Consider the following 52,148-nt stretch of genomic DNA (forward strand, 5'->3'; position numbering starts at 1 on the left):
CGTGATGCTGTCCAACGGCCCCGGCGACCCCGAGCCCTGCGACTACGCCATCGCCGCCTCGCGCGAGTTCATTGCCAGGAAGCTGCCGCTGTTCGGTATCTGCCTGGGCCACCAGATCCTGGGCCTGGCCGCCGGCGCCAAGACGCTGAAGATGAAGTTCGGCCATCACGGCGCCAACCACCCGGTGCAGGACCTGGAGGACGGCACGGTGATGATCACTAGCCAGAACCACGGCTTCGCGGTGGACGAGGCCACGCTGCCGGCCAACGTCGTCGCCACGCACCGCTCGCTGTTCGACGGCTCGCTGCAGGGCATCCGCCTGACCGACGCCCCGGCCTTCAGCTTCCAGGGCCACCCCGAAGCCAGCCCCGGCCCGCATGACGTCAGCGTCCTGTTCGACCGCTTCATCAAGATGATGGCCGCCTGAGCCTGCCCGAAGAAAGCCATGCCAAAACGCACAGACATCAAGAGCATCCTGATCATCGGCGCCGGTCCCATCGTGATCGGCCAGGCCTGCGAGTTCGACTACTCCGGTGCCCAGGCCTGCAAGGCGCTGCGCCAGGAGGGCTACAAGGTCATCCTGGTCAACTCCAATCCGGCCACGATCATGACTGACCCGGAGATGGCCGATGCCACCTATATCGAGCCGATCCGCTGGGAGACCGTCGCACGCATCATCGAGAAGGAGCGCCCGGACGCGGTGCTCCCGACCATGGGCGGCCAGACCGCGCTGAACTGCGCCTTGGACCTGGCCAAGCACGGCGTGCTGGAGAAGTTCGGCGTGCAGATGATCGGCGCCTCGCCGACCGCCATCGACCTCGCCGAGGACCGCCAGAAGTTCCGCGATGCCATGACCGAGATCGGCCTGGGATCGGCGCGCTCCGGCGTGGCCCACACCTGGGACGAGGCCAAGAAAATCCAGGCGGATATCGGCTTCCCGGTGATCATCCGCCCGAGCTTCACGCTGGGCGGCACCGGCGGCGGCATTGCCTACAACCACGAAGAGTTCGAGGAGATCGTCACCCGCGGCCTCGACCTCTCGCCGACCACCGAGGTCCTCATCGAGGAATCGCTGCTCGGCTGGAAAGAGTACGAGATGGAGGTGGTCCGCGACCGCAAGGACAACTGCATCATCGTCTGCTCGATCGAGAACTTCGATCCGATGGGCGTGCACACCGGCGACTCGATCACCGTCGCGCCGGCGCAGACGCTCACCGACAAGGAATACCAGATCATGCGCAACGCCTCGCTGGCGGTGCTGCGCAAGATCGGCGTGGAAACCGGTGGCTCCAACGTGCAGTTCTCGATCAACCCGAAAGACGGGCGCATGATCGTGATCGAGATGAATCCGCGCGTGTCGCGCTCCTCGGCGCTGGCCTCCAAGGCCACGGGTTTCCCCATCGCCAAGATCGCCGCCAAGCTGGCCGTCGGCTACACGCTGGACGAGCTGCGCAACGAGATCACCGGTGGGGTCACTCCGGCCTCGTTCGAGCCGAGCATCGACTACGTCGTCACCAAAATACCGCGCTTCACCTTCGAGAAGTTCCCCCAGGCCGACTCGCGTCTCACCACGCAGATGAAGTCGGTGGGCGAGGTCATGGCCATCGGTCGCAACTTCCAGGAGTCGCTGCTGAAGGCGATGCGCGGCCTGGAAGTGGGCAGCGATGGCTTCGAGCCGCAGGTGCCGGACTACGAGGCCGTGAGCCTCAGCCGCATCCGCGACGAGCTGGCCACCCCGCGCGCCAAGCGCCTTTGGTTCGTCGGTGATGCTTTCCGCTCCGGCATGAGCGTGGAGGACGTGTTCAAGCTGTCCAAGATCGACCCCTGGTTCCTGGAACAGATCGAAGAGATCATCCAGACCGAGGCCGAGATCGCCGAGCAGAAGATCAGCACCGTCGAGGAAGCCGACCTGCGCCGCTACAAGCGCCTGGGCTTCTCTGATCGCCGCATCGCCAAGCTGATCGGTGTCAAGGAAGAATCCGTGCGCAAGCGCCGCCACAAGCTCGGCGTGCGCCCGGTTTACAAGCGCGTGGACACCTGCGCTGCCGAGTTCCCGTCGTCCACCGCCTACCTGTACTCCAGCTACGACGAGGAGTGCGAGGCGCAGACCTCCAGCCGCGACAAGATCGTGGTGCTCGGGGGCGGCCCCAACCGTATCGGCCAGGGTATCGAGTTCGACTACTGCTGCGTGCATGCGTCCCTGGCCCTCCGCGAGGATGGCTACGAGACGATCATGATCAACTGCAATCCGGAGACCGTGTCGACCGACTACGACACCTCCGACCGCCTCTACTTCGAACCGTTGACCTTCGAAGACGTGATGGAGATCATCGACCTCGAGAAGCCCAAGGGCGTGATCGTGCAGTTCGGCGGACAGACCCCGCTGAAGCTGGCCCGCCAGCTCGAGGCCGCCGGCGCGCCGATCATCGGCACCACGCCGGACGCCATCGACCTCGCCGAGGACCGCGAGCGTTTCCAGAAGCTGGTCGAGAAGCTCAAGCTGCTGCAGCCGCCCAACGGCACCGCCACCTCCGAGAAGCAGGCCCTGGCCGTGGCCAACAAGGTCGGCTACCCGCTGGTGGTGCGTCCGTCCTACGTGCTGGGTGGCCGCGCCATGGAAATCGTCCATGACGACGCCGACCTCAAGCGCTACATGACCGAGGCCGTGCAGGTCTCCAACGATTCCCCGGTGCTGCTCGACCGCTTCCTCAATGACGCCATCGAGGTGGACGTCGACGCGCTGTCCGACGGCAAGGACGTGGTGATCGGCGGCGTCATGGAGCACGTGGAAGAGGCCGGGGTGCATTCCGGCGACTCCGCCTGCTCGCTGCCGCCGTACTCGCTGCCGAAGAAGATCGTCGACGAGATCCGCAACCAGATCTTCAAGCTGGCCAAGGCGCTCAACGTGGTCGGCCTGATGAACGCGCAGTTCGCCGTGCAGGACGGCAAGGTCTACCTGCTGGAAGTGAACCCGCGCGCCTCGCGCACCAGTCCCTTTGTGTCCAAGGCCACCGGCCGCCCGCTGGCCAAGATCGCCGCGCGCTGCATGGCCGGCCAGAGCCTGAAGAGCCAGGGCATCACCGAGGAGCTGATTCCGAAGTACTACTCCGTCAAGGAGTCGGTCTTCCCGTTCAACAAGTTCCCCTCGGTGGATCCGCTGCTGGGCCCCGAGATGCGCTCCACCGGCGAAGTCATGGGCGTGGGTGCCTCCTTCGGCGAGGCCTTCAACAAGTCGCTGCTGGCGGCGGGGCAGGTGGTGCCTTCCAAGGGCGCCGCATTCATCTCCGTGCGCGACCGCGACAAGAAGAAGGCCGTCGAACTGGCACGCATCCTCAGCGGCCACGGCTTCAAGGTCTTTGCCACCCATGGCACCGCGGCGCTGATCCAGAAGGCCGGCATCGCCTGTGCGGGCGTCAACAAGGTCAAGGAAGGCCGCCCGCACTGCGTGGACATGATCAAGAACGGCGAGATCCAGTTCATCGCCAACACCACCGAAGGCAAGATCTCGATCGAGGAGTCGCGGTCCATCCGTGGTGCCGCGATCCAGCACAAGGTCTGCTACTTCACGACCATTGCCGGTGCCCTGGCGGCGGCGGTGGCGATGGAACATCTCAACGAACTGGAGGTCAACAGGCTGCAGGCGTTGCACGCGACCCTGTAGGTCTGAGGACTGTATTCAGGTACCCGGAATTTTGGGGTATCTTTGATTGAATCCGGACAGAGCCTGCCGCCCCGAGGAGGGGCGGTGGGTCTGCTTTTGCTTTTGGTAACGTCTTAGAGAAGAGATTCGGAAAATGAGCATGACCCCGATGACGGCGCGCGGCGCCGAAAAGCTGCAGGAAGAACTCCGCTACCGCAAGAGCGAACTGCGCCCCAAGATCATCGAATCCATCGACGAGGCCCGCAAGCAGGGTGACCTGCGCGAGAACGCCGAATTCCACGCCGCCCGCGAGCAGCACGGCTTCAACGAGGGTCGCATCCAAGAGATAGAGGGCAAGCTGTCGATGGCCCAGGTCATCGACGTCACCAAGCTGCCGGCCTCCGGCAAGGTCATCTTCGGCACCACCGTCGACCTGTCCGACGTCGACAGCGGCGACGAGTTGAAGTACCAGATCGTTGGCGAGGACGAGGCCGACGCCAAGGTGGGCCTGATTTCGCTGAACTCTCCCATCGCCAAGGCCCTGATCGGCAAGAAGGAAGGCGACATGGTGGCGGTCGCCACCCCGGCCGGCACCCGCGAGTTCGAAATCATCGCGGTGCACTACATCTGAAGACGGGAATCGGGAATGGGGAGTTGGGAATCGTAGAAGCCAGCTTGCTGTTACGATCCCCGATTCTCGATTCTCGATTCCCGGGCGCAGCCCCATGAGCCAGAAACGCCGTCCCAGTTCCGCCCGCTGGCTTGCCGAGCACAAGGCCGACCATTACGTCCAGGAGGCCCGCCGGCTGGGCTACCGCTCCCGGGCAGTGTTCAAGCTCCAGGAAATCCAGGAAAAGGACCGCATCCTCAAGCAGGGGCAGGTGGTCGTGGACCTGGGCGCCGCCCCCGGCGGCTGGAGCCAGCTGGCCCGTCCCTTGCTGGGCCCCTCGGGCCGCCTGCTGGCCCTGGACATCCTCGACATGGAGCCGATCGCGGATGTGGAGTTCATCCTGGGCGACTTCCGCGAGGAATCCGTGCTGCACCGGCTGGAGGCCGCGATTGGAAGCCGGGCGGTAGACCTTGTTTTGTCGGATATGGCCCCCAACCTGAGTGGAATAGACGCTGCGGACCAGGCCGGGAGCATCCATCTCTGCGAGCTGGCGCTGGACTTTGCCAAGGCCCACCTGAAACCAAAAGGCGTCCTGCTGGTCAAGATTTTCCAGGGGGAAGGCTTCGATGCCTACCTCGGGGCGATGCGCAAAGCCTTTGAATCGGTGACGATTCGCAAGCCCAAGGCCTCGCGGCCGCGCAGTAGTGAGGTTTATCTGCTGGCGCGGGGGTACAGGGCGTAGTAACGTGCGGTTGAGGCAACCGTTGCGGTAACGGGAATCAAGGATAAAGCTTTGAACGATCTGGCCAAAAATCTGTTGCTCTGGGTGGTGATCCTCATCGTGCTGATGACGGTCTTCCAGAGCTTCTCGTCCCGCAGCCGGGCCCAGCCCGAGTTGCAGTATTCGGAGTTCATTAACCAGGTCAAGGAAGGCAACGTCGCCGACGTGGTTATCGAAGGCCAGATCATCCGCGGCGAACTCAAAGGCGGCTCACGCTTCACCACGGTCAGCCCGGAGACCGACAACAAGGCCATGGTCGGCCAGCTGCTGGACAGCAACGTCAAGTTCACCGGCAGCCTGCCCAAGGAAACCCCGCTGTTGCTGCAGCTGCTGATGAACGCCTTCCCGATCCTGCTGCTGATCGCGGTCTGGGTGTACTTCATGCGCCAGATGCAGGGCGGTGGCGGCGGCCGCGGTGCCATGTCCTTCGGCAAGTCGCGCGCCCGCATGCTCAATGCCGACCAGGTGAAGATCACCTTCGCCGACGTCGCCGGCGTCGAGGAAGCCAAGCAGGAAGTGGCCGAGCTGGTCGACTTCCTCCGTGATCCGGCCAAGTTCCAGAAGCTGGGCGGCAAGATTCCGCGTGGCGTGCTGATGGTGGGCTCGCCGGGTACCGGCAAGACCCTGCTGGCCAAGGCTATCGCTGGCGAGGCCGGCGTGCCGTTCTTCACGATCTCGGGTTCGGACTTCGTCGAGATGTTCGTCGGCGTCGGCGCCAGCCGCGTGCGCGACATGTTCGAGCAGGCCAAGAAGCACGCGCCCTGCATCATCTTCATCGACGAAATCGACGCAGTGGGCCGTCACCGCGGCGCCGGCCTGGGCGGCGGTCATGACGAGCGCGAGCAGACCCTCAACCAGCTGCTGGTCGAGATGGACGGCTTCGAGGGCAGCGAGGGCGTCATCGTCATCGCTGCCACCAACCGTCCGGACGTGCTGGACCCGGCGCTGCTGCGTCCGGGCCGCTTCGACCGCCAGGTGGTCGTGCCGCTGCCGGACGTGCGCGGCCGCGAGCAGATCCTCAAGGTCCACATGCGCGCCGTGCCGCTGGCCGACAACGTCAAGCCGGAGATCATCGCGCGCGCCACGCCGGGCTTCTCCGGTGCCGACCTCGCCAACCTGGTCAACGAGGCCGCGCTGTTCGCCGCCCGCGCCAACAAGCGCCTGGTCGACCACATCGACTTCGAGAAGGCCAAGGACAAGATCATGATGGGCGCCGAGCGCCGCAGCATGGTGATGTCCGAAGAAGAGAAGAAGCTCACCGCCTACCACGAGGCCGGCCACGCCATCGTCGGCCTGTCGGTGCCGGACCATGACCCGGTCTACAAGGTCACGATCATCCCGCGCGGCCGCGCCCTGGGCGTGACCATGTTCCTGCCGGAAGAGGACCGCTATAGCTACAGCAAGCAGCGCCTCAATTCCTCGATCTGCTCGCTGTTTGGTGGCCGTATCGCCGAGGAAGTGATCTTTGGTGCCGATAAGGTCACCACGGGCGCGTCCAACGACATCGAGCGTGCCACCGACATCGCCCGCAACATGGTCACCAAGTGGGGCCTGTCCGAGCGCCTCGGCCCGCTGTCCTACAGCGAGGACAACGGCGAGGTGTTCCTGGGCAAGAGCGTGACGCAGACCAAGCACGTCTCCGACAACACGGCCTCCGTGATCGACCAGGAAATCCGCCAGGTCATCGACCGCAACTACAAGCTGGCCAAGGACATCATCGAGGGCAACCTCGACAAGCTGCACGCGATGGCCGACGCCCTGATCAAGTACGAGACCATCGATGCGGCCCAGCTGGCCCGCATCATGGCCGGGCAGGAAGCCGGAGAGCCGGAGAGCTGGACCGACGGCAGCGGCCGTCCGCCCGATGCGCCGCGCTCCCCTCCGGAGCGTCCGGCCCCTGGCCCGGCAGGCAAGCCGGCCAGCATCGGCTGATTTGACGACGGGGCGCGGCGACGCGCCCCGTCTTTTTGCTTCCCATGTTCCTCCAGTTACCCCGGCGGCGACTGGCGCTTGATGCGCCGGTGGTCATGGGCATCCTCAACGTCACCCCTGATTCCTTCTCCGACGGCGGGCTGCATGCCACGCGGGAGCGGGCCCTGGTGCGCGCCCGGCAGATGGCGGGCGAGGGCGCCGCCATCATCGACATCGGTGGCGAGTCCACCCGCCCTGGAGCGGCCCCGGTCGGCGAAGCCGAAGAACTGGATCGGGTGGTGCCGGTCATCGAGCGCCTGTCCCGCGAGTTCGACGTGGTGCTGTCGGTGGATACCGCCAAGCCCGCCGTGATGCGTGAAGCCTGCCGTGCCGGTGCTGAAATAATCAATGACATCAATGCGCTGAGAGCGGAATCTGCAGTGGAAACGGCTACCGCGGCCGGCGCCGCGGTGTGCCTGATGCATATGCAGGGCGAGCCGCGCACCATGCAACAGGATCCGCGCTACGCCGATGTCGTGGCCGAGGTTCACGGCTTTCTCCAGGAGCGCATCCAGGCCTGCCAGGCGGCCGGCATCCCGCGCGAGCGGCTGGTGCTGGACCCCGGCTTCGGCTTCGGCAAGAAGCTGGAGCACAACCTGGCGCTGCTGGGGCGCCTGGACGCCTTCGCGGACCTGCATTGCCCCCTGTTGGTGGGCTTGTCGCGCAAATCCATGTTCGGACAATTGCTGGGGCAACCGGTGGAGGGCCGGCTGGCAGGCAGCCTGGCGGGCGCGGTGCTGGCCGCCTGGCAAGGCGCCCGCATCCTGCGTGTCCATGACGTAGGTCCTACCGTAGAGGCCTTGAAGGTCGCACAATCCGTGAAACAGGCTGGGGCGAGCAGCCATGACTCCCCGAACAGCCAACTGGGCTAGAGAGATAACGATATGAGCCGCAAGTACTTTGGAACGGACGGTGTCCGTGGGCGGGTCGGTGAGAAGCCGCTGACCCCCGAATTCGCACTGAAGCTGGGCTGGGCCGCCGGCAAGGTGCTGGGCGGCCAGCCGGGCCGCCAGGTGCTGATCGGCAAGGACACGCGCCGTTCGGGCTACTTGTTCGAGTCGGCCCTGGAGGCGGGGTTTTCCGCCGCCGGCATGGACGTGGGCCTGCTGGGGCCGCTGCCGACCCCGGGCGTATCGGTGCTGACCCGCAATCTCGGCGCCTGTGCCGGCGTGGTGATCTCCGCCTCGCACAACCCCCACTACGACAACGGCGTGAAGTTCTTCGGTCCTGATGGCGGCAAGCTCAGCGACGAGGTCGAACTACGCATCGAAGCCCTGCTGGAGGAGGAAATGCGCTGCGTGGCTCCGGAGCAGGTAGGCGCCGCGCGGCGCATCGCCCGATCGGTGGAGCAGTACGTCAGCCACTGCCTGATCGCCTACCGCGGCCCGCGGCTGGACGGCATGAAGATCGTGCTGGACTGCGCCAATGGCGCCGGCTACCAGACCGCGCCGGAGACCCTGCAGCGTCTCGGCGTGCAGGTCATCGCCATCCATGCCAAGCCGGACGGCTTCAACATCAATGAAGGCTGTGGCTCCACCCACCTCGAATCCTTGCAGAAGGCGGTGCTCGAGCACGGCGCCGATCTCGGCATCGCGCTCGACGGCGATGCCGACCGCTGCCTGATGGTCGATCACGAGGGCAGGGCGGTCGATGGAGACGAGATCCTCTACATCCTCGCCAATGATCGCCTGCGCCAGCACCTGCTGCAGGGGCCGGTGGTTGGCACGCTGATGAGCAACCTGGGCCTGGAAAACGCCCTGCGAGCCCAGGGCGTGGCTTTCCGCCGCGCCAAGGTGGGCGACCGCTACGTACTGGAAATGCTGCGCGCCGAAGGCGGCCTGCTGGGCGGCGAGACCTCCGGCCATACGCTGTGCCTGGACCGTAGCGCCACCGGCGACGGCACCGTGACCGCTTTGCAGGTGCTGGAGGTGTTGGCTACCACCGGGCGCACGCTACGCGAGTTGGCCGCCGGCATGCAGAAGTACCCGCAGGTGTTGATCAACGTGCCGGTCACCGGCAAGGCCGCGCCGGTGCTGGAAGCCGCCGGGGTCAAGGCTTCGGTGAGGGAAGCCGAGGCGGGTCTGGGCCAGCGCGGCCGCGTGCTGCTGCGCGCCTCGGGCACCGAGCCGCTGGTGCGCGTCATGGTCGAGGCCGACGCCCAGGACCTGGCCGACAGCAGCGCCCGCCTGATCGCCGATCGCGTGCGCGAAGCAGCGAATTCCATCGCCTCCGCAGCCTGAGGGTACGAAACGGCTTTTTCGCATCCTCAAGGGACGATCCTTTAAAATCCACGATTCACGAATAAAGAACTGATACAGGGGAACACGATGAGCCGCCGTTACATGGTTGCCGGCAACTGGAAGATGAATGGCAACCGCGCCGAGAACGCCGCGCTGCTGGACGGCCTGCTGGCTGGTGCCGGCGCCAACGCCAAGGTGGAGATCCTGGTGTGCCCGCCGTTCCCGTACCTGGATTCGGTCGGTGGCCGCCTGCAGGGTTCTGCCGTGCTGCTGGGCGCCCAGAACCTGAGCGAGCAGGAGAAGGCTGGCGCCTTTACCGGCGAGGTGCAGGGCGCCATGCTGCGCGACACCGGCTGCGGCCATGTCCTGGTCGGGCACTCCGAGCGCCGCGCGCTCTACGGCGAAACCGATGCCCTGGTGGCGCAGAAGTACCAGGCCGCCCAGAAGGCCGGCCTTACGCCCGTGCTCTGCGTCGGCGAGACGCTGGCCGAGCGTGAAGGTGGCCAGACCGAGGCCGTGCTGGCGCGCCAGCTGGACGCGGTGCTGGATCTCTGCGGTGCCGAGAGCTTTGCCAATGCCGTCATTGCCTACGAGCCGGTCTGGGCGATCGGTACCGGCAAGACCGCCTCGCCGCAGCAGGCCCAGGACGCGCACGCCTTCATCCGTGGTCAATTGCGCGGCCGTAGTGCTAATATTGCTGATTCCACGCGGATTCTTTACGGCGGCAGCGTCAAGGCGGACAACGCCCAGGCGCTCTTCGCCAATCCGGATGTCGATGGCGGCCTGATCGGTGGCGCCTCGCTGAAGGCCGCGGATTTCCTGGCGATCTGCGCCGCGGCGCAGTCCCTGAGCTAGCAAAGGGTTCTCGAGTACATGCATACGTTCCTGGTCATCCTGCAGGTGCTGGTCGGCATCGGCCTGGTCGGTCTGATCCTGCTGCAGCACGGCAAGGGCGCCGACGCCGGCGCCGCCTTCGGCAGCGGCGCTTCGGGCACGGTCTTCGGCTCGCGCGGCTCGGCCAACTTCCTGTCGCGCGCCACGGCCTACCTGGCGACGGTGTTCTTCATTGCCAGCCTGGCCCTGGCCTACCTGGTCCACGGCACCAAGGAAGCCGCCTCGGTGGTCGACTCGGTCAAGACCGAGGCCCCGGCCGCAGCTCCCGCGCCGGCCGTTCCGGCTCTGGATACCCCTGCGACGGCCCCGGCCGCCGAGCCTGCCGCTCCGGCAGCTCCGGTCGTCCCCGAATAAGCAGGAATCTGGCGACAAATTCGAGACAAACTCGAAAAGGGGCGCTACAATCCGCGCCCCTCGACGGCCACGGCAACATCGTGATCCGTCGGCGGTTTTGGTAAGCAGTGCCCACGTGGTGGAATTGGTAGACACACTACCTTGAGGTGGTAACGGCGAGAGCCATGGGAGTTCGAGTCTCTCCGTGGGCACCACCCCAAAAGCAGGACTCCGGAAGCAATCGTCCGGAGGTTGTCCAGGCCTTCAGAATGCAGGCTCGAGGCAGCGCAAAGTGGTTGATTGATCAGCGGTAACAGACTATAATGATCGTCTGTCTGGTGCGGGGTGGAGCAGTCTGGCAGCTCGTCGGCTCATAAAGCTAACTGGGTAGTCGGGCTGGGGCGGTCAGGATAGGCGCCAATCGGTCCAAAACGTGCCACATCGAGATATTTCAGGGGGTTAGCCGCAGGGCTAACCCCCTTTGCTTTTCCGGTTCCCGCCGATTAAGCTCGATTGAACCCCAATTCGGTGAATCGAGTGAGGGAAGCCAAGTCCAGAATTTTTGACCGTCGGGCCACCCCGGGCGCACTGCGCCGGCGGGGAAATCCCCAGCCCGCGTCGCCGGTATGGGTCGACTGATGCTCGACGAACTGGCACCCCAGGTCGTCATTGCTGGACACAGGCTGCCCTGCGCTGCGTTGCGCGCACTGGCGCTTCGACCGCCGGGACCTAGGGCATGGCAATCCACCTTGGCGAAGAACGCCCTTCTGCTGGCGGCCAGCCAAGTTCGCTTCGCGCAATTGCTCGCCGCCCACCTTCCGAGCCCTGATTCACTTCCGGCCGGTGTCCACGTGGACGTCCGTCCGCAGGGCGTCGTGATCCCCTTGGGCGACATCGGCTGGGAGGAATTGCCGGCCGGATATGCCCCGGAGGCCGGCCTGATCGTCGCGGGGCCCGATCTGGCGGCCTACCTGCAGGTGCTGCCCGAGTCCTTCATCCGGCAATGCCTGGGGTGGGCGCCGCCCATTGTGATGGACCCCGCGCGGGACGAGCGCCGGCGGATCGTGGCAAACGTGCTCCCGGCTCTCATGGCCTGGCACCACTCCCCCGACATGGAGGTCGTTGCCATGCGGTCGGTGGGTGAGGTACCCCCGGTCCGCTCCCTGGTCGAGATCGTCCGGGCGGTATTGCACCATTTCGAGCCACTGGTAACCGAGCATGCCGAAGAAATCGCCAGGTTTGCTCCTAGCCTTGATCTCGCCAGCCAGTTGAGCGGCCTCTCCCGAGCGGGTTGTGCCGAGCGGCGGAAACCAGCGCCATGGCGGGGCCGCAACCGGCGTGCCCGGGCGCCTGGTGCAGGAGAGGCGGCCCCGGCAGAGGGGAATGGAAATGGCCCGGCCGATTGACCGGCCGATTGATGAGCTGACGGAGCTCATGGCGGCCCAGGGGGTTATCCGGGAGCAACTGGTTGCTGCCCTGTATGTCCTGCGCGCGCATAGATCCTTGCGGGGCATCGGACTGGCGATCGACCACTTCTTCCGGCTTGCCGATGGGCGATTCAGGGCTTTGCTGTCCTGTGCCGAGATCAAGGACTACGACGCCCGCCTGAGCGTGCTCCGGCGGGTTGCCGAGGTGACCCAGACCGTCTTGGAGTTCAACGCCGGGTCCCTGGCAGGCAGGGACATCAATCAGCAGCTGCGCCCCCACTGCGGAGACAGCGGGATCACCGACATGCTTCTGGTCTGGCATGGCGCCGGAGGAGCCCGCGACAATGACGACTTCGACCAGATCGTCGCCTGGTTCGTCTGGCAAGGCATCCGCTTCAATCGTAAGAAGCTGACAGAGCTGGAATACAGCAACTACCTGCACGGCGATGATTCCTCGCGATTGCTGGAGGACAGCAAGGACGGCAGGCAGATCTACAACGCCGGTCTGAAGCTCCGCAAGCTGGGCGACTCGACCTACCGCGATGCTCTGTCAAAGGCCGTGAAACTGGGCCTGGACCTCGACGAGCCCAAAGCCAAGTCGCTCGCCCGGGTCCTCCGCGTCGGCGCCAGGATCCGGGAGGAAGAGCGCAGTCGGTGGCGTGAAAGCCTGCGCAAGGAGCCGGGTTTCGACCAGGGCCGGTTTCTCGCCGAGATCAAGGACGCGAAGGGAATCTTCGACATCGAAGTGACGCAGTTCCTGGCGTCGCTGTGGTGGGGGCACCTGCTTTCGACCCGCAAGGGCACCACTCGGGTCATGACCGATGGCGTGGTTCGCGAACGCTTCAAGCCGGTTTTGAAGCGTGCCCCCAGCCTCACCGAAGTCATCACCCCGATCGACACCGGCGTCCTGGGCGGGATTGCCGTCGATTTCATCTCCATGCCGCAGCGCATCATCGGCGACAAGGAGGCCAACGACGACCCCGACATCGCCGAAGGGGCCGAGCCGGCCGCCACGGTCTTCCTGGGCGATGGTGACGACCTGCTCAAGGCCTACTACGCCTCCAAGGGTGCCCAATGTGCCATTGAGTACAACAATGCCCTGTTGCCTTGGTCCCACTGGCGCATTTCCAGGGACGCGGTGGACGCGGTGCTGGCGCTCGTCCGGGTCATCGAGGGTGAATCCGATATCGAGTTGATGGCTCGCTTGGCTGTCGGCCTGAGCCTGCTGAGCGGTCGCCCCTTCGAAGCGGTCGCATTGCCGGTCTTCGGGTCCTCGAAAGTGACGCGGGAGGACCCCGTGGCAGTGGACGTCGCGAAAGGGGTCCTGACCGTCTTCGCCGGCACGCCCAAGCTGAAGAAAAAGGTCGAAATGCTCGAGCTTTGCGATCCCCATGGGGACGCTGTCCGGCTGGCGCTGCTGCCGGCCTGGCAACCACTGATAGAGCGCTGCAGCCAGATGAAGCTGAAGAAGCACTCCGCGGTGGTGTCCGCCGCACGGCGACTCCTGCGTCAGCTGCCCCCGGCGCTGGCCGTGACCGAGAAGGGTGTTCGCATTCGCTTGGCGACCGAACTGCTGAGGCTGTCCCGTGGCGACCTGGGGCTGGTCAAGCTGATCACCGACAGCACCGATGCGAACCTTCAGAACCTGATCCACTACGCCTCCTACCGGACCGCCATGGCGGAATCTCAGTGGCGCCAGGCCGCGTCAGCGCTTGCCGGCCCTCTGCCGGAGGATCTGCCCGCTCCGCCGCCGGGCGAGCGGGTGGGGGCTCCTCATGGATTCAACGTTGATCTGCTGCGCGAGTACTTCACCAGTACCCGCCAGCGCTTCGAAGCACATGTGGGCGCCAAGCGATGGCGTGAGGCCTTCAATTACCTGACGATGCAAACCGCCCAGTGGATCGCGCTCGCCACGGCCGGCCGAAAGACTGCGAGCCCGATTCCCCGGATTCTGCTGAGCGGCCGTTGGGCTTTTACCGACGATAAGCATGTCAGCGACGGCTCGACCGATCGAATCGTCCCCTTCGGGGTGAGGCTGGAAGCGCAACTGGCCGCCTACGCTGCCTTTGCTTCGCACTTGTCGCTTACGTACCCGGCACTTCAGCCGTTCGTGCAAACGGCCGGTGGATGGGAGCTCCGGCTTTGGTACATCTCCAAGTCTGGGGAGGTGCGTCCCTACCGGCCTCACTACCAAGAGGGCAGCCGTGTTCCGAAGAGGCTTCCCGGCAACTGGGCTCGCAAGCTGGTCCGGTCGGAAGCCACGGAACTGTACGGGCGGATGACCGATGCAGGCAGTGGCCATATGGTCCGAGGCCGCAATCCCTGGCGGTTCACCTCGACGCTTTCGACGCCGGTGTTCGTCAAAGCCTGGCTGGATCTGCAGGCCTCCTTGGAGACACGACTCGGCTTAGAGCCTCTGGTCGTTCCGGGCTTCTCCGACACACCGCGCCGATTCCTGCCGCGCTTGCCGCCCGCCGCCTCGAGGCTGGCAGCCCCCAAAGAGCGCGACCCTGAGTCGAAGAATCTGCTGCCCGACAACGTGGTACAGGATCGTTTCAAAGTCGTCGACGCTCAGCGTTACGCCGAGGTGTTCGATGCCAAGCCGCCGGATCGCGTGGCCGCCCTGGAACTGATCAGGGCCCTGGTCAGGCAGTTGTACGAGTCCGATGTGCCCGACCTGGGGCTCTGGGTTGAATCGGCCTGCACGCTGATTCGGTCCAAGACGGGCTTGCCCATCTTTGGAAGTCGCCCCCGCGCGTTGTTCGCGAAGGACTGGCTGCTCGATGGCGAGGCGCTGCAGATACTGGCGTGGTTCGAAGCCCACGTCCTGCCGAAATTTGAGGCGGAGCTTCGGCAGCTTCCGGCGCCGCGAGAGCCGTCTTCTGAGGAAGAACGTCCCAAGCCGCGTGCCGAATGGGCGCCGCGCACCAAACGGGCCGCGGCCGAGCAAGCCCGGGCCGCCTTGGCCGCGTCAGCCTCGACAGATGCCGCGAAACCGGAGCCAGCATCCGGCGACGAACCGGCCGGGGCGTCGAGTCCCTCGCCGGACGATACAGGCGATCCCGCAGACGAAGTCGTGGACCTAGCGACGATGGAGGGGAGGGGCGAGGACGGTCGCCTCCTGCCGATTGATCGGTTTGATCACCCGGACCTACTAGAACTGGGCCGCCTGATCATGATTGGAGTGTGGCGTCTTGGACTGAACCGGCAGCCGATCCTGGAAGTCTTCCTCCGCTGGGTCGCCGGCACGGAGCCCATCTTGGTCAGCGGGAGCCTGCGCTACGTACAACTGACGGCTCCCTGCCGCAGGACCAGCCAGGTGATGAACCGGACGCTGTATTTCGACAACTTCACCGCCGCCTATCTCCAGATCGAGCGCGACAGGCTGCGCCCCGTGATCCAACAAGTGTTTGGGTTGCGACGTGGGCGCCGCCATCGGCGGTGGTATACCGCCGTAAAGCCTTACCTCGCGTCGATCGGTGCCCCGACCCCTGCGCTGACCTTGCCCAAGATGATGCTGGCGGCGGTCCAGCGCGTGATGCTTCGCAGTTCGCCCATCCTGGCTGCCTACAGTTGCGGCGAATTTGCGACGGAGGACCTTGGCGACAAGGAAATTCGCCGGCTTGCCGGGTTGCCGCCGAGGCCTGCGCCGACCGGGAAGGGGGCCGGTGGGCAGAAGCCCGCGGCCAGCCTGGATGAACACGACTCGGAGGAGTCCGAGTTGATTCCTGTGGACGAAGCCGTTCCCGAGGATCTGCGTAAAGCCAAACACAACTTTGGATATGCGCTAACGGGGGCTCGCTCCTCGCTCCATGGCGAGCTCAAGCGGCGTCTCGTTGTTATGTCGCTGAAGCTGAATACCGAGCGGCTGCTTCGATCTTTTGCCCTGTATCTGCTGGAGCTGGAAAAGGGGGCCCTCGATAAGGGGAAGTTGCCAGAGGCCCGGCGCGAGGAATGGGCGCGCCTGGTGCACGTCGTCAGCGATGGGTTGATGGGGATGGCAGACACCGTTGGTGACTTGTCCCGAATCGACATGGGAGACCTCCAGCGGCTTTCCGAGGCGACCTCCGAGCATTTTTCGGACCAGGACGTGAGCCAGGCCTGGTCGGCCTTCAAGGCGTTCCTGCGCAGGAAGCAAGCGAATCTGAGCAAGAGGAATGCACGAAGAAGACGCGAGGGAAAGCCCGAGGAGAAAGTGGACCAGGATGGGGTCGTGATCGGCGACATAGGCCGCGATTCCGACTACAACGTCAGCGCCAAAATCCTCACGGTAGACATGATTCTACAGATAGAGGAGCGATTCGGGTCGGTACGCTCGGGTATTTCCAATCCGCGCCACCGGGAGTCCGCACGAAAGCTCTTCTGTAAGATCGCCGACACCGGCCTGCGTCGAGCTGAGGGGCAGTACACGCCCACCTTGGATGCACAAGGGGATCTCGTCCGTATCCAGGCCAACGACGACCGCAGCTTGAAGACGACGTGGTCCGAGCGTGTCTATCCCGTCGGATTCCTGCAGGAAACGACGAGAGCCGATGTGTCAGCGGCTCGGGAGCAGGGGCTCAGGATGCTCGTGGATGCCGTCCCGACAGAAACCACGGAGGGTTATCACGTCTTCGACGCCATCAACCGAGTGATCCAGGAAGTCGGAGGCGACGAAGAACTCGGCCTGCACCACTTGAGGCACACGATGGCCAGTCGACTGCTCCTCAGTGTCCTGGCAGATGCGGTCGATTTCGATGGAATTGCCGAAGACCTGCCATGGGTGAAACCCTTGCTGATCCGAGGAGAACGGCTCGAGCTGCTGTTGGGCTACGAGGGACCCTCTGGGCACGGAATGCAGGTTACTAGCGCTGTCCTCGGGCATAGCCATACCACCACGTCGCTCAAGCACTACGTCCACACCCTTGGGATCACGTTCTATGCTTTCATGATGCAGCTGGAAGCGCAGGAGGATATCTCGCGCAGTTTTGCGTTGCGTATGCGCTCGGAAAAGACCTTCGAGCGTTGGGGCGCCGAGGCACGCAAAGCCGCTGAGGCGATCGCGGATCTGGTTCAGTGCCAGGCTGCGATCAATCGCTGGATGCGCAATCGCATCGAGCGCGCGCTACTACAGGATCAAACCGCTGCTGCCGGAGCGAAGCCGAAGGGGAAGACCAAGGAAGTGGCCGCGCCGGTCGAGCCGGCTCCTGATGTGAACGCGCTGACCTTCGACCGCTTGGAAAAGCTCGAGCAGGCGCTACGCGGAAAGCGCCCCGTTCCTGGTGACCCGTGGTTCGAGCGCTTGCGCGACGGATTGGAATGGCTATCGAGCATTCCCTCGGGGAAAGCTGGCGCGAAGTCGCCGAGGCATCCCATGGAGCGCGCCGGATGCTTGGCGCCTCTCCCAAAGGAGTTGAAGGCGCATAGCGGGGCTGACTCTGCGCAGGCCGTTGTCTCATTCCTTGAGGCGCTGCGCACGTGCGCGCCGGATGACTTCACATGGCTACTGAGAAAGTGGGCCTATGCCAGCGAGGTTGAGCGCGGCCGTATGCGACTTGATAGCGAGGAGGAAATTCGACGTGTACGAAAACTCGTCGGAAACCACGGTCTTTCGATCGAAGTGAAGGAGGCTGCGGTGCAACCTTCGCGGGAGGGGGCGAGACCCACGCCGAGGATGCGTTTGCGGTTTATTGACGACAAGAAATTCAGTCGCGACACCCACGCCATCAGGTGGGGATTGACGCTGGTAACGGCTCTGTACGGAAAAGCATGATGGGGAAACGCGCTGTTCGGAAGTCGCTACGGATCAGAGCAGCACGCAGGCAGGTCATGGCCCGTGAAAGCCAGCGTCCTGGTGTACATCAAATCAGCTAGGTTCCAATGGAATCCATACCGGGGAAGCGCATCATTCCGAAGCTGCGCTTCTAGGGGCGCCATGTTCCGATGCCATCCCAGCAAAAGCTGACGAAACCACAAGAAGCCCAATCGCCGTCGTCGTATCTGCCGATCTCCGCTTCCAGCAACTGCAGCATTCGGGCCATGGCTTTCTGGCCTCCGACTGCGTGCAGCTGCTCGCCGATCGACCTAATGGCTTGATGGCGGGGATAGTGGCGAGCGGCGGGATATCCAATGCTCTTCCCAGTCTCCCTGCATTCGTGTACGAGGTCCACGAGAATCTGCAAGTTTTGGCGCGGCCAGTCGTTTGCCGGGTCGCGTTGCCAGGTGGCGACATCAAATTCGCAGACAGTACAGATTCCGTTCACCACGGACTCTGAGCAGGGCATGCTGCACTCCGGACACGCTACGGGAACTACATGTGTCATGGGTCTCTCCACCGGAAATAGGTTTGAGCAATAAAAAAGGAGACCCCCTTGCGAGGGCCTCCTTTATTATTGCTGACACTTCGATTCTAATGAGACGGCGGTGATTGTCAAGACGTCGATAAGGCGCAGTTATCGAGGGTAGGGGGAGATACCTGCTTCCAGCCCCTAGCCGTCTTTCGATTGGAAAATTAGTTCTCCCCAAAGAGGTCATTCGTTACCGGCAGCAATGGAACCAAGTGACCTATCGCAATATTCGTCAAGAGCCCGAAGCAGACGGTCGCGGAATCAGTTCGAATCGGCCCAAAGCGGACCTCCAAGCGGTCAGCACAAGCGGGCCACAACTCATTGAGCACTGTCGCTAGTCTTCTGAATAGATAAAGCCGGCTTACAGCTCTCAGTGAGTCCTGCTGCGCCGGCCGCCGCTTGCTACCAGCGACACGCGCCAAGATGGTCAACCGTCATCGTCGGAAGCTAAAGTCGGAAAGCTGTGTTCCGCCAGCAGGACTGCGCCCCATCCGGCGAAGATTCACGCCGCAGCCGCGAGGGCCGTGAGCAAACCGGCATGGTGCGGGAAATCGCCCAACGCTGCCTGGATCAGCGTGGTGCGGTTGATCGCGCTGCCACCTCCGCCTTGACGCAGGGTGCGCAAGGCGGCAACCCAACTGGCGCGCCCGGTACTCTGCAATCGGAGGCGGGAGAGATCGCCACCGGCGCGCACCCAAATCTCCTGGTCGGTCGGTCCGATGGGGTAGAGCTCGGCCAGGATGCCTTCGAGCGGCTTTCCGTCATCGCCGTCCTGGGACGGCACAAGCGGCACAGCATGCTTCGCTACACCACCTCGATCCAGTGCGATCGGGAAATTGTCCTCAAGATCGCTGGCCTTGAAGATCGGGTGCTGGTCCGGTGTCGCCGCCCTGACCTTCTCGGCAACGTGATTGAAGACCTCGAAAACCCGAATCAACCCGTCGCCCCGGGTCGTGGCACCACCACGGAGCGCGGTCAGCAGGTGGTCCGTGAACAGGCTGTTGCGCGCCCCATGAAGGATCAGGGAGGTCTCGCTGTCCCTCGACGACGCGATCATGACGCGGCCGCGGCCCTGAGCCAAGCGCCCCAGGGATTTTTCGCCGTAACTGAGCAAGGGATTGTCCTCCGGACCCTCGCCCTTGAAGCTGCCGGCACCGCCAGCGTGACAGGCATCGAGCAGCACTATCAGGCGCTCGGCCCGGATCGCCTGTAGGGCAGCGCTGAACTCTCCTTCGATCAGGCAGGTGGATCGCAGATCGCTTTTCGACGCATCGACCGGCACCAGCGCACTCTGAGGGTCGCTGCCGCCGCCGAGACGTGCGCCATGTCCGGAGAAATAGATCAGCACAGTATCTCGCGGACCGCAGCGGGTGGCCAGCGCGCCGAGCGCGTCGCGCAGGTTCTGCAGCGTGGCATCGTCATCCAGAAGGACCGTGACCTTCTCCGGCTCGAAACCGCAATACTGCGGCGAGGTCAGGACCGACACGATGTCCCGTGCATCGTTGATCACCGCGTGTGGAAGCGGCTTCACGCTGGTGTAATTCGAGATCGCGACTACGAGGGCGTGCCCGCTGTCAAAGCAGGTCTTCATGGCGGATTCCCCATCTGATCTGGTGGTGGCATTTCGACCTCGGCCCACAAGCCAACCGCGCAGTCCCCATCACCACCGCAAAAACTCGCGCTCTGCGGCGAGCGTTCGCAGCTTCTCGTTGGCGGGATAGTCCTTGCGCATCTCGGCGAGCAGTTTACCGACCTGAAAGCCGCTGCCGCGCCGCATCTGCTCGATGACCTGTCGCCACCGTGACCGGCCGCTTCCGCCGTAGTGAAGGTCCTGCGCCTTACCCCGCGCGCGCTCCCATAACTCGTCGTGATCCGGGCCGCTGGGATACAGCTCCGCAGCGACCTCCTCCAACAGTTGCCACTTCTCCTCCGGAGATGGCCGTGACAGGTTGAGGGAGTATCGCTCCCATAGCGACAGCATCGAATGACAGTGCCGGACGCTGGGCTTGAGATCGGTACGGCCGCAGCGCAGGCGCAACACCAGCAAGTCCAGCGCCTTGCTCCAGCGTCTCGCCAGAATTAGCTGCCCGAGGAGTTCCGCATCGGGAGGCGGCAGTGATCGTGCGCCTTTGAGCAGCACCGTGAGCCAGCCCAGGAAGCGCAACTCGCCGAAGCCGTCGAGTGTCGCGATGATCTGCAGGCCAATGCCTGGCTGTGTTGGGATTAGCGCCGCCAAAGATGGATCGAGCTGGGCGCTATTCGAGATTGCGGTCTTGAACTCGGCCTCGGGCACGAAGGGAAGGTGGCCGAGCGCTGCCCGCTTCAGCCATCCAGTCGCAGTGGTGGCGAGTGCCTCGGCTCGGGCGCTCGCCTCGATCAATCGCCAGACCTCGGACCTGCGGGGGAAATCGCAGAGGTCTGCGACCGGTGATTTCGCCAATTCCGATATCAGCGCGGAATCGACGGTGCCGCCTCCAAGCAGCGAATCGAGCAGCGAAGCCCAAGCGGCGGCGGGGTGACTTGGACCTTGCCAGGCGTTGGGGTTCCTCTTCATCGCCTGGGCCCAGACATCCTGGATTACCGGATTGAGGAGATCCGCCTGCCGCAGCAGTGGTGGGTCGTCAGCCACTCGCACTGCCGCGAGTTGCCGTAGCCGAGCATCGCCGAACGCCATCGCGCAGCTCACGACCTCTAGGGGTGCAGCCTGCCCCAACGCCGCTTTCAGCCCGTCAAGGTCCGAAGCGACGGTATCCACCGCAAGCTGCATTCTCACCGCATCCTTCGGCGGGAAAGCCGCAGCCGCGACCGTCCCGTGGAGCCGGAGCCACTTCCGCTCGCCCGCCAGCCGCAGGATGACATCGGCGCGGCCGGCGTCGAGTCGTTTTGGACAGGCGCCGGAGAGCGTCTCCTCGACCCCTCGCGTCCTTGGGAAAAAACCCAGCACTATCTCGGCCACGGGCGGCGCACGATCCGACCATCGCCAGAACGCTGTGGCCAGCGCACTGCTTTGCGCCGACATCCCAGCCTTGAATCCCTGCGCCACTGTCTCGCGCCAGACCGGGACCGCCTTCTCTGTCGAGGAACTGCTCTCGATGATCTCGCACATGCCGGAGTCCGCGTGCTCCGCGAAGCGGTTCTGCGAAAGCCAGAGTGACAGCGCTGACCAGGCTGCTTCGATCGAGACAATGCCGGGGAGGTTGAAGTTGCGCAGAAGCAGCACGTCCTGGGGAGAGGCCTGCGGCAAGAGCCGCAGCAGTTCGGCCATCAGATCCGCCTTCGCGCCAGTGCCCGCGGCGGGGTTCGGCGAGAGCAGGCTTATCAGGCGCAACGCCGTGACGACCTGGGAGCATTCGCGTCGATCGCTGCTGGCGATCTTGTGCGCCTGGGCCAGCAAGGGCAGGTCGCTGAGCCGGTCGATCTCCGCGCCGATCTCCTGCGCAAAGGCGATTACGGCTGCGGCCTCCGCGGTATCGCCCGTTAGGATGCGTGAAGCCAGCGAGGCGGGCCAGGACGCTGCAGCCGCGGTCACGACCCTGAATCCCGACCACCGCGACGCCAGCGTCGCAGGCACGCAGACTAGGTTCGGCTTCGAGTGCTCCACCAGGTCGTTCGGGCTGAAACTCAGGCGACACGAGAACCGCCGGCGGAATGGCGGCCAGAGCCGCGCCCAGAGCGCGACGACGAGGGCGTCGAAGTTCTCGTTGCCGAGCCGCACTACCGGAAGCGGTCCCTTGCTCGTGAGGGCATCGGTGATGGCGACCAGATCGGCGGCGGCCGGAGGCATGGCGTCGGAGTGATCCAGCTCCAGCGTCTCGAGTACGGCCACGTGCTGCAGCGACTCGATCAGCAGACCCAGCAAGGGCCGAAGGTCCACGGTCTGAGCCAATTCCTCCAGCGGGGCGATCAGCGCGTGCGTTCTCACCATGCCGGCCCGCGATGCCTCGGGGTCCGCGAAAGTACGTGCGACGACGAAGTATTCACGGTGCGGGAAGGCACTCAGGAACGGGGACCACTCGACGCCCGCTGGCGCAGTATCCGGAAGATCCAGTCGCTCAGTCAGTTCGGCGGCGACCCCACTGGCACCACTGGTGAGTCTCAGTCCATGCCCGCGGCGGACTTCGCCATAAATCGCTTGCTCGATCTTCATCGTGGCGCCGTGTCCTCGCAGCCGGTCAGGCGAGATCGATCAGCAGGCGCTGGATCGGCAGGGTCAGGTCGGTCGAACGCTGTCCGTCCGGAAGCACCACGTATCCGAACTGCTCCGGGCCGCGCGCGGCGTACTCGGGATCCTGATCGCGCGGATGCAGCGGCCGCTCAAGGGCCGACAGTCCCAGCACCTCCGGGCTCGCCCAGGTGCTCTTGATGAAGTCCGTCAGCATCGGCAGCTGTTGCTGCAGTATTGACCCCGGCAGCTCCTCGGTTTTCAGCTCGTCCCAGCAGGTGAGCAGCACCGTCAGCCGCGGCCGTATCATTTGCTCGCTGACGGCCGGCGCTCCGATGTAGATCATCATCTGCAGCAGTTCGATCAGACGGGACTGGTCCGACAACGCAGCCGCGCGCTGCGCAGTGCCGCCGCCCCCCAGCTGTTGCAAAGGACGCGAAAAAATATCGTCACTAACGCGGGTATGCTGAAGGCGAATCAGCAGCAGCCAGGACTGTGCCGGCAATACCCGCTCCCTCCAGGCCACGGGAACGCGGCGGGAGGTGGAAATCGTCTTGATCTGCTCGCCGCCGTAGTCGGGCCAGATCAGCTGGGCCCTGCGCCCCTGGGCGTCGGTGATCGGCCAGACGCTATCGACATAGGTCGCTGTCGCCGTGTGATCCGCGGCCATGCCCTCGTCGAGGCGCTGCATGGCCGCCTGGAACGGCTCCAGATTGGTCGCCGCACCGTCCATCCGGAGTGCGCCTTCTGCCTGCAGCAGTCGCTTGAGTAGCTGGGCGCCGAAGTGCGTCTTGCCTGCGCCGGACTCCCCGATGAGCAGGATGGAGTTGTCGGAGTCGCTCACGCCGTTCTCGCTCCAAACAGGAAGAGTGGATCGGTACCAGCGGCCTTATGGTCGGGCATTAACGGCCGTAGCCGCTGGGCATCCAGCGTCCAGTCGAGTAGTTCCAGTAGGCCCTGGCCGGTGTCGGAGCCGCTCGACGCCTCCGCGACGATGCTGACGCGGAACTCCACGGCGTCGGGCATCAGGGAGAAAACGGCGGCGCGGATCGATTTCTCCATCTCCGGGCTCACCGGCTTGTCGGCCTTGGTCCAGACTAGGCCGACCGGCCTACCGCGACGCTCTGCCGAGACACGGCGCGCAAGCACCTGGAAAGCACCACGGGCTGTTCCCAAGGTCGGACCCGACAAGGCTTCACAGTCAGCTACCAGAAGAAGGACGTCGGCATATTCGGATACCCATCGGGCACCGCCACCCTCGGGGCCATCCCGATTGACTCCCCAGCTCTGGAACCACTCGCCGGGGGCGTCGGCGAAGAGATAGCTGCGCAACCGCGCTTCGGAATTGCGGAAGGCTAGGTGCAGCAGTCCTGGTATGCGGCCCGCCCGGCTGGTTGTGTGAGGCGGAAAGCCGGGCGGCTGCCCCGGGCTCCAGCGTAGGGAATTGGCCACCGCTTCCCACCCCGACAATGTGTACGAGCCCGCGAAGCGGCGCTTGTCACCAGGCACGAGGCCGCGCCCCAGCAGCAAGTACCAGGCCGCGAGTAGCGTGGTCTTTCCGGCGTTCTGCGGACCCGCGATGCCGACCACCACGGGCTTCGATCGGCCGGCCACGAAGCCGATGTCCACCAGACCCAAGGCGCTGCCTGACCAAGGCATGACCAGGTGGTCGCCGCCCGGTTCCGGATTGACGTTGGGAGCGGTCTCTCCCTTCCAGGCCGAACACTTCTGTGGATCGGGGTTGCCGAGTGCGCAGGTGCTGTCGGGGGCGAAACAGTCTTCGCGAGAGCAGGGGCTCATCAGGACTTCTTCGCACGCGACTTGGAAGCCGGAACCAGTGTCGTCGCCCTGGCGGCCTGCAGCTCCCGGAACAGCCAGGTTGCCCAGTTCGCGAGAGTCAGCGGCGTGTCTGCCCGCACCCCAACCCAGTCCCGGAACAGGTCCGAGTCGTCGATCGCGGCGACGGCGCCGCCATGGCCGATCAGACCCAGAATGGGCCCCCGGCCGGTGGGCGCTGCGATCAACGCTGCTGCAGCCTCTCTCAACGGTCCCAGCGCGTCCGTCATGCGAGCATCCCTTACGAGCTCGACCAGCGTCAGCTCATCGTCCCGATGGAATTCGGGCAGGCTTAGGACCGTTTCATGCAGGAAGGAGGCCACGCTGGCGGGCGAGAACACCGGAACCTGGCGATGGAGATCCAGCGCCATCAAGGCCACTGCATTCGCAGGCGTGAGGTCGCGATAGCTGGTGCGTGCACTGGGCGAGTACAGCGCTTCCTTCCACCACAGCAGGTTGGTCCGGCGCTGCAGGCCGGCGGTGGCGCCGCTGAAGGCGCTGAGCGTGGCATCGACATGAGTGGAAACTGCCTGTGCCAGCCCCAGCAGAGGCTGTGAAAAATCGATCGATTCGACAGCCGTCTTCTTCGAGGCGGTCTCGATGGCCTCGGCGACAGCGGCGGCCATTCGAGTACCAAACTCATACACCCAATGTTGCGGGTTGCTATGTGCCCACTGCGGATTGCCGTTGGTGGCCACGTTGCCTTGGGGACCTTGTGATTGCGGACCTGCCGCCGCTTCGAACTTTTTCGTCAATGCGGCCTTGTCCACGGTCGCTGCTGCGCCACCGACCTTGATGGCGGCCGGCTTCTCGTATTCCATCGCAGCAACGGTGATCGAGTCCGGCGTGGCCCACTCCGCTTCCGCCCTGGCATCAACCGCTCGCTCGATCTCGCCCACCGTGTCGATCCAGATGCCCCGTTCGTTCCCCGATTCGGTGTAAGGCAGCACGTTCCTCGCGGAGGCGACGAAGGCCACGCCGATGTGTTCGTTCTTGGCGGCCGCTTGGTAAAGGGCATCGAGCAGCATGGCGCGCACAACCGTGACCGGCGGGCCGGAAAAGGTGTTTGCGTAGGTGGTCCAGCGATGTTGCAGTGCCGCCAGGCCTTCCTGGACCGTGGGGTCCTTGGCGGGGGCCTCCGGATCGAAAGCAACCAGTGCGAATGCAGAAGCCTTGGAAGGAGCTTTCAACAAAGCGACCGACAAGTCCGACGCGGCCTCCTGGAGCTTGAGCAGCTTGGCATCGTCGCCCCCGACCGGAATCAGGCCCGCTTTCAAGAACTTGATCAAAACCTCTTCGCTCATATCCGATCCCTTTGTCCCCTAGTTTTGTGGGCCCCGAAATCTTGGGACTGTCACCCCAGCAGTTGGGCACCTCCTACTCTGCGAGTGTATATCTTCGGTGACAAGAGCGGCGCGCCAGAGAGGCCGCGCATGCTGCCGTCCACGCTTTTCGCCTTGCGATAGCGGACCTTGGGGCGACGATCATGGGTATCCCATTACCCGGTTCCCAACGACGAGCGTTTCGTTTTGAAAACCGATGTTCCAACATGCTGCCGGTCTGTTCAGCAATGGCGTTGCCGAAAATGCCTCAATCGTCCCGAACAGGTTGCTGTTGCTTTCTGTTCTCCACTCTCGGGATGTCCATGGTTGGTCTGAAGGAAAATCAACTCGAACTGCTATCAGCCATTTCCAGAGAGCGGGCGGCACCGGACGATATCCAGTGGCCCTACTTATGCCTTCTAGGGACGTAGAAAAAAATGGGGTCCAGCAGCTGGGAACTCGATTCGAAAACGTCGGTGGAAAGGCGAGCGCAGGGCCGTAAGGTTGCTTCTCTCCAGATGAGAAATGCAGCAAATAAATCCCCTCAGTTCCCGAAGGTATGAGTGACAGATCCAGCGATTCTTTGACCATGGCCAGCAGTTTTCCTCCCCCTGGCTCTTGGACCACATTCCCGCCATGCTTTTTTAGGCCTTTCATGAGCGCTAACTCTTCGTTCAATTTCTGTGGATTAGGATTATCGGATTCTCTTCAAAGAGGCCCCTCGTCCGTCTGCTGATCGCATGTCAACGGCGGTCTGCCGGAGGAAACTGAAACATCCGATATCCGCTTCGAGCCCTCGCATTCTGACCTGAACATCCGCTTTCTGCAGGCGGTCTTAAGCCGTTTAAGCCGTGTGCCCTGCCACGATGTTGTGCTCATTCCATATGTCAGGGTCTTGGTGGCCACAGCTCTAAGCCCGGCAACTAGCTTAGGAACTTTCAATGATCGGACCTGACGGGTGGATCATGTTTTTAGATAGCGGTTATTTAGATAAAATTTAATATTAATCAACGCATTGAATAGAAATTCTCATTCCCCGCTTAACGATTTTCCAATTCTACGGATTAGTACAAAACAGGCCAAAAAAGCCTGAATAAAAACGGGGATTGGGGAAACACATGGTTGCAATCGTGGGCGGCGAAGGTCTGGGTCTGTTCAACACCTCGCTGAACCAGCTGAACGGTTTTGGCGCCAACGGATCGGGTCGCCTGGGCAATGGGAATGACCGTGCCTACCTGAACGCCGCGACGGGTAACCTGATCCTGCAATCGCAGGACGATTATCTTGCGGCGCTGGGTTTGGACGCCGCGGCGATCCGGACCTACAACAGCCGGGGGCTGATGTCGGACGATAACGCCGACAACTGGCAGCTGTCCTTCTACCGCCGCCTGATCGACCTGCCCGCGGGTTCGGCGCAGACCCCGATCACCCGCGAAGGCGCGGATGGCCACCGTGCGAGCTTCACCTACAACAGCGGCAACTGGGTGGGCTTCGATGGCGTCACACGCGCCGGCTACTGGTCCAGCACCGACGGCAGCGGCAGCCACGACATCCTGTACAAGAAGAGCGCCACCGAGTGGGTGTATGAAGACACCACCAACGGCCTCATCGAAACCTACGACGCCAGCGGCCGGATTGTTTCCCAGAAGAACCGCGACGGGCAGGGCCTGACCTACGCCTATTCCGGCAGCAGCAACCTGATCACCCAGATCACCGATGCGGACGGCAAGATCACCTACCTGGAGTACACCGGCACCCAGCTCAAGCAGGTGAGCATGGCTGCCGCCGGCGGCAGCGTCTCTACCGCCGCGGTGCGGGTCCGCTACTTCTACGACACCGCCGGACGCCTGTCCCAGGTCAAGGTCGACCTGACCAACGTCAACAACCGTACCGAAGACGCCAGCACCTACATCACCAACTACGAGTACTTCGAGAACACCAAGCTGGTCAGCCGGGTTTCGCAGAGCGACGGCAGCGAACTGAAGATCGGCTACATCCTGGTCGGCAACGAATACCGGGTCGGCAGCCTGCAGCAGCTCTACGACAACAGCGGCACCCCGGCCTACCGGAGCACCTACGTCGACTACGACGTCGTCAACCGTCGCACCACGGTCACCGACCCGATGGGGCGGGTGACCAGCTATGTCTTCGACACCAAGAATCGCCTCGTCGAGATTGCGACGCCGCAGACCAGCAGCGGCGTGCGAGCCGCCACCAGCTACACCTACGATGCCCAGGACAACATCACCGAGGTGGTGACCACCACCGCGGCGGGCCAGTTCCTGCGCGTGCGCCACACCTATGACGCGCGCGGCAATCTCACCGAAACCCGCGACCAGGACGGCAACACCGCTCGCCGCAGCTACAACACCGCGGACCAGCTGCTGACTGAAACCGTCTACCTGACCCAGGCCGCGGACAACTTCGCCACGGGCGAACCGGCGGCGCCGCAGGTGACGCGATATGTCTACGACGCCGAACAGCACCTGCGCTTCGTCATCAGCGCCGAGGGCCGCGTCACCGAGAACCAGTACTTCGACAACGCCCACGCCCGCAACGGGCTGCTGAAGAGCACCCTCCGCTATGCCGGAAACGGCCCCGAGTGGCTGTACACGGCCGGCTCCTTCGACGAAAGCCTGCTGGCGACCTGGGTCACCAACCTGGGCATCCGCCGAAAGCAGGCCGAGCGCATCGACTATACCTACGATGCCGTCGGCCAGCTGAGCACCACCACGCGCTACCTGAGCCTGGATGACGCCGGCGTCGGTGTCGCCGCTGGCCAGCAGGTCACCACCTTCACCTACGACCGCGCCGGCCGGTTGCTGAGCACGATCCAGCAGAGCCCGCAGGGCACCGACCCCCTGGTCTCCAGCGGCACCGTCACCACCGTCTACACTTACGATGGCCTCGGCCGCGTCCTGACCACCACCGGATCGAGCACCCAGGACGCCACCGTCCGGCAGACCGTCAACGTCTATGACGATGCCCTGAACCGCATCGTCACCACCGTGGACAAGATCAGCTCCACGCATCTGCTGCAGACGACCAGCCTCTTCAACAAGGCCGGCGACCTGATCAGCGTGGCGCAGGTCAGCGGCAGCACGACCGGCATCCTCAACCCCAACACCGCGCTGGGGACGACGACGTACAGCTACGACGCTAACGGTCGGCAGATCATGTCGACCGATCCGCTGCTCGGGCGCACGCACTACGTCTACGACGAGCGCGGCCGCATGGTCGGCGTCGTCAACCCCGAAGGCGAACTGACCGAGACCGTCTACAACGAAGCCAACCAGGTCGTCCGCACGATCCGCTACAGCAGCCGCATCACCGCCAGCTCGCTGGTGGATGCCAACGGCAATCCCTATCGTCTCACCATGGCGCAGCTGCGCGGCACCCCTGCCGGCCAGCCGACGCTCAACGAGCGCCCGCGCATCGACCTCAACGGCGCCGGGTCCGGTGTCGACTACGCGCTAAACAGCGACGGCGCGAGCCCGGTCTCCATCGTCGACGCCACCGCGACCGCGACCGACAGTGCGAGCGCCACCTGGACGTCATTGACGATCAAGATCCTCAACCCGCGCCAGGGCACCGCCGAAGTCCTCAATGCCTCCAGCCTGCCCTCGGGTCTTGAGCAGATCTACGAGCCCAGCCAGAACCTGCTGACCATCCGCGGCACCGGCGGCCAGGCGCGGGCCGTGTCCCTTTTCCAGACCGCACTGCGGGCGCTGAAACTGCAGATCAACGCCACGCTCAAGATCAACGGCACCCGCCAGATCCAGATCGTCGCCGATGACGGCAGCGAAAAGAGCATCGTCGCCACGACCCGGGTCACCCTGATCAACCAGACGCCGATCCTGGATCTGAACAACGGCACCGGCGGCACCGGCAACACCGTATCGCTGAACGAGAACAACCAGGTCGACCTGGCGCTGAATCCAGTCATCACGGACAACGATGGCACCGATCTCTGGGGTGCCACCATCAGCATCCGCAACGTGCTGGAGCCGGGCCTGGAGGTGTTGCTGGTCGATACCAGCCTGGCCGAGAGCTACGGCATCACTGTCAGCTCCAACACCGCTGCCGGCACGATGACCTTCGCCGGACAAGCCTCGATCACGAGATACAAGGCGCTGCTCGCGACGCTGCAGTACCGCAACGAGTCCGATGCTCCATCGACACAGCAGCGCTTCGTCGACATCTCCGTCACCGACGGCTATGCCTCGGGTCCCACGGCGGTGGCCACCGTCACCGTCACGCCGATCGATGATGCGGTCATCGACCTGAACGGCAACACGGCCGGCACGGGCAACGCCGTGACCATGACCGAAAACCAGCTGCCGATCCCGCTGACGCTCAACCCGGTCATCACCGACCACGATGGTACCGACATCTACGGCGCCACCATCAGCATCCGCCAGGTGCTGGAGCAGGGGCTTGAGGTGTTACTGGTCGATACCAGCCTGGCCCAGACCCACGGCATCCAGGTCAGCTCCAACACCGTTGCTGGCACGATGACCTTCGCCGGACAAGCCTCGATCGCAAGCTACCAGGCGCTGTTCGAGACACTGAAGTACGGCAATTATTCCGAGAATCCCTCGGCCCAGCAGCGCTTTGTCGACATTGCCCTGCATGACGGTTACGTCTCGGGTCCCACGGCCGCGGTCAGCATCACTATCAATCCCGTCGACGACGCGCCGATCCTGGATTTCAACGACCAGGCGCTGGGGGTGGACCAGACCGTCCGCTTGGGCTACGGCACCAACGAGGTGATGCTCGGCGGCGCGGTCAGCATCGTCGAGCCCGATGGCGACCTGATCAGCGGCGCGGTGGCCCGCATCCCGGGCTTCGCGGTGCTGTCGGAGCGCATTGATCTGGATGGCATCACGCTTCCGCTCAGTGGCCCGCCGATCAGCGCCACCTACAGTAACGGTGTCATCACTTTTACCAGCACGGGTGCCGCCACCATCGCGGACTACCGGAATATCCTCAACAAGCTGAAGTACGTGCGCACACCTCTGGGCACGACCATGCTGACCAACCGGTCTGTCGAGGTGACGATCACCAGCGGATCCAAGACCGCCACTTCGGTCATCACGGTACTCCGCCGCGACCAGCCAGATCCCAATCTGCCGGGCAACGGCGATCCGCCGCCGGCCCCAGTCAGCTCCTCGACGCCGCCGGGCCCGCCGGTGGTCCTGCCGCCGCCGCGGACCCCGAGCAGTTCCTCGACGCCGCCCGGCGCCCCCGTGGTGCCGCCGTCCCCGCCGCAGGCCGAGGCTCTGGCCTTCCTGGGCTACCCGCCCACCGGCGCCTCGCCGGAGCAGCCGCAGGGCTCGGTCACGACGGGTGCCAGCATCAGCGCCACCACCAACCGTGTCACCGACTATCTCTATGACACCGGTGGCCGGTTGGTCTACACGGTCGTCAGCGATACAGCCGCGGACACGAACGACGTCGAGAGCACGCAGCGCAGCGTGACGGAAACAATCTACGACGGCGCCGGGCGCAAGACCGGCGAGGTGGCCTACGCCACCCGCATGCTCACCACCGTTACCCTGAGCTTCGATGCCGTCAAGACGGAACTGCAGAATTCCGCCTACACCGCCAACAAGCGCGAATCGCGCCTGTTCTACAGCGGCGAGGGGTTGCTGCGCGGCATGATCGACGGCGAGGGCTACCTCACCGAATACACCTACGACGCTGCCGGCAGACAGGTTTCAACAACCCGCTACAACACGCTGGCTGTCGCGGGTCAGACCCTGGCCACGGTGCGCCCGGCGTCGACCGCCCTAGACCTAGTGACGCGCAATCTCTACAACGCGCGCGGCGACCTGACCGGCACGATCGATGCCGAGGGCTACTTCACCCGGTACACCTACAACGTCGCCGGTAACCGGACCGAGGAGCGGCGCTTCGGCAAGGCCGTCACCTACACCAGCACCAAGACGGTCGATAACTACGCGACGGAAGCGACCCCGGCCGCTGGCCTGAAGGCCTGGATCAAGAGCTACTCCTACGACACCCTTGGCCGTGTCGTGCAGACGGACGAAAACACCCTGACCGGGTCGACGCAGACCCTGCTCAACAGCACCACCTACGAATACAACGCCAAGACCGGCTTCCTCGACCGCATGACCCGCGGTGCGGACCAGTCGACCACCTCGACCGACCGTCGCAGCACGACTTACGAATACGACGCGCTGGGCCGCGTGAAGCGGGAAGCGGGAGGCGAGGGCAGCGAGGTGCTTCGCACGGCGAGCGGATCGGCTCGCACCACCGCCTGGGGCGCCTACGGCGACCAGCACGACTACGACAACGCCGGCCGCCGCATCAAGACCACGGCGGCGGGCGGCAAGCTCTCGTACTTCTACTACGACAGCCAGGGTCGCCTGCGCTACACCGTGACCACCGGCAGCCTGGCGACCGAGGGTGAGGTCACCGAGATCCAGTACAACGCCTTCGGCGAAATCTCCGCCTCGGTGCAGTACAGCGCCCGCATCTCGATGACCGGCCTGACCGGCGGCAACAACCTCACCGAGGTCAGCAGCCGGCTGCCGGCTCAGGACAACGCCAAGCGCACCACTGGTTTTGAATACACCCTGCGCGGCCAGCTGCGCCAGACCACCGATGCGCTCAACGTCGTCAATCGGCAAATCTACAACGCCTTCGGGCAGGTCGAGCGCCAGATCAGCCAGGTACGGCTGCAGGCCGGCGCAAGCCTGGTTACGCGCAAGGATCTGCTGACCTATGATCGCAGGGGTTTGCAGAAGACCAGCACGGTCGATAGCGTCAGTGGCGGACTTCAGATCGGGGCGTCGCAGGACTACGACGCCTTCGGGCGGGTGATCCAGAAGACCGACGGCATGGGGCGCAACTGGAAGACCTCCTACGACAAGCTGGGCAGGTTGGTTACGACCACCGATCCGCTGAACCAGGGGACGGTCACCGCCTACGACGCCTTCAGCCAGGTGCTGACGCAGACGGACAAGCTCGGCAACATCACCAGCTACGCCTACAGCATGGCTGCCACCGGCAGCCGGACCGTGACGGTGACGACCCCGGAAGGCGTCGTCACCACCACCACCTACGATCGCTATGGCAGCAAGGTCCGGATCGAGCTTCCTAATGGTGCGGTGACCGAGGTCAGTGAGTGGACGTATGACCGCGATGGGCGCCTGAAGACCCAGGTTGTCGATGCGACGGGTCTCAACCTGATCAGCAGCAATGACTACAACAAGGCCGGCCAGCTGATCGGCATCGTCGATCGTTCAGGCATCCGGACCAGCTATAGCTATGACGCCGCCGGACGAACCCTGACCCGGACCGTGGATCCCTCCAGTTTCCCCTTGCCAAACGGAACCAACGGAACCAAGAGCGGTGCGCTGAATCTGGTCACCACCTACGCCCATGACGCCTTTGGGGCGGTGGTCAAGGTGACGGATGCAGACGGCGTGGCCACCGAAACCGTCTACGACGCTAAGGGCCAGGTAGCGGCGGTAATCGTAGATGCCACGGCGCGTGCTGTGCAGCCGACACCGCTGAAGATCGCTACGGTCTATGGCTACGACACCGCAGGCGGGATTCTGAGCCTAAAGGAAGGCGTACAAGCCAGCGATAGCAGTGGATCGTGGTCCTTCTCTTCTGCGGCACTGCGGACCATCGAATACATCTACGACAATGCAGGGCGTCGCATCCGGGAGGTGGTTGATCCGGGCAGCGGAAAGCTCAACATCACGACGACCTACGCTTATGACAAGAACGACAATCTTGTCAGGAAAGTGGATGCCAATCTTAATGCCTGGCGCTACCTGTTCGACAGCGCGAATCGGCTGGTCTACAGCGTTGATCCTCTGGGGGCGGTGACGGGCACGAGCTACGATGCTGAAGGCCGTGTGACCCGCACGGTGCAGTACTCCAAAGCCATTTCCCTGAACGGCCTCACCGACACGACCACCCCCGACGTGATCACCGGTCGCCTCATCCCGGACACGCAGGCGGATCGCAGCATCTGGCAGGTGCTGGATAGTGACGGAAGGGTCACATTTACCATCGATGCCCTCGGCAACGTCACGGGGTACATCTACGATGCGGCAGGGCGGATCGTCAATTCCGTGCGCTACGCCACCCAAGTGGTCACGGCATCGCTGCCAACGAACCCGCGTCCGGTGGATGTAATCGTTGCGCTCAACGGCGGGGGCTATGGCGAAGACTTCAGCGCCGGTTTGGCCCAGTACACGCTCGCGGCGGGAAGCAGCACCGGTATCCAGTTGGAGAACCGGCGCTTGGTCCTCACGGCTTCGGCCACAGCGGCCACCCTGCAGAGCACCCGAATCCACAGCATCGGGACCACGACCCCGCGAGTGTTCCGCAGCGAGTTTACCCCAGCCTCAATCTCCGGCAGCTTCAGCGTCGGCGCCGAGAGCAGCACTGGCGCGCAAAGATCCCATCTGGCTAACTTCGTCAACGGCCAGATCAAGTCGGTGCGCCAGACTGACAGCACCCTCAGCGAGACGGTGCTCGGCAGCTACATGGCGGGTGTGACCTATGTCATCGAAGTATCGGTGACTGCCACCGGCAGCGCCCTGATCGTCTATGAGAAGGGGCAGTCCCGTGCCAGCGGCCTTGTCCAGCAGGTGATCGCCACCTGGAGTAATGCGCGCAGCCGGATACAGCAGAATGCGGGAGGTAGCGGGATCGCTTACCTGGACAACCTCACGGAGACCCTCTCCGTGCCCGACAGCAATAGCGCGGACCGACGTGCCTATAGTGTGTACGATTCGGCTGGTAGAGAGCGCTTTGAGGTAGACAGTTCCGGCAGTGTCATCGAATCTCGATATGACGAAATGGATCGTCGTCTCGAAAGCATCCGTTACGTCGAAGAGCTAACCCCATCGAAGAAGATCGCCTTGTCAAGCACGGCGCCTTCAGCTAACGGAAGTGACCGACACGAATACAGCCTCTACGATGCCGCCGGACGCCTGGCCTACTCGGTCGGCGAACTTCGTGATCTGACACAGTACATCTATGACAAGACAGGTAATGTAACCAAGAAAACTCGCTTCTTCGCCTCGCTGACCGCAGGCACCCTCATGACAAAGGCGGGGGTGGACGCGGCGCTTTCCAGTCTGCCTGATGCTTCAAAGAACGCAGTCACGCGCTATATCTATGACGGTGCCGGTCGCGAAGTCTACGAGCTGCGCACGCTCAGCGAGACTTTACCCAGCTACAAGGTACTGGTACGCCGGACGAACTACAGTCTTCTGGGCGCCATCTCCTCCGCCACCTCGTACTCCACTCGCGATGCGACCCTTGCCGTCGACGCGCCGACAGCGGCAAACGTGGAAACCGCGCTTAGCTCACGACAGGATGCGGCGCGCGACGTAGTGGCTACTTACCTCTACGATGCGGCCGGGCGGCTGGCGTACCAGGTCGATGGCAAGCGCGGCGTTACAGCGATGCAATACGACGGTGCTGGCCGTGTGCTCTCAACTCGACAGATGGAAGCCGTTCTCGGCCAGAATGATGCGCTGGACATGGCCACTGTTCCTGGCCGGGTGAACGCGCTCAAGAACGACGGCCGCGACAGGGTTAACTATAACGTCTACGACCCTGCAGGCCGTTTGATCTATCAGATCGATCCGATGCGCAGCCTCACGGCTTACAGCACGGATATCTTCGGCAATATCACTCGGACTGTCCGTTACGCCAAAGCCTTGAGCGGTACCGGGCCGGTCGAGCGCGCCGCGCTGGATGCCCAAGTGTCCACCCTGGCCAGTAGTGACGACCGTAGCAGCTGGTGCGTCTACGACCTACACGGTCAAAAGCTTTACGACATCGATTCCTTGGGTTATGTCACTGGCTACGATAGGGATAGCTTTGACAATGTCATCGGGGCTCGACAGTACAGTGCGCCGATTGCTACAGCTGCACTGACGATTGCGCCGACCAAGGCTCAGCTCGAAGCGGCGCTACCATCGTCGGCACTGCTGTGGTCGCAGGACTTTGCCACCGGTGCCGCTGGCCTAACACTGACCCCCGCCTCGGGGTTCATGCAGGCCACCGGCGGCCGTTTGGCAATCACCAGCCCCGCCAATTCTGCCTCTGGCACCGCGGTTGGGCAGTTCAGCAGCTTCTCAGCAGGCTATCCCCTGAACTTCAAGACTGATCTCAATACTGGCAGCAGTATTGCGGGGCGCCGTGTTTCGGTCGGTCTGGAGAACAACCAGTCCAGCACGTCCTACCGCGCTGTCGCGGCCTACTTCCAGGATGGCCAGATCTACGCGAGCATCACTACTGGAAACCAAGTCCAGCAGGTTCTCTTGGGGACCATCAACACCCCCAATCGAGATTTGGTTGTCGAACTGGAGCTCACCACAACCGGTGCCACGGTTTACGTCTATGACAAGGGACAAGCCAGGGAGGCGGGGCTTCTCCATGCTGTCGCACTTCAATGGGTAGGCCAGGCTCGCGTGCGATTCGCCGCGCAGGGCAGCGGTTCCAGTTCCACCTCGACGCTCTATCTGGATAATGCGAACTTCGGGGTCGACATTGGCCGGCGTGGCAGGAGTTACTACGACCAGGAAGGCCGCAAGGTCTACGACATAGACGCACTCGGCTACGCCACCAAATATGCCTACGATAGCCTGGGACAAGTCGTAGAAACTACTCGTTACGATCTGGCTCTGGAGCCTTCCAGGCTCACGGCTACCCAGACTCCGGGCAGTATTGATGCCATGCTCCAAGCGGCCTCTGGACGCCGGACTCTATATGCTTACGACAATGCCGGCCAGTTACGCTACACATTGCGCGTCAGTTCCACCTCCTCCGGCGGATTGCAGTCGTTCATCACCGAGCAGAAATACGACGGCCTGGGATTGCTGGCGGAGACGATCACTTACGACAAGAGCATTCTGGTCGATGTGGTGAATGCCGATCGGATTGCGCAGTTGATCACGGCTGCCGCGAATCCCGAGGTGGACCGCAATAAGGTTGAAACCCGTGGCTACGACAGACTAGGTCGCCTTGTCACGTTGACCGACGCGGAGCGGAAGACCGAAAGATACACTTACGACGGACTCGACAATCTCAAGACCCTGGTAAACAAGCTGGCTACTGCCGGTAACGAGGCTGCCTATACCTGGACCTATGACTATGACGCCAATGGCCGGCGAATAGAGGAAATGGCTCCCCAGGAGGCATACGGCTACGACAACTCCGCGGCGCTTGGTCACAAGACCACAAAGACGGTATTCAACGCGTTCGGCGAGGTTTCCGCCATCGTTGACGGGGTCAAGGCCTCTGCCGGAAGTGGTTTCGTCGAAGTCCGTCGTACCAGCTACGCTTACGATCAGCGCGGTGCACAATTCCAGGTAACGCCGCCCTCGGGATCCATGTATGCGCCAGATCTGGACGACTATGTGGGGGATGCATCGCGTGCGATGACAGCGTCCACGCGCACTTGGACAAACGCCTACGGACAGGCAATCGCCAATTGCAATCTCGAAGGAAAATTCAGCTACAAAATTTACGACAGTAACGGCCGTCTTCTTCGCGAGATCGATGAGGAACGCTACGTTACCAGCTACACGTATGACGGATATGGCAACGTGCTGAGCCTCACGCGCTTTGCTGACCGGATTTCAGCCACGAACCTGGATAGCTATGAATCCCAGGTTCGCTCGAGCATGGTGAATTCCGACGCGCGCCTATTGCTTCTGGCGACCTACGATCTGGTTGTCGCTGCGTCCGGGTCGGTTTCGGCTACCGGATCTCGCACCATCATCACCCGTTACGATGACTTGGATCGCAAGACTTCGGTGCAGCAGCCAGAGGTCGATTACTACGTTGCTCAAACGGGCGCGCGAGGACGCGGTCGGCCCACAACGGAGTTCTCCTACGATGCTTTTGGCCAACAACTACGCGAGCGCACTCTTCGCGGCGCGGACGGTGATTGGCTCACCACACACTTTGCGTATGACAGTCTAGGACGACAGGTGCGCAAGCTGGACTCGATGGGTTTTGTCACTGCATCGCAGTACGACGCCTTCGATCGTTTGACTGAAGTGAAGGAGTACGCGAACGCTGCGAGTGCAACCGTCGTTATGCCGCAAGACGCTGCTGGCGTGGCGTTGCCCGCCGCCAGTCTTGCCACCGTGAATGGCAATGGTGTGGTGACCGCTTTGCCGTCGCAGGGCGCCGATCGTACGGTGAAGATTTACTACGATCTGATGGATCGAGAAATCAGCCGGGTTCGGGTTGGCGCGGTTGCTGACGAGATCCAGTTCTCAACACCGAGACGTGTTGTCCGTGATGTGATCGAATCCTGGCGTCAGTATGACGCCCTGGGAAATGTTACCGCTGTCGCCGATGCACTGGGTAACATCACGCGCACGACCTATGACAGATTGGGGCGTGCGACCAAGGTGGTCGAACCCTCTCGTTCGAGCGAAGGATCGCCAGATCTGGTCAGCATCGGCACTTGGGAGATGGGATGGTCGACTCTTTTCCGGGATCCCGAATCTACCTATGACCTGGCCATCAACTACACCCCACTTTTGAGCTGGGGTACTGGCGACGTCAGGGTTACCCTCGACTGTACGACGACGGGCGCTTTTTTTGGTGGGCACAAAGTTCTCTCCAGAACTCTTTCAGCCGCGGCTGGAATGGCAGGTGTTACTTTCAATCTGCCGCTTTTCACCAGCGGAGTAGCGGTGCACAGTGTCAAAGTGGAAAAATTTGTGGGCGGCGCTTGGGTGACAATCGGAAACTCCGCGGCCAGTCAGACTGCTCCCTACCTGGATATTGGCGGAGTGCCGGCGAGTGTCACGAGCCTGTCCATGGCATACAGCAATGCCAGCGCCAGCGGTACGATCGTGTTCTCGAAGCTGGGGGATCACTTCATTGCCCAGATGATCGCTGGATCTCCCCCCAGTGGAGAGTTCAACTATGTCCTGACTGCCCGGAATTCATCCAACCAGTTGGTCAGTTTGACCGCAGTGGGCGGCAATGCCGACGGAACGCTGTCGGGCGAGATCATCGTGGAGAATATGGCGGGGTCGAACGCTCCTTCGCAGGTCTTCACTAGCGGCGTGGAGACCTCGGTAACGCCCGTGACTACCTATGCCTACGACATTCTAGGCTATGAGATTGCCTCGCGACGGCATGTCAAGGGCGGAACCGTGTCGGGCAATACGGTGACGCCGATCCTGGACGCCGCAGACCAGATCACTCGGAAGACCTACAATCGCGGCTTGGTAACGAAGGTCGCCGATGCCACGGGGGCGGAGGAGAACTTCCAGTACGACGCGATGGGACGGCTGGTGAAGCGTTACCGCGAGCAGGGTTTGGTTAGCGATATCACCGTGGACGGGATGGTGCTCTTCCAGCAGCAGGAGAATGCCGATGTCTATTCATATGATGCCTTAGGCAGACAGATTGGCACCGCGCATATCTTCCGGAAGTGGCACGAAACCCTCGGGGAATTGATTGATCCGCTGCGCACAAAAACCGAATACAACGCTTTCGGCGAGATCACCGCGCAGTATGCTGATGATGACCTCACAGGGTTCGCATTCACCGACTATGACGCCGCTGGAAGAGCCTGGCAATCCAATGCCGAAGAGGGTGTCACCAAGGTAAGTGAGTACGACCTCGCTGGTCGGATCAGTTCGGTGAGTGCGCTGCCAGGCGTGGTAGATGCCAACGAGCTGAGCGGGTACCGGTCAAGGCGACTCTCCAGTCTCACTGACCTCTCGGGGGTTACGGGCGCGCAACTTACGCAGACCTGGCGCGATGCACTGGGCAGGGTGACTCGAACGGTCTCGCCCGAATTCGAGATCAACTCCGCACCTGGTGCGGCGAAGCAACGCCCTGTTGTGGCGCAAACGCTGGATCGCTGGGGTAACGTCCTGAATGTCAGTGATCCGCGGAATGGCGCCTGGGTCACTTACTATCGTTACGGTTACAGCAACCAGATCATCGAAGAAGCCCTGCCCGCCGCAGCAACGTACGCCGCGGACGGAACGCTGTTGTCTTCATCCGTCGCTGTCAGTCGTGTCTACCACGATGCTCTGGGCCGCCAGATTGCGGTCACGGATGCCAATGGCTTTTCCAGCCTCAAGATTTACGATGCTGGAGGCCATTTGATCAAAGAGGTGGATGCGTTGGGATTTGTCCTGACCCACATCTACGATGCGCTCGGGCGTGAAACGGTGACCAGGGATCCCAGCGGTGCCGAAACCGTTCGTGTCTACGACAAGATGGACCGCTTGAAGCGCCAGGAAACACTGGGCCTGCGCGTTCAGCAATACAGCACCTATCAATATGACGCGTTGGGTAACCGGGTTGCATCGACCAACGCGCTGGGGGAGACCACCCGCTATCGGTACGACACGCTCGGTAGACTCCTGAAGGAGTACACGCCGCTCTCGATGGTGCTAAACGATGCAACCCTCAGCACTACTTACGAGTACGACAGCCAGGGAAGGATCATCCGAGAGCAGAAGGGAGACCAACCGGCCCTTGAGCGGAGTTATGACTACTTTGGCCGTCTCATCAGCCATCAGGATCTCGGAGGCGTACTGCATCAGTACCAGTATGATGCCTTTGGTCGCCTGGTCCGGCAGTTCAACAACGCGTGGCTTGAGCCCGTACAAGATGTCCGCTACGAGTACTACGCCAACGGTTTGCGAAAGAAAGTCACTGATATTTCTACGGGCTTCACCGAAACACTGGAATATGATCTGCGCGGAAATCGTACCAGCGAAATCAGGAGTCAGACTGCACCTGCTGGCGAGCCAGCTTACGCTGAAGACCTAGTTACTCAGTACGATGAGCGTGGGCGAATCTCCCGCGTCTTCAATAACTGGTTTGACCAGAAGACAGGGTATGACGCTGTCGGAAACCGAGTGCTGACACAGACCACTTACACGTCGGCTGAACCGAGTTTCCTCTACGATGGTCAGCCGCCGCCTCCCGAAACCAAGACTTACTGGTATAAGTACGACGCCCTCAATCGCATCGTGGTTGCTCAGGGAGAACGTCAGAACACGGCGGCTTCTGGGCAGCCTGCGAACTGGATCATTCGTGCAACTATCGTGCAAGGAAGCGAGCTGGGCTACGATGCGGCCGGCAACCGTGCGTACCAGCGCAGCTACGACGATGATAAGAGTGTCTGGCGAAACACGCGCAATGTCTATGACCAGGTGCGCCAGTTGTTGGCAGCCTACGTCTACTATGACGCCTATCCACTGAGTGGGGATGGTGACCTTGGTGGATTGGTGAGCAGTCGCGACTACGACGGTGCTGGCCGCGTGGTGGAATACGTGGAAGCCGATCGAAATGGCGGGCGCCTGCGCTCGCGAACGCTTTCGGTCTACAACGACAACGGATGGTTGCTGCAGCAGCGCGAGGTGGGCGAGGGTGTAGACGACTACACTGCGGCGTATGCCGACGGTGCTATGACATTTACCACCGGTTTGGCCGACCGCCATACCCTCGGCTGGTACGACAAGGCTGGCAACGTCGTTCACTACGACGTAGATGGTCCAGGTGATGTCCCGCTGCGTAAGTACACCTATGACTACGCATCTTTCGACAGCAAGAAGGTCAAGGAAATCGTCGTCCGTGATTCGGGCGGCAGCGTAAAGGGTCGAACTACCGTCGACTTCGATGCAAATGACAATACGGGGTCTCTGAACGACAGCTACAACGCCAGACCACAGAGATACTTCGTTGTCGATCCGCAAGGTCGTATTCTGCGGCGGTTGGATAAGCCAAAAAGCGGCTCGTGGGCTGCCACAGTCGTAGGGGCTGTCAATGGAAACTATATCCAACGCTACCTGTTCAGTAGCGGGGTGCTCATGGCGAGCGCCGGAACTATCGCGGATGATTTGTTCGACTATAACTACCAACCAATCTCAGATCAGTTCCCGGCCAGTAGCCCCAGTGTTTACAGGGTAAACGAGGGCGACACACTGCAGGGCATTTCGCAGTCCGTTTATGGTGATGCCAGCCTCTGGTACCTGATTGCCGACGCCAATGGCCTGGGTGGCGACGCCGATCTGGTTCACGGCATGACGCTGAGTATTCCCAACCGCGTCAGCAATCTTCACAACAACCAGGACACCTTCCAGCCCTACAACGCAGGCGATGCTGTCGGTAACCTCACGCCGACACAGAAGCCGCCTAAGGATTGCAACACTCTCGTCACCATCCTTGTGGTGGCCGTTACCGTCGTCGCGGCGGTCTACACCGCGGGCGCCATGGGTACCGTGCTGCAATTGGGTAGCACCAGCATCGGCACTGTCGGCGGCTTGGGCAGCAGCATCATGATGGGAGGAGCAGGCCTTACTGGCGGCGTGCTGGGCACTACAGGCAGTATCTTAGTCTCAGCCGCGGTGGGTGGTGCGGTGGGCTCCGCTATGGGCCAGCTCACGGCCATGGCCTTGGGAGCGCAGGAGGACTTCTCCCTGAAGCAAGTGGGCCTTGCCGGCCTGACCGCGGGTCTGGGTGCAGGGATTGGGCGGATGTTGAACTGGGCGGGCGGGTACGGTCCCCTGGACTTCTTGAAGAATGCGGATGGCGTTGGGCGGGGCATGGTGCAGGGCGCCATGAACTCCATTGCTGGGCAAGCTACTGCTCGCAGCATGGGCATGCTGGACCACTTTAGCTGGAACCAGGTTGCCGCCGCAGCCGTAATGGGCGGTATGGGCAAGACTGGACCCTATAAGAAAACCAGCGGCGCGGTGAACGACTGGCTAAGCAAGGAGATGGGTTCGGGCACAGTCTCTGAACTTGCCGCCCAAACATTGAACAACATTGCGATCGACACCACCGGGCGGGTGATTGAGATTGCCTTGGAGGGCGGCGGCAAGGTAGGGATGGAGCAGATCGCAGCAGACGGATTTGGCAATGCGCTGGGGAATTCCATCGTTAGCAGCATGAAGCCCCGCTCGGGTGCGATACCCGCCGAGGTGCAGGCGCTCGGAAAGGAAGGGGCCGAGACGTACCAGCGGGCGGTTGCCAATGGCATGGACGAGTACACGGCGACGATGGTGGCTCAAGAGGCGGCGGGCTTGCCCTCTCTGGCCGCAGGCGGTAGTGCTGCTCCCGGAGGCGAGGGGATGACGTCTGGAGCAGCTCTTCAGCGGATGCGGGACGCGCGGCGCGAAGCTTTCCTGGCGGGTACGGACTCTCCACGGAGTGACGACGTTTGGGAAGATGGCTATGCCTATGCGCCCGATGCTCGCCCGGAGAGCCCAGCCCTTATTGCAACCGTGGAGGGCGATACGACCTGGATTCCCAGCAGGGACAACCCCGCTTACTACGACCAAGACTTTGTGGCTCCCAGCGCAGCTGCACTAGCCACCTACGGCATAGGTATTGGGGTGGCGCAAGCGGAGTGGAATGCCATCACGGGCGCTGTGTCAACTGTAAGGACACTGGGCGGGGCAGGGCTTGATGCTGTGGCGCGTCAGTTCGGGAACGATACGTTTGCACCGCACACGGAAGCTTTGGGTGCGGGTGTCGGCGGCTTTGTTGAATTCTTGGGTAATGATCCGTTAGGCCAGATCGGTCGAGGAGTTAGCGGCTATATCGGCGCGATGAAAGACGCGCACCAAGCGGGCGACACTTTCGAAGCTTTCCGACTGGGCGGCCGTGGATTGGGTGAGGTTGCGATGCTCGCTGCCGGAGGCTTTGGCCCAGCCTCACGCACTGGATCGGCGGGGACCCTGGCCGCGGAAAGCGGAGGTGTGGGAATTCTGAAACAGACAAGCGGAATCGGGGGAGAGCTGACGATTGCCGCAAATGCGGCCACGGGCAACCCTGCTGCCATTTCCCGAGGATTTGGCGCGCTCAGTTCGCGTCAATCCGGGGTTCTGGAACAGTTGCAAGAGTTTGGGTCTAGCGCCATTGTTCATAAGTCATTTGGGCAACAGGATTTGGCTGCACTAACCGCAGCTACTGGAGACGAGTTCGCCATGTTTTCGACCGGCGGCCGAAGACTAATTTTCCGGGGGGATGCGACATCGGTTCCAATCACTCCTGATATGGGCTCGCAATTGGCAAGCCAAGGGTGGCGCTGGTCTGCGCATACACATCCGGGATATGAATTTGGGGTGCTGCGTTCCTCACTTGGTGATCAAGCAGTGCTTGGTGCGATGGGGGGACGGCAAAGCGCCATTTTCAATTCAATGGGTCAACGAGGTATGTTCACACCGTATGGCGATAGCTTGAATGGATGGAAACCATGGCAGTGAAGAGTAAGTTGCTGAGCTTGGATGAAATGGAGCCAATCGCAAGGGATGCCACGCGTCGGGAGTTAAGCAAGTATCCATCCCCATCGAAAGACGAGCAGGCCAGTTGGACCTTGGGAAAATTTGAAGTTGAGAACGAAGGTGTATTCGAGATTTATGTGCCATCCGAGCGACCCTTAGATGCAAGGGTGATCAGCCGAGCCCGAGTAGATCGTAGGACCGGTGCAGTGAGCATAGAGGTCTTTCTGGACAAGTAGGAATTGAGCGGCAGAGTTCGGGTACACCTCTGCCTGAGCCTTCTCCCAACCCCCGCCCCTGGCGGGGGTTTTTCGTTTCCGGGTCCCCCGGAATCTATCCAGCCCCCAGATCCCGCGCAGCCGCGTTTTGGCCTGGCGCCGCATTCGCGCATCGGGAGATAGTCGTGGCATAGATTAGGTGTCGCTCCCTGGAGGAAACATGGGCGACACCCTTACCCTTGCTTGCAGTCGAGCGGCCGCGCTCCCGCCGCCGCCTGGTCTGTTGCTTGCCGCCGCGCTTCCCGGCGCCGCGGCCTGCTATCCGGCCCCTGGTCGTGGCTTCCACCCTGACCCTTGCCCCGGCGTCCCGGCCTGGCTGGCTCGCTGGCGCTCGGAGCGGGTGGCCGTGGTGCAGGGCCTGGCCCGTCCCTTCGTTCCGGAAGCCAGCACACAGGCGGGCCCTCCGGGCCCACCTGGACTGGGTCAGGGGCGAAGCCCCCGACAGCCCCCCAGCCGGCCGGAGGCCGGCTAAAAGCGCATGGCCGCCGTGCGCGCCCACGTCCTCAAGCTCCGGCTTAGCGCCGAAGAGCTTGAGCGTGCGCGCGCCCGTGCCGGCGACGAGCCGCTGGCCGTCTGGCTGCGGCAGCTGGCGGTGGACGGCGAGGCCGTCGCCCCGCGCCGTCGCCTGGTCCGCGAGCGCCCGCTGCACCCGCAGGCCGCCGAGCTGACCCGCGCTGCCGTGCTCGCTGGCAACCAGCTGCGCCAGATCGCCGACGCCCTGGCAGATGCACCTGACTTGTACCCACAGCCAACCGAACTGCTCGCCGCCCTGGCCCGCATCGACGCCGCCTTGCGGCAAACCCTGGAGCTGACCGATGGGAACCCATAACGTTTTTGCACGCGGCAGCGGCGTGGCCTGGTACGGCCAGCTTTTCGTAGACATCCGAGTTGCCATAATTGATGGCAAAGACCGAGGTGTTTATGAGCAGCAATCGGCAGTACACGGATGAGTTCAAGAGCGAAGCGGTAAAGCAGGTGATCGAGCGCGGCTTCACGGTGGTGGACGTGGCCGCGCGGATCGGGGTTCCCAAGCACACCCTGTACGGCTGGGTGCAAAGCGCCAGGAAGGCCGCCGGTACCAGCCCGGCAGCGTTGCCGGCCGACGATTCGGCCGAGGTGCGCCGGCTCAAGGCCGAGCTCAAGCGGGTCACCGAAGAGCGCGACATCCTAAAAAAGCCGCCCCGGGTTCAAGGGGTCGTCGCAACGCGTGTTCGGCGTCGTGGTGCCGATAGTAGTTCATTGAGCGCCTCGGCCGGCGTCCTCCACTCAAGTGTCTTACGAGGCCTGTGATTCAAGGTGGCAGCGATCGCGTCGAGTTCGCGTGCCGAGTACCTGCCGATGTCAGTGCCTTTGGGAAAGTACTGACGTAGCAGTCCGTTAGTGTTCTCGTTGGTGCCGCGCTGCCAAGGACTGCGTGGATCGCAGAAGTAAATCGCCAGACCCGTTTCTACTCGCAGTTGTGCGTGTTGAGCCATCTCGGCTCCCTGACCCCAGGTCAGCGATTTGCGGAACTGCTCAGGTAGTGTGGTGATCTTTGAGGCGATAGCGTCTCGGACCGCTTCGGCTCCACGTCCGCCCAACGCCGGGCCGTTTTTCACGTAGGCTCCGCGGACGTGCTCTGCCATAGGTGGTAGGTGCAGCAGCATGGTGAATCGCGTGGTTCGTTCCACCAGCGTGCCAATCGCGGAGCTGTTCAGCCCAATGATCAGATCGCCTTCCCAATGGCCTGGTATTGCGCGGTCGGCAATCTCCGCCGGCCGCTCACCGATCATTACTTCGGGGGTGAGATAGTGCTTCCCGTGCTGCTGCCTCCTTGCGCGCGGGATCCGTAGCACGCGACCAGTGCGAACGCAGGCGGACAGCTCGCGTCGCAGGGCGCCTCTTCCTTGGACGTAGAGCGCCTGGTAGATGGCCTCATGAGATATTCGCATTGACGGATCATGCGGGAAATCGACACTCAACCTGCAGCTGATCTGTTCCGGGCTCCAACAATTCCCCCAGCGTCGGTCCGCTCTGCGACCGTGACGCCTGCCCGTCCATGGTACGATCGGCCCGGGAAGCGGTCTGCGCTTGTCGTTCACGATGGTGCCGGCGAGCCGATCCTGCACGTAGGCCCGCAGCTGGTCGTTGACGGCGAGCACGGCTGTCTTTGGACGCTTGGCAGCTCGTTCCGCCTTCCACTGCGCAACCGTTGCCCGATACCGCAATGTTCCGCCGCGCGTTTCCGCATTGCGCCGAAGCTCGCGGGAGATTGTCGACGGTGATCGGTCAAGACGGCGAGCAATCTCGCGAACTCCGAGTTCCTGGGCGGTCAACAGCGCGATCTCCTCTCGTTCTTCAAACGACAGGTAGCGCCCCGAATGTGGTGTGAGGCTGATGGGTGGCATCCCGCCAGGTTCGCGAAACCAGCGAGTGCCCACTGGCTGCGACACGCCGCTCGCCGCTGCCGCATCCTCGCTTGAGAAGCCCTCCGCGATGCGTTCCCAGAACGCGATCACGGCCTCCCGCTGAACCACGCGCGGTCGCCCTGTTCGCTCCGCTATCCAACCTCGTTGTCGTCCCACTCAACACCCCTCCTATGTCGGGGTGTTGCGATGACCGATTGAATCCGCCCAGTTCACCAGCAGCGACTGGCAATCGCTCCTGAAGGTGTACCGGATGCAGCCAAGCATGAGTCGTCGCGGGAACTGTCACGACAACGCCGTGGCCGAGAGCTTCTTCAGCGCATTGAAGAAGGAGCGGATCAAGCGGCGGATCTATCCGACACGGGCCGCAGCGACGTCAGACCTGTTCGACTACATCGTGATGTTCTACAACCCGATCCGTCGGCATGGTTCCGCTGGCGGTGTATCACCGGTAGAGTTTGAAAGGCGCTACGCGCTAACCGGCAACTAAGTGTCTAGGAAACTCTGGCCGTACCAGTTCCGGCCGGGCAAGACTACGTTAATCGTTTTCGGCCAGTTGGGGAAAGCTCTGCCCGTAGTGTCCTTTTCAACCTGATTCACTCGTCAGGTTTGGCTGTCGGAAGATTTTGTCCTCGGCTCAGGCGATAGCTGCGAACTCGCGCTTGCGCCGGCCACGCGAGATGAGATGAAATACAAGGTGCGGTTGCGCGGAGCGGCTTGCTGGCCGCGGCGCGAATTCAATACGGCCCGGACCATGGGAGGCGTTCTGCCTCTCTCGTGACAATTTGAGCCTAAATCAAAGTTGCAAATGACGGATATTCCTCTGGGGGGAATCGTGCGTAATCTCTGTGAGTCGCTGGTTCGGCTGTGCCTGTTCGTGCTTTTTGCATCGGTGATCACAGCCTGCGGTGGAGGCGGGGGAGGTAGCTCTCCGTCGTTGACCCGTATCGAAATCGAGCCGGCGACCCCATCTCTCGCTAAGGGCGTTTCCCAGCAGTTGACGGCACAGGCGATCTATTCCAACGGCACTAAGTCCGACGTCACGGACAAAGTAATTTGGCAGTCGCTGACCCCCTCCGTGGCGACGGTAGATGCCCTGACTATTAAAGGGCGCGTGCGCGGCTTGCAGGTGGGTACCGCTCGAATCAGCGCCTCCATGGACGGCGTGACTGGCGCCACGACGCTGACCGTGACCCCTGCCCAGGCCGTCCGCATCGACCTGACGCCGGCAAGTCTTTCGCTCGCCAAGGGTACTGAACAGGCGCTGGTGGCGACCGCCACATTCACCGATGACACCACCGCAAATGTCACTGTCGACGCGGCCTGGAGCTCCTCAGCACCTGCGACGGCGGCGGTCGGCAATAGTGGCGCCAGCAAGGGCCGCGTCTCCGGCCTGGCGGCAGGAACAGCCCGCGTGGACGTGGCTTTCCAGGGACGCAGCGCCTCCGCCGACATCACGGTTACACCGGCAGTGCTGCAGCGTGTGGACGTGGCGCCCGCTGCGCTAACACTAGCCAAGGGCAGCAGCCGTGCTCTCAAGGCAACGGCGATCTATTCCGATGCCACCACGGTTGACGTGACGGCCGATGCTTCCTGGACCTCATCTGCCGCCGCCAACGTGACAGTCGGTAATGAGACGGCAACCAAGGGCGTAGCGAAGGCCCTCGCCGTGGCTTCCGCTACCATTAGCGCTCAGTACATGGGCGTCACGGGCAATGCCAGCGTAACAGTGACCGCAGCGCAGGTTGTTCACGTCGAGATTTCGCCGACGGCAGCATCGATCGCGAAGGGCACCAGCCAGCCATTCCAGGCTGCCGCAGTTTTCACTGACGATACGGTTCAGGACGTGACTGCTTCGGCCGTCTGGGAGTCGTCTGCTCCGGCAGTAGCCACAATCAGCAATGCCGCCGGTTCCTCGGGCCGTGCTCAAGCCCAGTCGGTGGGGACCACCAATATCAAGGCCAGCTATCAGGGTAGCAGCGCGACCGTGCCGTTGCAGGTGACCCCCGCTACGGTTGTGCGCGTCGAGGTGACGCCAGCGGCCCCGTCGATCGCCAAAGGCCTGACCCGCCAATTCACGGCGACCGCGGTCTTCACCGACAACAGCAACCAGAACGTTACCAGCACGGCAACGTGGAGTTCATCGCTCACTTCCGTGGCCAGCGTCAGCAACGCCCCCGCCAGCAAGGGGCTTGCCGAAGCTCTGGCAGTTGGCAGCACCGACATTCGTGCCAGCTTCCAGGACGTGACAGGGCAGACCTCTCTGACGATCACGGCAGCGGCGATCACCCGTGTGGAGATCGCGCCGGTAGTCGCAACGCTGGCCAAGGGGACTTCGCGTCAGTTCACGGCCACGGCGGTGTATACCGATAACAGCACGCAGCCCGTCACCACGGGCGCGTGGACTTCTTCCGACACATCCGTTGCTACGGTCAGTAGTGCGGCAGGCAGTTCCGGGCTGGTTCAGGCGGTCAACGTCGGCCGGGCCGATATTTCCGTGGCGCACGCAGGCTTTACTGCGCAGGCGGCCCTGACCGTATCGCCCGCTACGCTAGTGCGCATCGACGTCACGCCGTCGCCTGCTCAACTGGCCAAGGGGCTTACGCAGCAGTTCGAGGCTACGGGTGTTTTCAGCGATACCACCACCCAAGACCTGACAGACGCCGCGGCGTGGGCCTCGGCCACCCCCGCAGTTGCCACGATTGGCAATACCGATGGCACCAAGGGCCTTGCCCAGGGCGTCGCGGTGGGCTCCAGCGAGATTTCGGCTACTTTCCAGGGAGTTGCGGGCAAGGCCGATCTTACGGTCACGCCGGCCGCGGTGGTCCGGATCGAGGTGGCACCGGCAACCGCATCGCTCGCCAAGGGCACCTTGCAGCAATTCACCGCCACGGCCGTATTCACCGATAACAGCACTCAACCAGTGACCGGTACGGCAACCTGGAGCTCGTCCAGCGCCAGCGTGGCCTCCGTCAGCAACGCCGCCGGCACAGCTGGCCTGGCGCAAGCGCTGCAGGTCGGTGAAGCGGAAATCAAGGCTGACTATTCCGGCTTCAGCGTCAAGGCGGCACTAACGGTGACACCTGCGCGGCTGTCCCGGATTGAGGTGACGCCGGCTTCGGCCGATATCCCGGTGGGGCGCACCCAACAGTTCGCGGCGACCGGCGTGTACAGCGACGCGACCACCCAGCCTCTGACTGAGAGCGTCGTGTGGACGTCTTCGGACGCCGCCGTACTGGAGATCGGCAACGCTGCAGGCTCCAAGGGCTTGGCTGCCGCCCGCGCTCTGGGCAGCGTCACCATCAAGGCCGCGGTGGATGGCGTAGAGGGGAGCACCCCCGCTACTGTCACACCGGCCGTCTTGAATTCCATCCAGATCAGTCCGGCCAACCCGCGGCTCGCAGTTGGTTTCGACCTCCCCCTGCAGGCCACTGGCCTGTTCTCGGACGGCACGCGTCGTGATGTCACGGCCGATGTGACCTGGAATACTGCCGATCCCAGCATCGCCACAATCGGCAACACTGCCGCGCTCAAGGGCGTGGCGCGGGGTGTTGCCGCCGGCACCACGGGCGTGTCGGCCACGCAGGGTGCGGTTTCGGCCTCCACCCTGCTGACGATTACTTCGGCCACCCTGGCGGCCATCGAAGTGGCGCCGGTCAACAAGTCGCTTCCGCTGGGGCTGAAACAGCAGTATGAAGCGGTGGGTCGCTTCTCTGATGGCAGCACGCAGAACCTCACCACCCAGGTGACTTGGTCCTCAAGCGATGCGGCGGTTGCTTCGATGAGCAACGCGGCTGGAAGTGCTGGCCTGGCCACCTCGGTCGCCAAGGGGACGGTAACCATCACCGCCACGCACGCAACCATTAACGGCAGCACGACCCTGACGGTGACTGACGCCGCCCTGGTCTCCATTGCGGTCACGCCGGCGGCGGCGGCCATCCCCAAGGGAACCACTCAGCAGTTCAAGGCCATGGGTAGCTTCACGGATAACAGCACTGTGGACATCACGACCACGGTTACCTGGAGTTCCTCGGAAGCCACCAGCGTCACTGTCAGCAATGCGGATGGGGAGCGCGGTCTCGCCAGCGGCCAGGCGGTGGGCACCGCGACGGTGTCTGCCAGTTCGGGCACCATCTCAGGCTCCACTTCGCTGGAAGTGACGCCGGCCGTCCTGCGCAAGATTGTGGTGACCCCGGACACCCAGGAATTGGCCAAGGGTCTCAAGCAACAATACCAGGCGACCGGTACGTATTCCGATTCGAGCGTTCGGAACCTCACCTCGGAAGTGACCTGGAGCAGCAGTGATCCCACCGTTGCAATCGTGGGCAACGGCGCAGTGGATGCCGGTCTGGCTTCCACCCTCAAGGTGGGTTCTGCCACCATTGAGGCTGTGCAGGGTGAAATCAGCGGTGCCGCCACGTTGACGGTGACCGCTGCCGTGATGGTGAGGATTTCAATCGAGCCCGAAAATCCGTCGGTAACCGCAGGCTTGTCTATCCAGTTGGCAGCGACCGGTCATTTCACCGACGGTAGCGCTCAGACCCTGACGCAGGATGTGACTTGGGAATCCACGACGCCGGCTGTTGCCGAGATCAGCAACGGCACTAACACCAAGGGCTTGGCCTTTGGCAAGGAGGCGGGGACCACGACGATTCGAGCCGTGCATGCCGCTTCTTCGCTGGTGGGCACCACGCCGCTATCGGTGGTTCCTGCGGCCCTAAGGAGCATCACCATTGCGCCGGTTTCTGCCAGCACGCCCATCGGCTTCGCACGGCAGTATCAGGCTTTCGGCCAGTTCTCCGACGGCGTGGAGCGCGAGGTCACTTCACAGGTGTCCTGGAGCACCGTGGATCCGGGCGTCATTGTCTTCGAGACGCGCGATGGCAGCGCAAATTGGGCCAAGGCAGTTTCGGCAGGGACCACTACCGTGATTGCCAATCTAAATGGCATTACAGGTACCGTGTCGGCGCGGGGAATTGCAGCCTCGCTCCAAAGCCTCACGGTCACACCGGCCAATGCCACGATTGCTCGGGGAGCAACGCTGCAGTTCAATGCTCAAGGCGTTTTCGAAGGCGGACTTTCCTTGCCGCTTACAACGCAGGTTACCTGGGCCTCGTCCAACACTCGTGCGGCCACCATCAGCAATGCGGAAGGCAGCCGAGGCTTGGCTACGGCCGGCACCCTGCTAGGGACGACAACGATCTCCGCAAGCGTCTCTGGTATCAGTGGATCGACTTCACTACGCCGCGTCGCTAACTGATCTAAGTGCTGTCCCGCCACCGCTGCTTTGCAGCGGTGGCGGGCTCTTGGAGCCCCACTTCCAGTGGGGCTTTTTTGTTTTTATCGATTTGGAACGGAATAGCTTTGCCTTGGCGACTGCTTAGAGTGCGCTGCCGTCGTCATTAAAGTTATTGCTTTCATATGTTTAACCCTCAGTACATATTTTCCCCTTAACGCTTTGCTGATTTCTTTGGATTAGCAATCAACGTGGCGAAATTCCGCCTGCTTGATGCCTTGCTTGTCTGGGGAAACACATGGTTGCAATCGTGGGCGGCGAAGGTCTGGGTCTGTTCAACACCTCGCTGAACCAGCTGAACGGTTTTGGCGCCAACGGATCGGGTCGCCTGGGCAATGGGAATGACCGT

Annotated in this window: 20 protein-coding genes, 1 tRNA gene and 2 pseudogenes (1 of these 23 only partly in view); 17 read left to right on the forward strand and 6 right to left on the reverse strand. The window is 62.8% G+C overall.

Annotated features, from left to right (window positions below):
- The 12 genes from carA to QT386_RS08430 form a co-directional block, all read left to right on the forward strand.
- Window positions 1-427: the final stretch of a glutamine-hydrolyzing carbamoyl-phosphate synthase small subunit gene (gene carA / locus QT386_RS08375; protein WP_289273300.1), read on the forward strand. 704 nt of this gene lie to the left of the window's left edge; only the last 427 of its 1,131 coding nucleotides appear in the window; its start codon lies beyond the left edge, outside the window; the stop codon is at window positions 425-427.
- 18 nt (window positions 428-445) lie between these two features.
- Entirely contained in the window at window positions 446-3,661 is a 3,216-nt protein-coding gene (gene carB, locus QT386_RS08380; protein WP_289273301.1) for a carbamoyl-phosphate synthase large subunit, read from the forward strand.
- 133 nt (window positions 3,662-3,794) lie between these two features.
- Complete coding sequence (greA, locus tag QT386_RS08385; RefSeq protein ID WP_367401406.1) at window positions 3,795-4,271, forward strand: transcription elongation factor GreA; 477 nt, start codon at window positions 3,795-3,797, stop codon at window positions 4,269-4,271.
- 94 nt (window positions 4,272-4,365) lie between these two features.
- On the forward strand, window positions 4,366-4,992 hold the full coding sequence (gene rlmE, locus QT386_RS08390) for a 23S rRNA (uridine(2552)-2'-O)-methyltransferase RlmE (RefSeq protein ID WP_289273303.1): 627 nt from the start codon (window positions 4,366-4,368) through the stop codon (window positions 4,990-4,992).
- A gap of 51 nt (window positions 4,993-5,043) precedes the next feature.
- On the forward strand, window positions 5,044-6,963 hold the full coding sequence (gene ftsH, locus QT386_RS08395) for an ATP-dependent zinc metalloprotease FtsH (protein WP_289273304.1): 1,920 nt from the start codon (window positions 5,044-5,046) through the stop codon (window positions 6,961-6,963).
- Window positions 6,964-7,007: 44 nt separating this feature from the next.
- Window positions 7,008-7,874, forward strand: a complete 867-nt coding sequence (gene folP / locus QT386_RS08400) for a dihydropteroate synthase (protein WP_289273305.1) — start codon at window positions 7,008-7,010, stop codon at window positions 7,872-7,874.
- Between the two features lie 12 nt (window positions 7,875-7,886).
- A complete protein-coding gene (glmM, locus tag QT386_RS08405; protein WP_289273306.1) occupies window positions 7,887-9,242 on the forward strand; it encodes a phosphoglucosamine mutase in 1,356 nt (451 codons plus the stop codon).
- An 87-nt stretch (window positions 9,243-9,329) separates the two neighbouring features.
- The gene (gene tpiA / locus QT386_RS08410; RefSeq protein ID WP_289273307.1) at window positions 9,330-10,097 is read left to right on the forward strand and encodes a triose-phosphate isomerase; all 768 of its coding nucleotides are present in this window, start codon (window positions 9,330-9,332) and stop codon (window positions 10,095-10,097) included.
- An 18-nt stretch (window positions 10,098-10,115) separates the two neighbouring features.
- Complete coding sequence (gene secG, locus QT386_RS08415; RefSeq protein WP_289273308.1) at window positions 10,116-10,490, forward strand: preprotein translocase subunit SecG; 375 nt, start codon at window positions 10,116-10,118, stop codon at window positions 10,488-10,490.
- Between the two features lie 109 nt (window positions 10,491-10,599).
- Window positions 10,600-10,684 (forward strand) — tRNA-Leu (locus QT386_RS08420).
- Window positions 10,685-11,107: 423 nt separating this feature from the next.
- Window positions 11,108-11,875, forward strand: coding sequence for a hypothetical protein (locus tag QT386_RS08425; protein WP_289273309.1), 768 nt, complete (start codon window positions 11,108-11,110; stop codon window positions 11,873-11,875).
- Window positions 11,853-17,648, forward strand: a complete 5,796-nt coding sequence (locus QT386_RS08430) for a hypothetical protein (RefSeq protein WP_289273310.1) — start codon at window positions 11,853-11,855, stop codon at window positions 17,646-17,648. Before QT386_RS08425 ends, QT386_RS08430 begins: the two co-directional genes overlap by 23 nt.
- 1,076 nt (window positions 17,649-18,724) lie before the next feature.
- Here the strand turns inward: QT386_RS08430 and QT386_RS08435 are convergent.
- The 5 genes from QT386_RS08435 to QT386_RS08455 all read right to left on the reverse strand — a co-directional run bounded on the left by QT386_RS08435 (window position 18,725) and on the right by QT386_RS08455 (window position 25,524).
- Complete coding sequence (locus tag QT386_RS08435; RefSeq protein WP_289273311.1) at window positions 18,725-19,813, reverse strand: caspase family protein; 1,089 nt, start codon at window positions 19,811-19,813, stop codon at window positions 18,725-18,727.
- Between the two features lie 69 nt (window positions 19,814-19,882).
- Window positions 19,883-22,369, reverse strand: a complete 2,487-nt coding sequence (locus tag QT386_RS08440) for an effector-associated domain EAD1-containing protein (protein WP_289273312.1) — start codon at window positions 22,367-22,369, stop codon at window positions 19,883-19,885.
- 25 nt (window positions 22,370-22,394) lie between these two features.
- On the reverse strand, window positions 22,395-23,228 hold the full coding sequence (locus QT386_RS08445; protein ID WP_289273313.1) for a hypothetical protein: 834 nt from the start codon (window positions 23,226-23,228) through the stop codon (window positions 22,395-22,397).
- Window positions 23,225-24,184, reverse strand: coding sequence for a hypothetical protein (locus tag QT386_RS08450; RefSeq protein WP_289273314.1), 960 nt, complete (start codon window positions 24,182-24,184; stop codon window positions 23,225-23,227). The genes QT386_RS08445 and QT386_RS08450 overlap by 4 nt, the downstream gene beginning before the upstream one ends.
- The gene (locus QT386_RS08455; RefSeq protein WP_289273315.1) at window positions 24,184-25,524 is read right to left on the reverse strand and encodes a GTPase-associated system all-helical protein GASH; all 1,341 of its coding nucleotides are present in this window, start codon (window positions 25,522-25,524) and stop codon (window positions 24,184-24,186) included. Before QT386_RS08455 ends, QT386_RS08450 begins: the two co-directional genes overlap by 1 nt.
- Before the next feature lie 1,136 nt (window positions 25,525-26,660).
- Here QT386_RS08455 and QT386_RS08460 point away from each other — a divergent pair.
- The 3 genes and pseudogenes from QT386_RS08460 to QT386_RS08470 form a co-directional block, all read left to right on the forward strand.
- Window positions 26,661-43,805: a LysM peptidoglycan-binding domain-containing protein gene (locus QT386_RS08460; protein WP_289273316.1), complete on the forward strand. Its 17,145-nt coding sequence runs from the start codon at window positions 26,661-26,663 to the stop codon at window positions 43,803-43,805.
- 780 nt (window positions 43,806-44,585) lie between these two features.
- Window positions 44,586-44,927, forward strand: coding sequence for a hypothetical protein (locus QT386_RS08465; RefSeq protein ID WP_289273317.1), 342 nt, complete (start codon window positions 44,586-44,588; stop codon window positions 44,925-44,927).
- Window positions 44,928-45,019: 92 nt separating this feature from the next.
- Window positions 45,020-45,274 (forward strand): annotated as a pseudogene (locus QT386_RS08470) (transposase); the annotation flags it as partial.
- A gap of 11 nt (window positions 45,275-45,285) precedes the next feature.
- Here QT386_RS08470 and QT386_RS08475 read toward each other — a convergent pair.
- Window positions 45,286-46,641 carry an IS30 family transposase gene (locus QT386_RS08475; protein WP_367401411.1) on the reverse strand — a complete coding sequence of 452 codons (1,356 nt, stop codon included), beginning with the start codon at window positions 46,639-46,641 and terminating at the stop codon, window positions 45,286-45,288.
- A 61-nt stretch (window positions 46,642-46,702) separates the two neighbouring features.
- On the opposite strand from QT386_RS08475, the pseudogene QT386_RS08480 reads away from it, so the two are divergent.
- Both QT386_RS08480 and QT386_RS08485 read left to right on the forward strand, forming a co-directional pair.
- Window positions 46,703-46,993 (forward strand): annotated as a pseudogene (locus QT386_RS08480) (IS3 family transposase); the annotation flags it as partial.
- Between the two features lie 447 nt (window positions 46,994-47,440).
- Window positions 47,441-51,763 (forward strand): Ig-like domain-containing protein, encoded by a 4,323-nt coding sequence (locus QT386_RS08485; RefSeq protein ID WP_289273318.1) that lies wholly within the window; start codon window positions 47,441-47,443, stop codon window positions 51,761-51,763.
- Window positions 51,764-52,148 lie beyond the last annotated feature (385 nt).

It is taken from the genome of Solimonas sp. SE-A11 (assembly GCF_030345715.1).
Taxonomy (GTDB): Bacteria; Pseudomonadota; Gammaproteobacteria; order Nevskiales; family Nevskiaceae; genus Solimonas_A.

Excerpts from the sequence above, each read along its gene's own strand:
- tpiA (WP_289273307.1), top strand. The coding sequence starts at position 9,330 with ATGAGCCGCCGTTACATGGTTGCCGGCAACTGGAAGATGAATGGCAAC.
- QT386_RS08430 (WP_289273310.1), top strand. The coding sequence starts at position 11,853 with ATGGAAATGGCCCGGCCGATTGACCGGCCGATTGATGAGCTGACGGAG.
- QT386_RS08435 (WP_289273311.1), bottom strand. The coding sequence starts at position 19,813 with ATGAAGACCTGCTTTGACAGCGGGCACGCCCTCGTAGTCGCGATCTCG.
- greA (WP_367401406.1), top strand. The coding sequence starts at position 3,795 with ATGAGCATGACCCCGATGACGGCGCGCGGCGCCGAAAAGCTGCAGGAA.
- secG (WP_289273308.1), top strand. The coding sequence starts at position 10,116 with ATGCATACGTTCCTGGTCATCCTGCAGGTGCTGGTCGGCATCGGCCTG.
- QT386_RS08450 (WP_289273314.1), bottom strand. The coding sequence starts at position 24,184 with ATGAGCCCCTGCTCTCGCGAAGACTGTTTCGCCCCCGACAGCACCTGC.
- rlmE (WP_289273303.1), top strand. The coding sequence starts at position 4,366 with ATGAGCCAGAAACGCCGTCCCAGTTCCGCCCGCTGGCTTGCCGAGCAC.
- QT386_RS08425 (WP_289273309.1), top strand. The coding sequence starts at position 11,108 with ATGCTCGACGAACTGGCACCCCAGGTCGTCATTGCTGGACACAGGCTG.
- folP (WP_289273305.1), top strand. The coding sequence starts at position 7,008 with ATGTTCCTCCAGTTACCCCGGCGGCGACTGGCGCTTGATGCGCCGGTG.
- QT386_RS08455 (WP_289273315.1), bottom strand. The coding sequence starts at position 25,524 with ATGAGCGAAGAGGTTTTGATCAAGTTCTTGAAAGCGGGCCTGATTCCG.
- carB (WP_289273301.1), top strand. The coding sequence starts at position 446 with ATGCCAAAACGCACAGACATCAAGAGCATCCTGATCATCGGCGCCGGT.
- QT386_RS08460 (WP_289273316.1), top strand. The coding sequence starts at position 26,661 with ATGGTTGCAATCGTGGGCGGCGAAGGTCTGGGTCTGTTCAACACCTCG.
- QT386_RS08440 (WP_289273312.1), bottom strand. The coding sequence starts at position 22,369 with ATGAAGATCGAGCAAGCGATTTATGGCGAAGTCCGCCGCGGGCATGGA.
- glmM (WP_289273306.1), top strand. The coding sequence starts at position 7,887 with ATGAGCCGCAAGTACTTTGGAACGGACGGTGTCCGTGGGCGGGTCGGT.